The sequence below is a fragment of the Mycobacterium sp. genome, from assembly GCF_032161845.1.
GTDB lineage: Bacteria > Actinomycetota > Actinomycetes > Mycobacteriales > Mycobacteriaceae > Mycobacterium.
The window spans coordinates 1-53,105 of record NZ_JAVRQA010000113.1 but is presented as its reverse complement, the minus strand read 5'-3'; the positions used below and the strand labels follow the sequence as shown (position 1 = coordinate 53,105).

Genomic DNA, 53,105 nt, shown 5'->3' with positions numbered 1-53,105 from the left:
CGCGACAATCCCCGAGCAGGTCGGCCGCCGTCGGCAAACCGGCCTCGTCGTCGGTGCGGATCTCGATGCGGTCCCCGAAACGGGCCAGCTCCTCCAGGAACGGCAACGTGTCGCGGCTGCGGCCCGCGTAGACCATCGACCACTCGACGCCAAGGCGCTCCGCCTGCGCCAGCATCGGCAGGATTGGCGTGATGCCGATACCGCCCGCGATGAAGCGGAACCGCAGGGCTGGCGAGCCGTAACCGGGCACCGTCAACGGGAACGCGTTGCGCGGCCCGCTGGTCGTGATGGATGCGCCGACGATCAACTCGTCGTGTACCTCGATCGAGCCCCCGCCGCCAGAGGGGATGCGGCGCACCGCGATTCGGTACGCGTTGGTGACCTCGGGGTCCCCGCACAGCGAGTACTGCCGTACCCGACCGCTCGGCAGATGCACGTCGATGTGGGCGCCGGGATGCCAGCGCGGCAATGGGCCGCCGTCGGGAGCGGTGAACGTCAACGCGATCACGTCCTGATCGTGGGCGACCACCCGACGCTCGGTGACGACGAGCGGAAAGCTGCGGTCGACGCCGGACTGCGGCGCCGGATTCCGGACGGCGCCCGACAGGTTGAAGAACCCGGAGAGCACGGTGGCGGCAATCCCCACCGTCAGGTCGTGGCGCGACCGCCCCGAGACGCTCGGCGGCGCCTCACGGAACCGCGCGAACATCAAAGGTGCGCCGCGCGGGCCGCGGGGGAGCTGGCCAAGTAGGCGACGGCCTGCGCCGTCGACCCCATCTCCTCCGGTGAGAAGCGCGGGCGGAAGTACATGAAGGTGTTGGACCCGAACAGCTTTCGGTACTTGGGTAGCAGCCCGAGCTTCGAGTCGTGCATGCGCAGGCGCTGCATCCGGAACCAGCTCATGGAGAGGGTGGGGTCGTTCTTGGTCAGGTACCAGGCCCCGCGCTGGAAGAAGGTCGCCATCATGACGACGGCGATACCCATCGCGCGGATGCGGTCGAGGTAGCTGTCGTGAAAGTAGATCGCCACGTCGTGCGCGACCATGCGGTGCTCGACCTCTTCGCTACCGTGCCAACGGAACAGGTCCACCATCGTCGGGCTGGCGTCATGGTCGTCCCAGGAGCAGTTCAGCGAGAAGTCCCCGAGCACCGCGGTGTAGTGCTCAATGGCCGCGATCAGCCACAGCCGGTCACACAGATGGTTCAGCCTGCGCTTGGGGTCGGTGATCGACGGGTCGGGCGCCAGCACCTTCTCGAAGACGTACTCGATCTGGTCGAGGACGGGCTTCACGTCGATCCCGTGCACGACCATGTACTCGTGGAGCACCTTGTCGTGGACGTCGGCGTGGGTGGCCTCCTGGCCGATGAATCCGCGCATGTCCTCGGCCAGCTTCGGATCCTTCACCAGCGGAAGGGCCTCGTTGTACGCGGCGACGAACCAGCGCTCGGCGGCAGGCAACACGAGGTTCAGCAGGCTGATCATGTTGGACGCGACCGGATGCCCGGGAATCCACTGCAGCGGGATGTCTTCGACGTCGAAGTGCACCCGGCGGGCCTGGATCTGCACCGGCCCTGGATCGATCTCGGCATGGAAACGCTGTGGTCGCAACATTGCGGTCCCCTCATCGTCGTGTGGCGAGGAGAAGTCTACGGGATTCCGCGACTTACCTGGGAACGCGGGTACCGGGTTCTTGCCTGGCGTCAGCCGACCGGTACGGGAACCCCGATGGGTCCGCCGTACGTGCCCTGACCATTCCCTGGCGACGGTGCGTTGGGCGCGGCGGCGGTCGCAGGAGTGGAGTCCGTCGCGTTGTCGGCGGCCTTCTGCGTGCAGTCGAGGTCCAGGTACATCCGCCCGGCAGTGGTCATCTTCTGCGTGCTGACGATGCACGCGCTCTGGGGCAGATCACTGCCGAACGATCCACCGAAGAAACCCTTGACGCCCTGGGACTTGAGAATCTGAATCGCCTTGGCATACGGCTCGCCGACCACGTTGACCGAACTGTTGGCCGCTGGGGCCGCGACCGCGACGGCAGGCTGGATCAACGCCATCGAGGCGACGGCGGCGGGAACGGCGAGCGCGGCGGCTCCCAGCCCAAGTAGCTTCTTCACGTGACCTCCGGGTATTGCGGTGCGGTTGCGAACATAGCGCAGTTGAGCCTCTCGAGGAACTTCGGTCACTCGCGTGCAGGCGTTACTTGCACCCGCATCACGTCGGCCAGAGCAGCCGCCCGCGGATCGCTGAAAACGTCCTCGAGCAGCAGTTCCCTGCCGTTGGGGCCGGCCAGCTTGACCCGCCAGTTGGGATACTCGTTCGTCGTCCCAGGTTGATTCTGGGCGCGAACGTCGCCCACCGCATCCGGAAGCGCCAGCGCAAGCAGCCGCGACGGCGTCCGCCCGAGGTAGGCGTACAGGGCGCTGACGATCTCCTGAACGCTCGGATCGTCGCCGAGCAGGCCCATCGCCCGCAGTTCGGTGAACCACGCCTGCTGCTCAGCCCTGTCGTCGGCCAATTCCTCGGCGGCGGGACGCGTCAACAGCCCCAACTCTTGCCGAATGCGGACGTGTTCGCCCGCCAGATAACCCGCCGTCGGGGGTAGATCGTGGGTCGTGACCGATGACAGGCAGTACTCCCGCCACCGACGCGGGGGCAATGGGCCGCCGCCGCCGTCGCGATCCAGCTCGAACCACAGGATCGACGTGCCAAGCAGGCCGCGGTCGGCAAGGTAGTCCCTCACCCACGGTTCGACGGTGCCCAGATCCTCACCGACGACGACCGCGCCCGCGCGCTGTGCCTCCAGCGCGACGATGCCGATCAGCGCCTCGTGGTCGTACCGGACGTACGTGCCCTCGGTCGGTGCGGCGCCCTTCGGAATCCACCACAACCGGAACAGCCCGATGATGTGGTCGATACGCACCCCGCCGGCATGGCGCAGCACGGCGTTGACGAGTGCCCGGAACGGCTCGTAACCCTGCTCGACCAATTGGTCTGGTCGCCACGGCGGCTGCGACCAGTCCTGGCCAAGCTGGTTGTACTCGTCGGGCGGGGCGCCCACGCTGACGCCGAGGGTCAGCACGTCCTGCAGGGCCCACGCGTCGGCACCGTTCGGGTCGACGCCGACGGCCAGGTCGTGCATCACGCCGAGCGCCATACCGGCCTGAACGGCCGTCGCCTGCGCGGCCGTCAGCTGATCGTCGAGCTGCCATTGCAGCCACCTGTGGAAGTCGACGGCGTCGGCGCGCTTCGCGGCAAAGGCGGCGACCGCGTCGCCGGCCGGATGATGCAACTCCTCGGGCCACCGATGCCAGTCGTTGCCGTATTTTTCGGCCAGCGCGCACCAGATCGCGAAGTCGTCGAGGCTGCGACCCTCGCGCGCCAGGAAGGCCGCGTAGGCGAGGTCACGGCCGGCGGATCGCTTGACGCGGTAGATCGCCTTGAGCGCAGCCCGTTTGATCTTCCACACCGAGTCGCGGTCGATGAGCCGCGACTTCTTGGCGCGGCCCTGGGCCACCGAACGCGCCCTGCGCAGCTCGCCGCGGTCACCGACGTAGGCGAACTCCGGAATCGCCTCGACGCGCAGGTACATCGGATTGACGAAACGGCGCGAGGTGGGCAGGTACGGCGACGGCTCCATCGGTGCGACGGGCGCCGCGGCGTGCAGTGGGTTGACGAGGATGAAGCCCGCGCCGTACTTCGAGGACGACCACACCGCGAGGTCGGTCAGGTCCGTCAAATCGCCAATGCCCCAAGACTTCTCGGACCGGACACTGTAGAGCTGAGTGGCCAGTCCCCAGGTTCGTCCACCGCCGAGTGAGGCGGGCAGCTTCGCGGCATCGGGGGCGACGATGAGCGCGGCGTCGGCGTCGACCCCGCCCGCATTGACGTGCAGGCGGTGATAACCGGCCGGCAGATCCGCTGGCAGTTCGAACGTGGCCTCACCGATCGACCGGCCGTCGAGAACGTATGGCAGACGGTTGTTCTCCAGCTGGCGCAGGCCGGTGCGCACCGTGCCGTCCTCGAGGCGGATCCAGCAGCCGACGGGGTCACCGTCGGTGACGTGCACCCAGAACGACGCCGACCGACCCGCCTGCATCACGACCGTCGGCGGCAGGGTGCGTCGCCAGTGATCCCGATCGTGTGCCGACAACGCGGCCTGGCGCTGGTCCTCGGTGCCCGCCGTCACGCCGAGCGCGGCCAGAACCGAGGCCAGCGTCGACTCCGAGACCACCCGGTAGCCACCGGTCCAGTCGTTGTACGTCTCCGCCACGCCGTATCGGCGGGCGAGCTCGACCAACGAGCCGGCCAATTCAGTCATGGCGCCAATCTTGCCGGGAAACCTCCGGGTTCGCGTACCAGTATCGTCGGCTCAGTGGTGACAGCCGGTCTTGCACGACGCGACAGCCGGGCCCGCATCGCCGTTGCCGCGATGTTCCTCACCAACGGAGCCATCTTCGCGAATCTGGTGCCACGTTTTCCCGAACTGAAGACTGACCTTGCGCTGTCGAACACGGCCTACGGCATCGTCGTGGCGGCCTTTCCCGTCGGGGCGCTGGTCGCCGGGCTGGCCGCGGGGGCGATCATCCGCAGGCTCACCTCGGCCCGCACGGCCCTGCTCTGCACCATCGGCATCGGGCTGTTGGTGTTCGGAGCCGGGATGTCGACGACGCCCGTCCTGCTGGCGGTACTGCTGTTCGGCGGCGGGTTGTGCGACGCGGTCACCGACGTCGCGCAGAACGCGCACGGGCTTCGGGTGCAACGCGTCTACGGCCGGTCGATCATCAACTCACTGCACGCGGTGTGGTCGCTGGGCGCGGTGCTCGGCGCAGGCATGGCGGCGGCGGCGATCGCTCTGCACGTTCCGATCGGGATCCATCTCGGGGTGAGCGCCGCGATCTTCATCGCCGTAGCAGTCGGGGCCTACCCGTTCCTGTTGAAGGGACCCGATCAGCCCGAGCATTCGGAAGCGGATGCCGGCGCGGTGGGCAGGCCGGGCCGGCGGGTGTGCGGCGCGTTGCTGCTGCTGGTGCTCATCGCGATCGGGGGGGCCGTAATCGAAGACGCCGGAAGTTCCTGGGCGGCCCTGTACCTGGGCGGTGGCCTCGGTGCGGTCGGCGCCGTCACGGCACTCGGCTACGCCGCACTTCTCGCCTTCCAGTTCATCGGACGGGTGCTCGGCGATCGCATGGTCGATCGCTTCGGCGAACGCGCGGTGGCCCGCGGCGGTGGCCTCCTCGTTGCGGCCGGCATGGGGCTGGCGCTGGCCTTTCCGAGCGTGCCAGGCACTATCGCGGGCTTCGCGGCGGCCGGGCTGGGCGCCGCGACCGTCATCCCGGCTGCCATGCACGGCGCCGATCGGCTGCCTGGACTGCGGGCGGGCAGCGGGCTGGCGGCGTTGGCGTGGCTGATGCGGCTCGGCTTCGTGGGCGCGCCGCCGCTCGTCGGCATGATCGCCGACGCGACGAGCCTCCGTTTCGGTCTTTTGATCGTGCCGGTCGCGGGGTTGGCAATCGCCGCCGCCGCAGGGGTGCTCAGTGGACGACGCCCGCCAGTTCGATCGTGAGGACGCCGCCGATGATCAGCGCGATGCCGATCAGCATCTTGAGCGTCAACGGGTCCCCAAAGACGTAGCGGGCGATCACCGCGACGAGTGCGACACCGCATGCCGTCCACACGCCATAGGCGATGCCGACGGGCATGCCGAGTGCCAGCGTCAGCCACAACAGATAGAACGACGCCAGATAGCCTGCGACGACCGGGGTGATCCACGTCTTCTTGCGGAACCCGTCCGACGCACGCAAACCCAACGTCGCGAAGACCTCGACACCGATCGCGATCGATAGCACGAACCACATCACGGTGCGGAATCCTCTGGCCGGGAACCGAATTCGATGAACAAGACACCGGCGATGATCAGCGCGATGCCAAGGGCGATCGGCCAGGTGAACGGGTCGCGGAAGATCACCGCCGCCAACACCGCCCTCAAGGCCGTGCCCGTCGCGCCCCAGATGCCGTAGGTGACACCGACCGGCAGGCCCTCGCGCAGGACCAGGGTCAGCAGCGTGAAGGCGATCCCGTAGCCAAGGACGACGGCCACCAGCCAGGCGCCGTGATCCTGCGATGCCCGCAGCGACAATGTCGCCGCGACCTCACTGACGATGGCCGCGGCCAGCAGCACCCACGTTCGCACCGCATCACCGTAGTCTCCGGCGAGTGGCCACTTTGGTGCGGCGCGATATCGTCGTCCTCATGACCGAAGCCCCCGTCGTCGACACCGCCCACGGACGCGTCCGGGGTACCGACGACGGAACGGTCAAGTCGTGGAGGGGAGTTCGGTACGCGGCTCCGCCCGTCGGCGAGCTGCGGTGGCGGGCGCCCCAGTCACCCGACCGCTGGACCGACGTCGCCGATGCCACCAGGGTCGGGCCGGTCTGCCCGCAGCCCACCGACCCACGGATCCCGATCGACCTCGGCGCCCCCCAGGGCGACGACTCCCTGACGCTGAACGTGTGGGCGTCCTCGGACACCGAGGCCGGTGACGGCAAGCCCGTGATGGTGTGGGTGCACGGCGGTGCGTACGTGCTCGGGTCGTCGGCCCAATCGCTGTACCGCGGCCGGGCGTTGGCGGGCGGCGGCGACGCCGTCATCGTCACGGTGAACTACCGCCTCGGCGCGTTCGGGTTCCTCGACCTGTCGTCGTTCAGCACGGAACGCACCCGCTTCGAGAGCAACCTCGGGTTGCGAGACGTGCTGTTCGCGCTCGCGTGGGTGCGTGACAACATCACCGCATTCGGGGGAGATCCCGCCCGGGTCACGTTGTTCGGTGAATCCGCTGGCGCGGGCATCGTGACCACGCTGCTAGCCAGTCCGGCCGCCGGCGGGCTGTTCTCGGCGGCGATCGCGCAGAGCTCGCCTGCGACGTCGGTCTACGACGCCAGCCGATCCCGCGGCATCGCCCAGCAGTTCCTGGACACCCTCGGCGTCGGGGCCGACGACGTCGACCGTCTGCCCGCCGCACCCATGAGCGAGCTGCTGATCGCCTCGAAGCGGCTGTTCGACGAGGTACCGCTCCGCACGCCGGGCACGCTGGCCTACGCGCCGATCGTCGACGGAGACGTAGTGCCCGACTATCCCGTCGCCGTCGCGCGGGCGGGCGGCACCCACCCGGTGCCGCTGATCATCGGCACCAACAAGCACGAGGCGGCGCTGTTCCGCTTCATGAAGTCGCCGTTGATGCCCATCACGCCCGCGGCCATCAAGGCAATGTTCGACGGGATCGCCTCCGAGCAGCCGGGCCTGCAGCTTCCCAGCGAGGCTCAGCTGGGCTCGGCCTACAAGGGCCGCGGAAAGACGCCCGGCATGGGCGTCGCCCGCGACATCGGCTTCCGGATGCCGACGATCTGGTTCGCCGAGGGCCACGGCGCGGTCGCACCGGTGTACACCTACAGGTTCGACTGGGCGACGCCGATGTTGCGGCTGTTGAGGCTCGGTGCCGCGCACGCCACGGAGCTGCCATATGTGTGGGGCAATCTCGTTGCCGGAAGCAAGGATCCGACGTTCAAACTGGGCGGCCTCAAGACGGGCACCGCACTATCGGAGCGCATCCGCACCCGATGGCTGAACTTCGCGGCGACCGGCGAACCGACCGGCCCGGAGGGGGAGCCGCACTGGCGGCGCTACCGCGACGAGGACCGGGCCACCCTGCTGCTCGACAAGAGCGACGCAGTGGTCGAGGATCCCGATCGGCCGCTGCGCGAGGCGTGGGGGACCGACGTTCTGAGCTTCCGCTAGGTCGCCTCGCGGGCGAGTGCGCTCGCCAAGGTGCAGCCACGCAGAAGAACTCTGACCTGAGTAGTTGCACTCTCGCGGGACACCGTGGCTGACAACGGCGAGGTAGCTAAGATCCAGTCGCAAGGGAGGTGAACGTGAACTGGTTGGACGGTGTCCGCGGCTTCCTGGACGTGCTGCCACCGCAGATGCGCGATCCCGTGCTGTTCGCGATCCCCTTCTTCCTCCTGCTCCTCATCCTGGAGTGGACGGCGGCCCGCAAGCTCGACCGTCTCACCGACGAGCGCTTGCGCGAGGAGCCGACCGGCACCGACGAGCGCGCCCCGTCCGGGGCCTACCTGCGGCGTGACGCGTGGGCCAGCATCGCGATGGGGCTGGTGTCGATCGCAACGACGGGCGCGTGGAAGCTGCTCGCGCTGCTCGGCTACGCCGGGCTGTACGCCTACGTCGCCCCTTGGCACCTGGCGTCGACCGCCTGGTACACGTGGGTCATCGCGCTCGTCGGTGTCGACCTGCTGTTCTACACGTATCACCGGATCGCGCACCGCGTCCGACTGGTGTGGGCCACCCACCAGGCACACCACTCCAGCCAGTACTTCAACTTCGCGACCGCGCTGCGGCAGAAGTGGAACAACAGCGGTGAGATCCTCATCTGGATTCCGTTGCCGCTGCTCGGAATTCCTCCGTGGATGGTGTTCGCCAGCTTCTCCGTGAACCTCGTCTATCAGTTCTGGGTGCACACCGAACGCATCGACAGGATGTGGCGCCCCATCGAGTACGTCTTCAACACCCCGTCGCACCACCGGGTTCATCACGGCATGGATCCGGAGTACCTCGACAAGAACTATGCAGGCATCCTCGTCGTCTGGGACCGCCTCTTCGGCACTTACCAGGAGGAGCTGTTCCGACCGCACTACGGCTTGACCAAACAGGTGTCGACCTACAACATCTGGAAGCTGCAGACCCACGAATACGTGGCCATCGCACGCGACGTCAAGCACGCCGACCGCCTGCGCGACGGGTTCGGCTACGTCTTCGGCCCGCCGGGCTGGGCTCCGAGGCGCCCAGCGGTGGTCGACGTCGCGGCGGCGCGGCCGTAGCGGCTCTCGGTAGTGTCTCCGCTGTGGAAACCGTCTTCGACGCCGACGTCGATCCCGCACTGGTCGAGAGATCCCTAGCCGTCAGCGCCTTCGGATCGATGTGGCTCGACATCGACCGGCCCAACCATCCGAAATTGGACCAGGACGTGGCCTGCGACCTGCTCGTCGTCGGCGGGGGGTACGCCGGCCTGTGGACGGCACTGCATGCCGCGCAGCGAGATCCGGATCGACGCGTCGTGCTCATCGACGCCCACCGCATCGGATGGGCCGCCTCCGGCCGCAACGGTGGATTCGTCGAGGCCAGCCTGACCCACGGGCAGGAGAACGGAAAGACGCGGTGGCCCAACGAGATCGAGCAACTCGACAAGATGGGCCTGGAGAACCTGGACGGCATGCAGGCTGAGATCGAACGCCTCGGTCTCGACGTCGAATGGCAACGGACCGGAATGCTGGGCGTTGCGACCGAACCACATCAGGTGGAGTGGCTTAGAGACTCGGCGGCCGAAGGCGAGGGCCGGTTCCTCGACCAGGTCGCGGTGCGCGCCGAAGTGAACTCGCCGACGTTCCTCGCCGGCCTGGAACACCGCAGCACGTGCGCCATCGTTCACCCCGCCAAGCTGGCCCTCGAGCTGGCGCGCGCGTGCACGGAGGCAGGCGTGCGGATCTACGAGCACACCAACGCCAAGGCGTTGAACTCCGGCAACGTGTCGATTCAGGTGCACACCGGCGACGCCGTCATCACGGCCAGGCAGGTCGTGCTGGCGACCAACGTCTTCCCGCACCTGCTGCGGCGCAACCGGTTCTACACGGTGCCCGTCTATGACTACGTGTTGGCCACCGAACCGCTGACGAACGCTCAGGTGCAGAGCATCGGATGGCAGAACCGCCAAGGAATTGGCGACTCCGCCAACCAGTTTCACTACTACCGCATGACCGAGGACAACCGGATCGTGTTCGGTGGCTACGACGCCGTCTACCACTTCGGCCGCAAGGTCGACGCGAACTATGAAGACCGGCCGGATACCTACCGCAAGCTCGCCGCGCACTTCTTCATCACGTTCCCGCAACTGGAGGACGTCCGCTTCAGCCACCGATGGGCAGGTGCGATCGACACGAACACCCGGTTCTGCGCGCACTGGGGCTTGGCCCGCGAGGGCCGCGTTGCCTACGTCAACGGTTTCACGGGACTCGGCGTTGGCGCGGCGAGATTTGCCGCCGACGTCTGCCTAGACCTGCTCGGGGGTGTGCCGACTGCGCGCACCGAGTTGGACATGGTGCGTGAGAAACCACTGCCGTTTCCTCCCGAGCCCTTTGCCAGCATCGGCATCCAGGCGACCCGGTGGTCACTGGACCGCGCGGATCATTCGGCGGGTCATCGCAACGTTCTGCTGCGCACCCTCGACGCTCTCGGCCTTGGCTTCGACTCCTAGCCAAGCACGCAACCGATTGTTCGCCAACCGTTTTGCTTGCGTGGACCCGAACTGCCCATGAGGTGCACGGCGGCCAGTAGGCTCGGTCTAGCCGACGCGGAAGGGGTAAGAAAATCGTGGGAGACAGACTTCAAGACGGAGAGAAGTTGGAGGTCGGTCAGTCGCTTACGTCACTAAACGAGGCGTACAAGCTGACCCTGCAGGACGACGGAAACCTCGTGCTGTACTCCGGCACCGAATCCATCTGGTCGACGGGCACCAACGGACAGAACGTGGTCCGCGCCGAGGTTCAGTCCGACGGCAACTTCGTCCTCTACACGCCCGACGATGCGGTGTGGGCCAGTCAAACGAAGGGCGCCAAGGACGTTCGACTGATCCTTCAGAATGATCGAAACCTGGTGCTGTACGGATTCGATGGACCGGCGTGGTCGTCGAACACCCAAACCGACGAGGTACCCGCACCGCCACCGCCACCCGCCGAGGCGCCGGTAGAGGCAGAGGTGGTGCCAGCGGCCGTCACCGAGGAGGCGTCGCCGGCCGAGGCGCCCGCACCACCACCGCCACCGCCACCGCCACCGCCGCCACCGCCAGCACCCCGGACGTACACCGTCGTGTCGGGTGACACGCTGTGGGCCATCGCGGAACGGTTCTACGGCGACGGCAACAAGTACCACCAAATCGCTGAAGCGAGCGGGATCTCGAACCCCGATCTGATCCATCCCGGTCAAGTCGTCACGATTCCGTAGGGCAAGTACCCGAGGCGGCCCGCACCTTCTTGGTGCGGGCCGCCTTTGCCGTGGGTACGCTGAGGCTTCATCTACCTCTAGCGATCGGAGCCGACGTTGCGCCGAAAGTGTTTGCGCGCGGTCGTACTGGCAACCGCTTCGATCGCGATGCTCAACGTTGCGCTGTCGTCCGCCCCTGCCAATGCCGCCCCCGGCGCACTTGTCCATCCGGGCATGGAGATTCGGCAGGACAACAACAAGTGCACGCTGGGGTTCGTCGACGTGCAGACGCGGACGGCGTACACCGCCGGACACTGCCGCGGGAGCGGAATGGTCGGAGACAAGGATGGAAACGTCGTCGGCCACCAAACGGTCTTTCGCGACGACACGCCGAACGGTGCCACGGTCGCCACCGACCACATGATCTCCGACTGGGAGGCCATCGCGCTTGCGCCCGACGTCCAGATCAACGACGTCCTGCCCGGCGGCAGGGCGCTGTCATTCGATCCGTCGGTCGTGCCGCAACAGGGTCAGCGGGTGTGCCACTTCGGGGTGGTGACCGGTGAGAGCTGTGGCACTGTAGAGGCCGTCAACAACGGGTGGTTCACGATGGCCAACGGCGTCATCAGTGAGAAGGGTGATTCGGGTGGCCCCGTCTATGTACTCACCGATGACGGGCGCGCCGTCATCGTCGGAATGTTCAACAGCACCTGGGGTCAGTATCCCGCCGCCGTGTCATGGCCGACCACCGATCAGCAGATCCACCAAGAGGTCCTCACTGCCGCCTCCGGCAACGCACCCGCCGTACTTCCACCGGGGGACCTCCCACCTGCGTAGCCGCTGATGCGCTACAGGTTGTATTCGTGGTTCTCGTGGTTCTCATCGGGGGAGCCGTGGACGGCACGCAGGGTCATGATCGCGATGCTGGCGTCGGTCGGCATCCTGGCCATGATCAGCACCATCGTCGTCGGGGTGGCGATGGCGTTCATGATGAAGGACTCCGCGCCCGTCGCCCAGCGGACCGCCGCGATGCCGACGACGAGAACCCCACCAGTGATTGGCATTCCGCTGGCGGTGCGTCCCGTGGTCGCGGTCCCGTTGGTGGCCAACGCGGAGGACTGCCCGCCGGTTCCACCGCCGACACCACCGGAAGCGCCGATCCGAGTGTGCGACGTCGACAAGGCTGCCGTATACGAACTCGGCCCAGTTGCGTTGGCGCTGAACCTGACTGGGGCCACCGAGACGAAGCTGCCGACCAGCGAATTCCATACCGTGCAAATGTCGATGGATCAGGCGTCCAGTACGGCCTTCGCGCAGTACACCGCGGCGAACATCGGTAAGCAGCTCGCCTTCGTCCGCAACGGCGTCGTGCTCGCCGCACCCGCCATCAGCCAGCCCATCGACGGACAGTCGATTCAGATCTCCGGCGAGCTCAGTGCGTCCACCGCAGCCACGATTTCGAAGATGTTGCGCGACGGCGCATGACGGGCGGAAGTCACATCAACTCGAAGACCGGGATGGACGGTGCGACCGCGCGGATCTGCTCGTCGGTCGAGTCGGGTGCCAGGCCGCCGACATGCCCCTTGACCTCCCAGTACCAGCGGTCCAGATAGAGCTTCAGCAGCCGCGGCTTGGCCTCGTCGGCGACCTCGCTGATCCGAACCTGGCGGCCGCGCCACCGCGGACCGATCTCGACCTCGCCGGCGGCCCTGGCGTTGCGGACCCATTGGGTGTTGCCGCGCGGCGAGACCACGAAGTCACGACCGTCGACGGTCATCAGGTTGATGACCACCCCGCGGAGCGTGCCGGTCTTGCGGCCGCGGACGCGCAGCGCGTGCGTCCCCGCGACGCTAACGCCGGCTTCGGCGAGCCACCGGAACACTTCGTTCGCGGCACGGGCGACGCGGTTGGGTTCGTCGTAACGAGTGGTCATGTCGGTCTCCTCTGGGATTGAGCGATACGAGAGCATTGCTCTCCCTGGAGAATGTCACGACTCGGTGGCAAAATCAAGAGCGTTGCTCTCGTTTCGTGCGACACTTGGCCCATGGGGAAGCGTCAGGACACCCGCAACCGGATCGAACGAGAGATCGTCGAGATCGGCCGCCGACACCTGGTGACCGACGGCGCGGCCGGACTCTCGTTGCGCGCCATCACCCGTGACCTCGGCATGGTCTCCTCGGCCGTATATCGCTACGTGGCCAGCCGCGACGATCTATTGACCCTGCTGATCGTCGACGCATACTCCGACCTGGCGGACGCGGTGGACCGCGCGGGCGAGGCCGCCACCGGCTCGTGGCGCGACCGGCTCCTCGCGATGGCGCGGGCGGCCCGGCGCTGGGCCGTCGACCAGCCGGCGAGCTGGGCGTTGATCTATGGCACCCCGGTTCCCGGCTACCGTGCACCCGCCGACACGACCGTCGGGCCGGGAACGCGCGTCGTGGGTGCACTGCTCGCAGTGATGGCCGAGGGCGTCGCCGCGGGCGACGTGCCCGACTCGGGAGACCGCCCCTCCCGAGCAACGTCTGCGGACTTCGACGGCGTGCGCAACGAGTTCGGCTTCACCGGCGGCGATGCGACCGTGATGAAGTGCTTCCTACTGTGGGCCGCGCTCGTCGGGGCGATCAGTCTCGAGGTATTCGGTCAGTACGGCGCCGACACGCTCTCGGACCCCGCCGACGTCTTCGACGGCCAGATTCGCCTGGTCATCGCCGCGACGACACTAAACTAGAACACGTTCTAGCCAGAGGTCGCCGCCGAGGATATCCTCAAGCGATGCATGACCAGACACCTGTCCAGATCGCGTGGGTGACCCGCGACCTCGACGCGACGGAGAAGGCGATCACCCGGTTGATGGGCGCCAAGAAGTGGGTGCGGATGCCTGAGGTTCACTTCGCCCCCGATACCTGCACGCACCGTGGCCAGCCCGCCGACTTCGTCGCCAACATCTCGCTGTCTTACGCCGGAGACACTCAGCTGGAGCTGATCGAACCGGTCCGCGGCGAGAGCGTCTACACCGAGTTCCTCGACGCGTCGGGTCCTGGATTGCATCACGTCTGCATCGAGGCGGCCGACGTCGACGGCTTCGATGCCATGGTGCGCGACGCCGAGCTGGGCGGCACGCCGGTGCTCTCCCAGGGCGTCATGCCCGGCGGCATGCGGTTCGCCTACGTGTCCGCCCCTGACGCCGGCGTCCCCTACCTCGAGATCGCGCACGTCCCCTCCGAGATCCAGGCCTTCTTCGACTACGTAAAACAGGAGCAACAGTGAGCACGCACATTCCCGAGACCGTCGCCGCGGCAGACGTCGCGGAGTGGTCCGACGACGTCGACGTCGTGGTCGTCGGTTTCGGCATCGCCGGTGGCTGCGCCGCGGTCAGCGCGGCCGCCGCAGGGGCGCGCGTCGTCCTCCTGGAACGCGCGGCAGCGGCAGGCGGCACGACGTCGATGGCGGGCGGGCACTTCTACCTCGGCGGCGGCACCGCGGTGCAGCAGGCGACGGGTCACGACGACAGTGCCGACGAGATGTACAAGTACCTGGTCGCCGTCTCACGCGAACCGGAGCTCGACAAGATCCGGGCCTACGCCGACGGCAGCGTCGAGCACTTCAACTGGTTGGAGGACTTGGGTTTTCAGTTCGAGCGCAGTTACTACCCGCACAAGGCCGTCATCCAGCCCAACACCGAGGGCCTGATGTTCACCGGCAACGAGAAGGTATGGCCGTTCAAGAACCAGGCCATCCCCGCCCCGCGGGGCCACAAGGTGCCCGTGCCCGGTGACACGCAGGGCGCCAGCATGGTGGTCGACCTGCTCGTCAAGCGCGCCGCCGAACTCGGCGTCGACGTGCGTTATGAGACCGGTGCTGCCGGTCTGGTGGTCGAGGACGGCGCCGTCGTCGGCGTTGCGTGGAAGCGGTTCGAGGACACCGGAAACATCCGTGCGAAGGCCGTCGTCATCGCCGCGGGCGGCTTCGTGATGAACCCCGAAATGGTCGCGACGTACACCCCGAAGCTCGCCGAGAAGCCGTTCGTGCTCGGCAACACCTACGACGATGGACTCGGCATCCGGCTCGGCGAGTCAGCGGGCGGCGCCACCAAGCACATGGACCAGATCTTCATCACCGCACCGCCGTATCCGCCGGCGATCCTGCTGACCGGGATCATCGTCAACAAGAACGGTGAGCGCTTCGTCACCGAGGACTCCTACCACTCGCGCACGTCGGGCTACGTGATGGACCAGCCCGACAGTGCGGCGTTCCTGATCGTCGACGAAGCACATTTGGAACGCCCAGAGATGCCACTGATTCCCCTGATCGACGGGTGGGAGACCGTCGAGGAGATGGAAGCCGCTCTCGGAATCCCCGAGGGCAACCTGGTCGCCACCCTGAACCACTACAACGAGCACGCCGCCAATGGCGAGGACCCCGACTTCCACAAGCAGCCGGAATTCCTTGCCGCCCAAGACAAGGGGCCGTGGGGCGCCTTCGATCTGTCGCTTGGCAAGGCGATGTACGCCGGCTTCACCGTCGGTGGGCTCGCCACCTCGCTCGACGGGGAGGTCCTTCGCGAGGACGGTAGCGCGGTGCCCGGTCTGTACGCCGCGGGCGCCTGCGCATCCAACATCGCCCAGGACGGCAAGGGGTATGCCAGCGGCACCCAACTCGGCGAGGGATCGTTCTTCGGGCGACGCGCAGGCACGCACGCCGCGGCACTGCCCTAGCCGACCGGAGCCAGCCGCCACTGCCCGGAGCCGAGCAGTTCCAGCCGATCGTCGTGGTGCTGCTCGACGGTGCCGCGGTGGCTCACGCTGACCACGACGCAGTCCGGCAGCCGCTCGCGAAGCGTCCGGTAGAGCGCGAATTCCTGACCCTCGTCGAGCGCCGAGGTGGACTCGTCGAGGAAGACGGCGCTCGGCGCATTCAGCAGCACCCGTGCGAACGCGATGCGCTGCTGCTCGCCGGGGGACAGCACCTTCGACCAGTCGGTCGTCTCGTCCAACCGCGATCCGAGGTGGCCCAGCGCGACATCGTCGAGAGCCGACCGAATCTCGTTGTCGGCGAGGGAATCTGCCGCCGCGGGATAGCACACGACGGTCCGCAGGTGACCCAACGGCGCGTAGGGCAGCTGCGGCAGGAACATCACCGCATCGACCGCGGGGTAGCGGACGGTGCCCGAGGCGTACGGCCACATCTCGGCGAGGCTACGCAGCAGGGTGGTCTTGCCCGTTCCCGAGCGGCCCGTGATGACCAACGACCCGCCTGCGGCCAGCCGCACCGCGAGCCCGTCGATCAGCGAGTCGCCTGCGGGGGAGCGCACGTCTACGTCCGCGATCTCGACGGCACCGTCGGCGCTGTCCTCGACCATCAGATGACTTAGCGCCCTTGCCATTTCGTTGGCAGCGAGCAGGCCGTCGAGTCGAATGATCGTCGCGCGATAACTGGCGAACGAGTCGTAGACGGCACGGAAGAAGGACAGCGAGCTCTGCACCGACCGGAACGCGCTCGAGGACTGACTGACGTCGCCGAAGTTGATCTCACCCGCGAAGAGACGAGGCGCCTGCACGATGAGCGGTAGCGGGTCGACGATCTGCGACATGGCCTTGTTCCAGCCGAGGAAGGCCACCCCCCGCCACACCAGCCTCCGGTAGTTGACGATGATCCTGGCGAACCTCTCCGACAACACTTTTCGCTCGACGCGCTCGCCGCGGGAGAAGCCCACCGACTCGGCCGCATCACGCACCCGCACCAGGGCATACCGGAAGGCGGCGTTGGTCATCTCGTTCCGGAAGCTCAGCCGGATGATCGGGCGACCGATCCAGAACGACACCACCGTCGCGACGGCAACGAACACCAGCACGATCCAGAACAGGGCCTTCGGCACCGTCACCCCGACGAACGTCAAGGGACCGGACAGGTTCCACAGAATCGGAGTGAACGCCACCACCGACACGATCGAGTACACCGCCCCGAACAGCAGCGTGGTCGACGTTCCGACCGTCGGCGTGTTCGTCTCCGGCCCAGTCCCCGTGGTGAACACGTCGATGTCCTGCTGAATGCGCTGATCCGGATTGTCTATCGGCTCGTCGACGAACCGCCCGCGGTAGTACGCCCGCCCGTCGAACCAGTCGCTCGTCAACCGGTCGGTGAGCCACACCCGCCACCGAATGATGAAGAACTGCATCAGATACAGGTCCAGCAGGGTCTGCGCGAGGTAGGCGAGGACGAGAAGGGCGAAGACCACGATCGAGAACCAGAAGCCGCGGATACCCGAGTCCCGCACCGCGTCATTGCCCGAACTGGCACCCTCGAAGGCGACCTGCAGCGCGGTGTATTGATCGTTGCCGTAGTAGCTGAACAGCACGTCCATCCGAACCGAGAACATCACCGACAGCAGCAGCACCCCGACCAGCAACCACACCGCAATGCTCTGTCGCCCAGTGAAATACGGTCCGGTGATGCGCCAGTACTGCCTGCCCCAGCTGGTGAACCGCGCCAGGATCACCAGCACGATCAGCATCACCACGGCGCTGATCGACCACGCCTTGGCGACCCAGATCAGGGACGCGACGACCTCGTTTCCCCAGTCGAGCGACGGGGTGAACATCTCCATGCCGGGAAGCTACCCGCACTCCGGCGGGCAGGAGCGAAGCGACCCGGGAACTGTTCCAGCTACACCGGGACGGGCTCCGGCTCCTCACCGAGATCGCTGAGCTGCCACGCCCCGTCGCCGAGCAGGCGCAGTTCCCTGTCGTGGTGCTGTTCGACGGTCTTGCGGTGGCTCACGCTGACCAGGATGGTGTCGGGCAGTTCGGTGCGGACGAGCCGGTACAGCGTCATCTCCAGACCCTCGTCCAACGCGGACGTCGACTCGTCGAGGAAGACGGCCTTCGGCTTGGTCAGCAGGATGCGAGCGAACGCAATCCGCTGTTGCTCACCGGGGGAGAGCACCTTGGCCCAGTCCTGAACCTCGTCGAGTCTCGCGTTGAGGTGTGGCAGCGAAACCCGCGTCAGCACGTCTTGCAGCTCTGACTCCTCGAGTTCGCCTTCCTCACAGGGATAGGAGACGACGGCCCGCAGATCACCGAGCGGCACGTACGGCATCTGCGAGAGGAACATCGTCTCGTTCGGACCGCAGGGCCGAGTCAGCGTTCCGGAGGTGAACGGCCACAGTTCCGCGAGACTGCGCAGCAGGGTGGTCTTGCCGGTACCCGACTTGCCGGTGATCACCAGGGTGTCGCCGATGCCGAGTCGCAGGTCCAGCGAGTTGATCAGCTGCGTGCCGTCGGGCGTGCGGACCTCGATCTTCTCGAGTTCCACCGTGCCGTCCACGCAGTCCGCCGTCGTGACGGCAGGCAACTGCCTGCCCTCCTCGTTGGCCACCACCAGACCCTCGAGACGGATGATCGCCGCTCGGTATCCGGCGAACTGGTCGTACGCGTTGCGGAAGAAGGACAACCCGTCCTGGATGCTGCCGAACGCCGACGCGGACTGGGTCATGTCACCCAACTGGATCTCGCCGGCGAAGAACCGCGGAAACTGCAGCACGTACGGCAGCGGCACGATGACCTGGCTGAGGGAGAGGTTCCAGCCGTAGAAGCCGATCATCCGGTTGATGTACCGCTTGTAGTTGGCCACGACGGACGCGAAGCGCTGCCGCAAACCCGTCCGTTCGGCGATCTCGCCGCGGTAGAAGGCGACCGCCTCCGACGCGTCACGCAGGCGGACCAGGGCATAGCGGAACGCCGCGTTGAACTTCTCGTTGTCGAACGCGAACCAGATGATCGGCTTGCCGATCCAGAACGCGATCACCGACGCGAACACCACGTAGCCGAGGCCAATCCAGAACATGGCCTTAGGGAGAGTGAAACCGAACAGCGTCAGCGGCCCCGAGAGGCTCCAGAGGATGGCGGTGAACGAGATCATCGAGGCCACCGCGTCGATCGCGCCGAACAGCAGCGTCGAGCCGGTGGTGTTGTTGGGGGTATTTGGCGTCGGTCCGACACCGGTGGTGAAGATGTCGATGTCGGTCTGGATTCGCTGATCGGGGTTGTCGATCGTGTCGTCGATGAAGCGGGCGCGATAGTAGGCCCTGCCGTCGAGCCAGTCCCCGGTGAGCCGATCGGTCAGCCAGGCCCGCCACCTCAAAATGAACCGCTGCATCAGGAACAGATCCAGCATCACCCGCGCGACGTAGATGGTCGCCAAGATGCAGAACACGATGATCGAAAACCAGAAGCCGTGCTTGCCGGATTCTCTGACTGCCTGATCGCCACTCGCCAAGCCCGCGGCCACCACTTGGAAGCTGGTCGACAAGTCGTTGCCGTAGTAGCTCAGCAGCACCGAAAGGCGGACGCCGATGATGACCGACAGCAGCAGTCCCGCCAACCAGAGCCAGACCACGATGCTCGAGCGGCCGGTGAAGTAGGCGCCCGTGACGCGCCAGAACTGGCGGCCCCACGTCGTGAAGCGGCCGATCAGCACCAAGATGATCATCGTGGCTGCCGCGGCGATCGCCCATGCCTGCGCAATCCACCACAGGGACGTCAGCCACTCCTCGCCCCAATCCAGGGTCGGGGTCCACAGGTCCATTCCGTCCATCCGGGCAAGGTACCCCGACTAGCTGCTGTCAGCCCTGCAAGGGGTCACGTCGCGGCGGACACCGCATCGAGTCGCCACCCGCCCGCACCCAGCAGCTCGAGTTGCCGGTCGTGATGCTGCTCGACGGTCTCCCGGTGGCTGACGCTGACGAGGATCGAGTCGGGCAGTTCGGCTCGAAGCAACCGGTAGAGCATCATTTCCAAGCCCTCGTCCATTGCGGACGTCGACTCGTCGAGGAACACCACCCGTGGCTTGTTGAGGAGGATCCTGGCGAAGGCGATGCGCTGCTGCTCACCGACGGACAGCACCTTGGCCCAGTCCTTGATTTCGTTGATCCGAATGATGAGGTGTGGCAGCGCCACCTTGAGCAGTGCCTGCTGAATCTGCGCCGCGTCGATCTCTCCTTCTGATCGCGGGTAGGACGTGACGGCCCGCAGATCGCCGAGCGGGAGATAGGGCAGCTGTGCGACGAACATCACCTCGCGCTCCTCGACCGGGAACCGCACCCGGCCCGAGGCGTGCGGCCACAGTCCCGCAAGACTTTCCAGCAGCGTGGTCTTGCCGCTGCCCGACGGTCCGGTGATCACGACGCTCTCGCCGGGATCGAGTTGCGCGTCGAGCGCTTGGACCAAGAGCTGACCGTCGGGTGTCCGGACGTCCACGCCCTCGAGTCGCACCGCACCGTCCGACGACTCCTCGATCAGCAGCTGCGGAACCACCCTGGTGCGCTCGTTCGCCTTGAGCAGACCATCGAGACGGATCAGCGCCGCCCGGTAACTCGCGAACGCGTCGTAGGCGTTGCGGAAGAACGACAGCGCATCGTGGATGGCGTGGAACGCCGTCGCCGACTGCATGACGTCACCGAACGAGATCTCGCCCGCGAAGAGTCGTTGGGCCTGAACGATGTACGGCAGTGGGTTGATCGCCTGGCTCACCGACAGGTTGAACCCCAGGAAGACCACCATGCGGTTCAGCCAATGCCGGTAGTTGGTGATGACGGCATCGAGCCGCGTGGTGAGCTGTCGACGTTCGGCATCCTCGCCGCGATAGAGGCCGACGGCGCTCGCGGCCTCCTTCAACCGGATCATCGCGTAGCGAAAGCTGGCGTTGCGGAATTCATTGAGAAAGCTCAGCCGGATCAGCGGGCGGCCGATCCAGAACGCGACGATCGTCGCCACCAGCACGTAGCCGATGACGATCCAGAACAGCGCCTTCGGCAGCGTCACGTCGAAGACCGTCAGTGGACCCGACAAGTGCCACATGATCACCCCGAACGACGCCACGCTCAGGACGGCTTCGACGGCACCGAACAGCAGGGTGTTACCCGACCCGTGCGACGGCGTATTCGGCTCGCCCGTCACGGTGGTGACGATGTCGATGTCCTGCTGGATGCGCTGATCCGGATTGTCGATCGGTGCGCTCATCAGTTGCCCGCGGTAGTAGGCGTAGCCATCGAGCCAGTCGTCGACCAGGCGGTGCGTCAACCACACCCGCCACCGAATCGTGAACCGCTGCATCAGGTACAGGTCGAGCAGGGACCGGACGGTTGCGACCGTCGCCAGGACGGCAAAGATCCGCATCGACTCCCAGAACCCGTCGATGCCGGTGCCCTTCAGCGAGCCATCCGGTTCGGTGTTGCCCTCGAAGGCCACCTGCAACGACGAGAACAGGTCGTTGGCGTAGTAACTGAGCAGCACGCTGATCCGCACCGCCACGACCGCGGACACCAGCAGGGCCGCCAGCACCAACCACGCGCCGACGCGTGACTCGCGGGCGGTGAAGTACGGGCCGTTGATCCGCCAGAACTGACGGCCCCATTCGGTCAGGCGACCGAGCAGGACGAGAACGACGACGAGGCAGACGGCGGTGACGCCGAAGATCTTGAGCACCCACAGGCTCGACGCGAGGAGTTCATTGCTCCAATCGACTGAGGGCTTGAACTCTGGAGATTCCATCAGGCTCCTCCGCGGGCGTCGGGCGACACCGCTGTGCGGGAAGTTACTACCCTCCGCGAACGTGCGCTTTCTGCCCTCCGGGCACGGCGTGTCGCGTGCCAACACGCGCGCTCGCGGGGCGATCGCGGGCGCCGCGTACCGTGAACGCGTGCCAAAGATCGCGCCGAAGAACAAAGACCGCACTTCCGGTCGGCTGAGCAACCGGTTCTGGAAGCTGCTCGGCGCCAGTACCGACAAGGACCAGGCTCAGTCGATGGACCTGGTGCGCGCCTCGGCCGAGTTCGACGACAAGGCGGCAGGCCTCGACGACGAGAAGCTGCAGAAGGCCGCGATGCTGCTCAACCTCGACCAGCTCGCCGAGTCGGCCGACATCCCGCAGTTCCTCGCCATCGCCCGTGAAGCGTCCGATCGCGCAACGACGCTGCGGCCGTTCGACGTTCAGCTGCTCGGCGCCCTGCGGATGCTGGCGGGTGACGTCGTCGAGATGGCGACCGGCGAGGGCAAGACGCTGGCAGGCGCGATCGCCGCGGCCGGCTACGCCATCGCCGGGCGCAGCGTGCACGTCATCTCCGTCAACGACTACCTGGCCCGACGCGACGCCGAGTGGATGGGCCCGCTGCTCGAGGCGATGGGCCTCTCCGTCGGCTGGATCACCGCCGAGTCCACCGCCGACGAGCGCCGCGCCGCCTACGCGTGCGACGTGACGTATGCGTCGGTCAACGAGATCGGCTTCGACGTCCTGCGCGACCAGTTGGTGACCGACGTCGAGGACCTGGTGTCACCCGACCCCGACGTCGCCCTCATCGACGAGGCCGATTCGGTACTCGTCGACGAGGCATTGGTCCCGCTGGTCCTGGCCGGCACCACACACCGCGAGACGCCGCGGCTGGAGATCATCCGGATGGTCGGCGAATTGGTCTCCGGCAAGGATTACGACACCGACGCCGACCGCCGCAACGTTCACCTCACCGACGTCGGCGCCCGCAAGCTCGAGAAGGAACTCGGCGGCATCGACATCTACTCCGAGGAGAACGTCAGCACCACGCTGACCGAGATCAACGTGGCCCTGCACGCCCACGTACTGCTGCAGCGCGACGTCCACTACATCGTCCGCGACGACCGCGTTCAGCTGATCAACGCCTCGCGCGGACGCATCGCGCAGCTTCAGCGCTGGCCCGACGGACTGCAGGCAGCCGTCGAGGCCAAGGAGGGCATCGAAACCACCGAGACCGGCGAGGTGCTCGACACCATCACGGTCCAAGCACTGATCAACCGCTACCCAACGGTGTGCGGGATGACCGGCACCGCCCTGGCCGCCGGCGAGCAGCTGCGGCAGTTCTACAAGCTCGGGGTGTCGCCGATCCCGCCGAACACCCCAAACATCCGCGAGGACCAAACCGACCGCGTCTACATCACCGCCGCCGCGAAGATCGACGCCGTCATCGACCACATCAAGGCGATCCACGCGACCGGCCAGCCGGTGCTCGTCGGCACCCGCGACGTCGCCGAATCCGAGGAACTGCACGAACGGCTCGTCAAGGCCGGGGTCCCGGCCGTGGTGCTGAATGCCAAGAACGACGAGGAGGAGGCGCGCGTCATCGCCGAGGCGGGGACGCTGAACTCGGTGACCGTGTCGACCCAGATCGCGGGCCGCGGCACCGACATCCGCCTCGGCGGCTCCGACGAGACCAACCACGATGACGTCGCCGAGCTCGGGGGGCTGCACGTCATCGGCACCGGCCGCCACCACACCGAACGGCTGGACAACCAGCTGCGCGGCCGCGCCGGACGCCAGGGCGACCCCGGCTCGTCGGTGTTCTTCTCCAGCTGGGAGGACGACGTCGTCGTCTCGCACCTCGACCCGGAGAAGCTGCCGATGGGGACCGACGAAGACGGCCGCATCACAGCCGACAAGGCCGCCCAACTCCTCGAACACGCCCAGCGCATCGCCGAGGGCAGGCTGCTGGACGTACACGCCAACACCTGGCGCTACAACCAGCTCGTCGCGCAGCAACGCGCGATCCTGGTCGAGAGGCGAAACACGTTGTTGCGCACGGCAACCGCCCGCCAAGAACTGGCCGAACGGTCCCCGGAACGCTACGAGGAACTCGCCGCGAAGATCGACGAAGAGCAGCTCGAGACGATCAGCCGCCAAATCATGCTCTACCACCTGGACCGCGGCTGGGCCGACCACCAGGCCTACCTGTCGGACATCCGCGAGAGCATCCACCTGCGCGCGCTGGGAAGGCAGAACCCGCTCGACGAATTCCACCGACTCGCCGTCGACGCCTTCGCCTCGCTGGCCGCCGACGCCATCGAGGCCGCGCAGCAGACCTTCGAGACCGCCAACGTCATCGAAGACGAGCAGGGACTCGATCTATCCAAACTCGCACGGCCGACCTCGACGTGGACCTACATGATTCACGACAATCCACTGTCGGAAGACTCCATGTCCGCGCTGAGTCTGCCAGGGGTGTTCCGCTAGGTTCGTCTGCATGGACACGACGGGGGATCGGGTTCTCACCATTCCCAACGCGCTCAGCGTGTTGCGGTTGATCCTGGTCCCGGTCTTCATCTACCTGCTCGTCGTGGACGCCAACGCCTGGGCCGTCGCGGTACTCATGTTCAGCGGCTTCTCCGACTGGGCCGACGGCAAGATCGCCCGGCTCGTCGCCAACCAGTCGTCGAAACTGGGCGCGCTGCTCGATCCCGCGGTCGACCGGATCTACATGATCGTCGTCCCGGTGGCGATGGCGGTCGACGGCATCGTGCCGTGGTGGTTCGTGGCGGTGCTGATCGCACGCGACGTCGTGCTCGCGCTGACCCTGCCGATCCTGCGCAGCCGCGGGCTGACCGCGCTGACCGTCACCTACATCGGCAAGGCCGCCACGTTCTCGTTGATGTCGGGTTTCCCGCTCGTCCTGCTCGGCCAATGGGAAGCGCTGTGGAGCCGCGTGATCCTGGCCATCGGCTGGGCCTTCCTCGGCTGGGGGATGGCGATGTATCTGTGGTCGGGCGTGCTGTACCTCGTCCAGGTCACCATGGTGGTTCGGCAGCTGCCGCGCCACGCGCCCGGTAGCCGGGGGAATGCCTGACGACGAGCGCGCGCTCGGCGGCTACAGCCCGGACGCCGGACGCAACGCTCACCTGGCGGGCGCACCGACGTTGATCCCGGTGCCGTCGCTGCTGCGGTCGCTGCTGTCCGAACATCTCGATCCCGGATACGCCGCGGCCGCCGAGCGGCGCACGGCAGGCAAGCCCCGCAGGGCGGCGTCGAACTGGACCTGGCAGATTCTCGCGGGGCTGCTGGTCACGACGGTCTTCGCCGCCGCAGCAGCCCAGGCGCAATCCGTCGCCCCCGCGACACAGGCAACCAGGGGGGTGCTCGCCGCGGGGGTGCAGAACGCCCAACGGGCGACCAACGATGGCACCGCCCGCCGCGACACCCTGGCCGGGCAGGTCGAATCGGAACGGCGCAGCCGCCTGGAGGGTGACGAGCGTGGCCGCAGGTTGCTCGCCAATCTCGACGTCGCGGAGTTCGCCGCGGCGGCCACCGCCGTCCACGGCCCTGGGTTGACCGTCACCGTCACCGAACCCAGCGCCGCGCGCGACCTCAGCGACGTGTCGAAGCAGCGCGTGGCGGGAAGCCCGCAGGTCATCCTCGACCGCGATCTGCAACTCGTCGTCAACTCGCTGTGGGTCAGCGGCGCAGAGGCCATTGCCGTCGGAGGCGTGCGGATCGGGCCCAACGTCACCGTGCGGCAGGCGGGCGGCGGCCTGCTCGTCGACAACCAGCCGATCAGCAATCCATACGTCGTGCTCGCGATCGGCCCGCCGCACGGGATGCACGACGTCTTCGACCAGAGTCCGGCCCTTGCCAGGCTGCGGATCCTCGAAGCGTCGTACGGGGTCGTCGTCAACGTCAGCGAAACCGACGATCTCAGATTGCCCGCCGGATCCGTGCGAGACGTCAACTTCGCCAAGCAGATTGGGCCATGATGCAGACTCGAGTGATCGGAGACAGATGGTCGGGATAGCTGCTCTCGTCGTTGGCATCATCCTCGGTCTGGTGTTTCATCCCAGCGTGCCTGAGGTGATTCAGCCGTACCTGCCGATCGCGGTCGTCGCCGCGCTGGATGCGGTCTTCGGGGGGCTGCGCGCCTACCTCGAGCGCATCTTCGACGCCAAGGTGTTCGTGGTGTCCTTCGTCTTCAACGTGCTCGTCGCCACGTTGATCGTCTTCGTCGGCGATCAGCTCGGCGTTGGCACCCAGCTGTCGACCGCGATCATCGTCGTCCTCGGCATCAGGATCTTCGGCAACGCCGCCGCGCTGCGGCGCAGATTGTTCGGCGCCTGAGCATGAGCGACTCCCACCCGCCACCCGACGCAGAACCCACCTCCGAGCACGGCAGACACGAGCTGGCCGACGACGCGCCACATCCTCCGACGCGCCGCGGTCGCACCCAGCTCGCCTTCGGGGCGCTCGCGGTCGTGCTGTGCATTCTGCTCGGGGTGGCAATCGTCACGCAGGCGCGGCAAACCGAATCCGGCGACTCGCTGGATACGGCCCGACCGGCCGACCTGCTGGTGCTGCTGGACTCCCTGCAACAACGCGAAGCCGCACTCAACACCGAGGTCGTCGATCTTCAGCGAACGCTCGACGCCTTGCAGTCCTCGGGGAGCAACGACCAAGCCGCCATCGAGAACGCGCAGGCCCGGCTGGCTGCCCTGTCGATCCTGATCGGGACCGTGGCCGCGACGGGGCCGGGAGTGACGATCACCATTGACGACGTTGCCCCAGGAGTGTCGCCCGAGACCATGCTCGACGTCGTCAACGAGCTGCGCGCCGCGGGAGCCGAGGCCATGCAGCTCGGTAGCGCCGGAGGGCAGGAGCGAAGCGACCCGGGAAATAGCACCGGAGCGCAGCCGGTGCGGGTGGGCGTCGACACGTGGGTCGTGGGTTCACCCGGCGCGCTCGTCATCGACGGCACCACGTTGTCCCCGCCCTATTCCGTTCTCGCCATTGGCGATCCAGCAACACTGGCCTCCGCGATGAACATCCCGGGTGGAGCCGTCGACAGCGTCGAGCGAGTCGGCGGCACAATGTCGGTGCAGCAGGCCGACGTGGTGAACGTAACCGCCTTGCGGCAACCGAAACCCCGCCAATACGCTCAGCCAGTCAAATGAGCATGACATCGGCAGTCAGCCGGAGAACCAAGGAGCCCTGTGAGCGAGATTCCGTCCGACCTCTACTACACCGAGGACCACGAATGGGTCCGTCGGACCGGTGACGACACCGTCCGCGTCGGCATCACCGACTTCGCCCAGGCCGCCCTCGGCGACGTCGTGTTCGTCGAGCTGCCCGACGTTGACGCCGACGTCACGGCAGGCAGCGAGTTCGGCACCGTCGAGTCGACCAAGTCGAACTCGGATCTCTTCGCGCCGATCACGGCGAAAGTCGTTGGCGTCAACGGCGAACTGGCCGACTCCCCGGAGTTGGTCAACTCCGACCCGTACGGCGCGGGATGGCTCATCGACCTGCAGATCGACGCCGCCTCGCTGTCCGAGGCACTGGACGGCCTGCTCGACGCCGACACCTACGGCGCAACCCTCGACGAATGAGAATTCCGGCGGTGGTGGACACGTCGGCCACCGCCGCGCGGTACGGTCGTCACGAGACGCATGACGGCCGGCGTCCCTCTTGAATGTCTCGAGCGGGAGCCGGTACGCCTGCCCACCATCGCCACAGCAGCCAGTAAGGAGCACCGGGTGACGGATAACGACACTAGTTCGGGAGCTGATCAGTCCGAAGACGTGACGGTCGAGACCACATCGGTCTTCCGATCGGATTTCCTCAACGAATTGGACGCACCGCCAGCCACCGGCAGTGACAACGCCGTGTCGGGAGTCGAGGGGCTTCCCGCTGGCTCGGCACTCCTCGTGGTCAAGCGCGGACCGAATGCCGGGTCGCGGTTCCTACTCGACCAAGCCAGGACATCGGCAGGTCGGCACCCCGACAGCGACATCTTCCTCGATGACGTCACCGTGAGCCGTCGACATGCGGAGTTCCGTCTCGAGACCGGGGAATTCCAGGTCGTCGACGTCGGCAGCCTCAACGGCACCTACGTCAACCGCGAACCGGTGGATTCGGCGGTGCTGGCCAACGGCGACGAGGTCCAGATCGGCAAGTTCCGACTGGTCTTCCTCACGGGACCCAAGGGCGACGACGGCGGTTCGGGTAGCTAATGACCGCCCCCGACACCCCAGCGCTCGCCGGGATGTCGATCGGAGCGGTCCTGGACTCGCTGCGACCCGACTTTCCGGACGTGACCATCTCCAAGATCCGCTTCCTGGAAGCTGAAGGACTGGTCACGCCCCAGCGCTCGGGCTCGGGCTACCGTCGGTTCACCGCCTACGACTGTGCGCGGTTGCGGTTCATCCTGACCGCGCAGCGCGATCACTACCTCCCGTTGAAGGTCATCAAGGCCCAACTGGACTCACAACCCGACGGAGCGCTTCCGGAGACCGGATCCGCTTACGGCGTACCGCGATTGGTTCAGGTGTCGAATGACGGCGACGGCAACGTCGGCGTTCGCGACACCGCCGCGGTGGCGCCTGCCCAGGTCAGGTTGAGCCGCGAGGATCTGCTGGCCCGCTCGGGGGTCGACGAAGAACTGCTCGGGGCCCTCATCAAGGCAGGCGTGATCAAGTCTGGTCCCGCAGGCTTCTTCGACGAGCACTCGGTCGTGACCGCACAGTGCGCCAAGGCGTTGGCCGACTACGGCGTCGAACCCCGCCATCTGCGGGCGTTCCGGTCGGCGGCGGATCGGCAGTCCGATTTGATCGCTCAGATCGCGGGCCCCGTGGTGAAGGCCGGCGCCCGCGACCGCGCCGACGACCTGGCACGCGAGGTCGCCGCGCTGGCCATAACGTTGCACACGTCGCTGATCAAGTCCGCCGTGCGCGACGTTCTGGATCGCTGAGGATTAGACTCTCCCACGACGGCTTGCGGCGCGAAGGGCAGACACAGATGGGCGAGGTTCGTGTGATCGGCATTCGCGTGGAGCAGCCTCAGAACCAGCCGGTTCTGTTGCTGCGAGAGTCCAACGGTGACCGGTATCTTCCGATCTGGATCGGACAGACCGAAGCGCAGGCGATTGCGCTCGAGCAGCAGGGTGTCGAGCCCGCGCGCCCGCTCACCCATGATCTGATCCGGGATCTGATTACCGCCCTTGGGCATTCACTCAAGGAAGTCCGGATCGTGGATCTGCAGGAAGGCACGTTCTATGCCGACCTCATCTTCGACCGCGACATCAAGGTGTCGGCCCGCCCTTCGGATTCCGTGGCGATCGCCATGCGGGTCGGGGTTCCGATCTACGTCGAAGAGGCCGTGCTGGCCGAGGCGGGCCTGCTGATTCCCGACGAGTCCGACGAAGAGACCACCGGCGCGGTGCGCGAGGACGAAGTCGAGAAGTTCAAGGAGTTCTTGGATTCGGTTTCCCCCGACGACTTCAAGGCCACCTGACGCCCGATAGTCACGGATGCGTCTCACGCTCTCGACACGCGGAGCAGGTTTCGCCGATCCAAGTCGCAGACAGCCATACTTTGATCACTGCGAGAGGCAGTGGGTGCCGAGCAGAAAGCGTATGCTCGACATACTCGAGAGCTCGGAGCAAACGTGTTGAGCCGCCGCTGATGGCTGCCAGGCACGGATCCAGTTCGATCGGCGAGAGGATGGGCAGTGGGCGACACGCCACGTCAGGAGCAGTTGGACCTCACCTCCAGCAGCACACCGGAGCCGGTGGTCTCGGCAGCCCCTAGCGAACCCGTGCAGGCGGGCTTGTTTCCCGACAACTCGGTGCCGGACGAATTGGTCGGCTACCGCGGGCCCAGCGCCTGCCAGATCGCGGGCATCACGTACCGCCAGCTGGACTACTGGGCCAGGACGTCGCTGGTGGTCCCGTCGATCCGCGGCGCGGCGGGCTCAGGCAGCCAGCGGCTGTACTCGTTCAAGGACATCTTGGTCCTCAAGATCGTCAAAAGACTTCTGGACACTGGCATCTCGCTGCACAACATCCGCGTCGCCGTCGATCACCTGCGCCAGCGCGGTGTCAAGGACCTCGCCAACATCACGCTGTTCTCCGACGGCACCACCGTCTACGAGTGCACGTCGGCCGAAGAGGTCGTCGACCTGCTCCAGGGGGGTCAAGGCGTCTTCGGCATCGCAGTATCGGGCGCCATGCGCGAGCTGACCGGTGCCATCGCGGACTTCCCCGGCGAGCGGGCCGACGGCGGGGAGTCCATCCCCAGCCCGGAGGACGAACTCGCCTCGCGGCGCAAGAGTCGCGACCGCAAGATCGGCTAACTCAACCTCCGGTAGACTCAGCAACGCATCGCCCCCGCGCGGGAGAGTTCCATGGCCGCCAGCCACGGACGCCGAAGGAGCAACACCTCTCCGTCAACCTCTCAGGCCCCAGGACCGCGCGGAGCCACGATGCCTCTGGAAAGTGGCGAGTTCGATCGTCTTGGTCGAATGAAGCCCGCCCATGGGGAAAGGCCCGACCGGCCGAATCTCTCAGGCGCCCGCAACGGGTCGACGACAGAGGGGGAGGACCGCTAGCGGTTCCACGCTCTGACGTGTGAGGGGTTCTCTCTTGTCCGGTGCTCATGTCCACCCCAACAACGAACACCACTTGCCCCGGTTCGCCGATCGACACATCGGCCCCGACGCCGATGCCGTGGCGACCATGCTCAAGGTCATCGGTGTGGACACCCTCGGCGAGCTCGCCGAAAAGGCGCTTCCCGCGGGCATTCTCGACGCGTTGACGGCTGACGGGTTGGCTCCCGGCCTCGACCAGCTCCCGCCACCCGCCTCCGAGGAGCAGTCCCTCGCCGAATTGCGTGCGATGGCCGACGCCAACACCGTCGCCGTCTCGATGATCGGCCAGGGCTACTTCGACACGCTGACCCCGCCGGTGCTCAAGCGCAACATCCTCGAGAACCCGGCCTGGTACACGGCCTATACGCCCTACCAGCCGGAGATCAGCCAGGGCAGGCTCGAGGCACTCCTGAACTTCCAGACGATGGTCGAAGAACTCACCGGCCTCGAGGTGGCCAACGCCTCGATGCTCGACGAGGGCACCGCCGCTGCCGAGGCCATGACGCTCATGCATCGCGCAGTCAAGGGGTCGGCGAACACCCTCGTCGTCGACACCGACGTCTACCCCCAGACGGCCGCGGTGCTAGCCACTCGCGCCGCCCCGCTGGGCATTGAGATCGTCACGGCCGACCTGCGCAACGGGCTGCCCGATGGCGAGTTCTTCGGCGTCATCGTCCAACTGCCAGGGGCCTCAGGGGTCGTGGTCGACTGGACAGATCTGATCACCAAGGCGCACGACCGCGGCGCCCTGGTCGCCGTCGGCGCCGACCTGCTGGCGATGACCCTGATCACCCCACCGGGAGAGATTGGCGCGGACGTCGCCTTCGGAACCACCCAACGTTTCGGCGTGCCAATGGGATTCGGCGGCCCACACGCCGGTTACCTCGCGGTGCACGCCAAGCATGCCCGCCAGCTGCCGGGTCGCCTCGTCGGCGTGTCCGTGGACTCCGACGGCTCGTTGGCCTACCGGCTCGCTCTGCAGACCCGCGAACAGCACATCCGCCGCGACAAGGCCACCAGCAACATCTGCACCGCGCAGGTGCTGTTGGCGGTGATGGCGGCCATGTACGCCAGTTACCACGGGGCCGACGGACTGACCGCGATCGCTCACAAGGTGCACGGCAACGCGCTCGCCGTCGCCACCGCCCTTACCGAGGCCGGCGTCGAGGTGGTCCACGACGCGTTCTTCGACACGGTGCTGGCCCGCGTGCCCGGCCGGGCGAAGGAGATCCGCGCGGCGGCCAAGGCCCGCGGCATCAACGTGTGGCTGGTCGACGGCGACCACGTCTCGGTGTCCTGCGACGAGGCCACCACCGCGACCCACGTCGAGGACGTTCTCTCTGCCTTCGGTGCCACCCGGGGTGGCCACCACTGGGCGGGTCCGGAGATCGCCACGCGCACGTCGAAGTTCCTCACCCACCCGGCCTTCACGCGGTACCGCACCGAGACCGAGATGATGCGCTACCTCCGATCCCTCGCCGACAAGGACATCGCGCTGGATCGCAGCATGATCCCGCTGGGGTCGTGCACCATGAAACTCAACGCGGCCGCCGAGATGGAGCCGATCACCTGGCCCGAGTTCTCCCGGCAACATCCGTTCGGACCCGCCTCGGACACCCCGGGACTGCGCAAGCTGATCGCCGATCTCGAAGGCTGGCTGACTCAGCTGACCGGCTATGACTCGGTCTCACTGCAACCCAATGCCGGTTCGCAGGGCGAGTACGCGGGGCTGCTCTCGATCCAGGCCTATCACCTGAGCCGTGGTGACTCGCAACGCAACATCTGTCTGATCCCGTCGAGCGCGCACGGCACCAACGCGGCGTCGGCAGCACTGGCCGGCATGCGCGTCGTCGTGGTGAAGTGCCGCGACAATGGCGACGTCGATCTCGACGACCTGCGGGCCAAGGTCACCGAGCACGCGGAGAACATTGCCGCTTTGATGATCACCTACCCGTCGACTCACGGCGTGTACGAGCACGACGTCGAAGAGATCTGCGCCGCCGTGCACGACGCAGGCGGTCAGGTGTACGTCGACGGTGCGAACCTCAACGCCCTCGTCGGTCTGGCCAGGCCGGGCCGCTTCGGTGGCGACGTCAGCCACCTCAACCTGCACAAGACGTTCTGCATCCCGCACGGTGGCGGCGGCCCCGGCGTCGGACCGGTCGCAGTGCGCAGCCACCTCGCCCCGTACCTGCCGGGACACCCGCTGGCCGACGAACTCACCGACACCTACACCGTGTCGGCCGCTCCGTACGGGTCCGCGTCGATCCTTCCGATCACGTGGGCCTACATCCGCATGATGGGGGCTCCCGGCCTGCGGGCGGCGACGCTCACCGCGATCGCGTCGGCCAACTACGTCGCTCGCCGCCTCGACGAGTACTACCCGGTGCTCTATACCGGGGAGAACGGCATGGTGGCCCACGAGTGCATTCTCGACCTGCGCCCCATCACCAAGTCGACCGGCGTTACCGTGGACGATGTGGCAAAGCGGTTGGCGGACTACGGTTTCCACGCGCCGACGATGAGCTTCCCCGTCGCAGGCACACTGATGGTCGAGCCCACCGAGAGCGAGAGCCTCGCCGAGGTGGACGCCTTCTGCGAGGCCATGATCGCGATCCGCGCCGAAATCGACCAGGTCGGCTCGGGGGCGTGGCCCGTGGACGACAACCCACTGCGGGGCGCGCCGCATACGGCCGAGTGCCTACTCGTCGAGGACTGGAACCATCCGTACACCAGGGAGCAGGCGGCCTACCCCCTTGGCAAGGGCTTCCGGCCCAAGGTGTGGCCGCCGGTGCGTCGCATCGACAGTGCCTACGGTGACCGCAATCTGGTCTGCTCCTGCCCGCCGGTGGAGGCCTTCGCCTGACGTAGGCCGCTCCCGGCGGGTCAGCCCAGCGCGGTCGTCAACGCCGCGGTGAGATCCGGCCCCGCCGAACTGTTCAGGTTCTGGTACTGGCCACCGGTCGCCTGCGCCACCGCTTCCCAGGTGCCGCGGTCGGGGTCACTGCCGAAGTCGACGACGTTGATTGCCACGGGCCGCGCCTGATTGAAGTTCTGCCGGATGAAGTCCTGCAGACCGGCGCCGTCGAGCGACTGGTCGGTGTGCGGTCCCGCGGTGATGACCAAGACCGAATTGGGCTGACCCTCACGAAACTTCGAGACAGCATCCGGATACAGCAACCGCAGTGTCGTGAAGGACACCGCACCACCGTTGCTTGGCGCCTGACCGTTCAGGTTGGCGGTCAGCGCCACCGAGCGTGGTTGACCGCCGACCTGCTCGTCGAGTGGCCCCATCGCCACCTCGGAACGTCCCGCAACGCCGTCGAACGTCCACAACCCGACGGCCGAACTCGGTGGCAGGGCCTGCAATCGCGCGTTCAGTGCAGCAGTCACGTTGGCGAGCCGGGACTTGCCTCCCTCGTCCGCGGTCATCGACTGATCGAGCAGGACGGTGACGGCGGGATCCTGGGCCGGTGCGCTCACGAGGTTGGCCAAGGTGGACCGCATGCCTTCGTCACCGATCGACAGCGGTGCCGTCAGCGATCCGAAGTCGGTGACGTCGCTCTGCGGCATGCTGGTGCCCTCGGCACGGAAACCAGCTGCGGCGAGGCTCGCGAGAGCGTCCGGCTTGCGCAGAAAGCGGGCGAACTCGCTTGCGGCGCTTACCTGTTCCTGACTCAGCCAGTTACCCGCGAGCAGCACGGTCGGATAGTCGGCAAGTGCGGTTGGACCCGGCGGCAGCCAAGAGGCCAGCTGGCCCTTGGCATCCGGCTGAGAGCCCCGCTCAAAGATCTGCTGCTCGGTCGCGACCACCGCGTGCACGTCCGCACTGACGGGATTGGCTGCCTTGACCAACGCGTCCATCGCGGTTGACGACTTGTCGTCGGCAAGCTTGGGTTGCCCGGCCATCAAGGTGGCGATGGCGTTGGCGCCTGACGTCGGCGGCTGCCCCTGCGGTGCTGACGCGGAGGCGACCGCCTCGGCGGCCAGATACGTGGCGTCGCTGTCACCCGTCAGCGGGAGCGCCAACCGCAGCGATCCCCAACCGGGCAAATTCAAGCCGTCCAACGAGCTGGAATTGCTCTGTAGCCCGGGCAGGGTGCCCCAATTCTGTTGGGCCAGCGCATTCTTCAGCTGTGGGCGAACCGCGAGCAGTACCGGCGAGGTCACCAGCGACCGGCTGTCGCTAACGGTCTTCTCGCCGGTCGACGCCTCGAGGCGGGCCTCGGAGATCGAGCTGCCGGGAATCCACAGCGCGGGCCGCTCGCCCAGGTCGCCGGGCCACTGCCCGACGAACCCATTGACCACCTGATCCGAATCGGCGGCCTTCACCCCGACCTTGACGCATTTGTCCCCGACGGGGTCCGCGGACTGGTTGTACTTGTCGGCCAGCGGAGTGATCTGATCCACGATCGACGGATCGACGACCACCGCCACGGCAACCTCACCGGAGACACATCGGGCGGCGCCGGCCTGCGAGCGATGCGACAACGCATCGCCGAAGAAGCGCCAGGCGATGACCGCTCCGACCAGCACCACGACGGTGACGAGGGCCGCGATCACGCCGACGCTGACGCCACGCCTCTTCGGCTGGATCGCGCGATGGCTACCCGTCCACTCACTGTTGTCCCAATCGCGACGGTTGGGTGGCGGTGTCGCGGCGAATGCGTGGGTGGCGGGTTCGGGCTCCTCGAGATACGAGTACTCGTCGCCCGCGCTTGGCTCGCGGTAGTCGACTTCCTCGCCTGGTGTGCCGACGTGCGGAACGAATTCCGGTTCGTCGTAGCCGTCGTCGTCGTAACCGTCGTCGTAACCGTCGTCGTAACCGGTCTCGTAGTCGTCGGTCTCGTAGGCGTCGTCGACGGTGCCATGCTGATCGTCGTAATACCGGCCGCCGCCGAAGTATTGCGGCGGGTCCCCGTTCGGATGCGGGGGACCGGGCTGGCCGCCGCCCGCCTCCGGTGCGTCCTCCGGGTCGGGAACGCTATGCCTGCCCATTCCTAACCCCTGTACTCGTTGAGTCGAATCTTCACCCGGCCCCGCCGAAGTCTAGTCACTGGTTGGCGTGACGAGCTTTGAACTCCCGGCGGCGCCGATGCAGGATCGGCTCGGTGTAGCCATTGGGTTGTTCGGCACCGGACAGGATCAACTCCTGCGCGGCCTCGAACGCGATGCTGGCCTCCGGATCCGGAGCCATCGGCAGATAGTCGGCGTCCTTCGAGTTCTGCTCGTCGACCACGGCGGCCATCCGTCGCAGGCTGGCCTTGACGTCCTCCTCGGTGATCACGCCGTGGCGCAGCCAGTTGGCCAGCAGTTGGCTCGAGATGCGAAGGGTGGCGCGGTCCTCCATCAGCGCGACGTCATGGATGTCGGGCACCTTGGAGCAGCCGACGCCCGCGTCGACCCATCGCACCACGTAACCGAGGATCGACTGACAGTTGTTGTCGACCTCCTCGCGGATCTCCTCAGGAGCCCACGCCAGTTCCTTGGACAACGGGATGGTCAGCAGTTCGTCCAGCGTCGTCCGCTTCTGGCCCGCCAGCTCCTTCTGCACCTCGAACACGTCGACCTGGTGGTAGTGCATCGCGTGCAGCGTGGCACCGGTCGGCGAGGGCACCCACGCGGTGGTGGCGCCTGCCTTCGGTTGGCCGATCTTCTGCTCGACCATGTCGGCCATCAGCTCGGTCATGGCCCACATGCCCTTGCCGATCTGAGCCTTGCCGGACAGGCCGGCCGCAAGGCCGGTGTCGACGTTGGCGTCCTCGTAGGCCTTGATCCAGGGCTGGCTCTTCATCGCGCCCTTGCGGATCATCGGCCCGGCCTCCATCGAGGTGTGGATCTCGTCGCCGGTGCGGTCCAGGAAGCCGGTGTTGATGAACACCACGCGGTCGGCGGCGGCCTTGATACAGGCCTTCAGGTTCAGCGTGGTCCGCCGTTCCTCGTCCATGATGCCGACCTTCATGGTGGCCTGGGGCAGTCCGAGCACGTCCTCGACGCGGCTGAACAGCTCGCAGGTGAACGCCACTTCGTCGGGGCCGTGCATCTTCGGCTTGACGATGTAGATCGAACCGGTGCGGCTGTTGAGCAACGGGCCGTTGGCTCCATCGTTGTCGTCGGAGCCCTTCAATCCGTGCATTGCGATCAGGCCGGTGAACAGCGCGTCCTGAATACCCTCTGGCACCTCGTTGCCATCGGCGTCGACGATCGCGTCGTTGGTCATCAGGTGCCCCACGTTGCGGACGAACAGGAGGCTGCGACCGGGAAGGGTCAGCTCAGTCTCGCCGTCTGGGCCCGGATTTGGGCGAGTGAAGACCCGGTCCTCGCTGAGCACGCGCGTGAACGACTTGCCGCCCTTGCTGACTTCCTCGGTGAGGTCACCGCGGTTGAGGCCCAGCCAGTTTCGGTAGCCGAGCACCTTGTCGTCGGCGTCGACGGCCGCGACGGAGTCCTCGAAGTCCATGATCGTGGTGATCGCAGACTCCAGCACGACGTCCTTGACGCCCGCCTTGTCGGTCGAGCCGACGGGGGACTCGGGGTCGATGAGGATCTCGATGTGCAGGCCGTGGTGCACCAGCAGCACCGACCACTGGGGCGAACCGAGTTCGCCGGTGTAGCCGGCGAACTCTTCGGGGTTGGCAAGTCCGACCGACGAGCGCTCGCGCGAGGAGTCAGCAGCTTCCGACAGGCCGTCACCGAGGGTCACCAGCAGTTGACCGTCGTCGATCGCGAACCCGGTGGCGTCGGCGTAGGAGCCGGACGCCAGCGGCACCGCCTGGTCGAGGAAGGCACGGGCGTAGGCGATGACCTTGTCCCCGCGCACCCTGTTGTAGCCGCCGCTTCCCTTCTCGGCGCCATCGGTCTCGGGGATCACGTCAGTGCCGTACAGCGCGTCGTACAGCGAACCCCACCGCGCATTGGAGGCGTTCAGGGCGAAGCGGGCATTCAGGATCGGTACCACCAGCTGCGGACCCGCGGTACTGGTGATCTCGGTGTCGACGCCGGACGTGGTGATGGAGAAGTCCGCAGGCTCGGGCTGGAGGTAGCCGATCTCGGTGAGGAACGTCTGGTATTCCGCTGCGTCGAACGGTCCGATGACGCGCTGGCGGTGCCACTTGTCGATCTGCGCCTGCAGCTCGTCGCGGCGCGCAAGCAGATCCTGGTTCTTCGGGCCCAGGTCGGTGACGACCTTGTCGACGCCAGCCCAGAAGCTGTCTGCGTCCAGACCGGTGCCCGGCAACGCCTCATTGGTGATGAAGTCGTGCAGCACACGTGCCACTCGCAGGTTTCCGACGGTCACGCGATCGGTCGTGGGCTCTGTCATGAGGTTCCTTTCAAAGCGTCGAACCAGCTTACCCGTGGGTAACAGTGGCCCGATTGGGCTGTCGGTGGCGCTGCGCCTCACTCGCGGCGATCGGCCACCGTCGCGAGCAACTCGTCACACCGGCTCAGCAGTGCCGCCCGCAGTGGAGCGGCGCGATCGGCGATGTCGCGTTGACATCGCACGTACTCGGTACGGCCCGCGGCGTCCTCGATGGGGATCGGCGCGATCCCGTAGGCGGCCAGGTCGTACGGGCTGGCCCGCATGTCCAGGGCCCGCGCCTGCGCAGCCAGGTCCAGGCAGTCCATCAGCAACTCCGAGGCCACCAGCGGGCCGAGCTTGTAACACCACTTGTACAGGTCCATGTTGGCGTGAACACAGCCCGGCTGCTCGGTGTCGACCTGTCGCTGGCGGCTCAACGCCTCGGCGTTGAGTGGCACGGCGGCCCCGGTGAAGAAGCGGTATGCGTCGAAGTGGCTGCACCGCAATGCCGTTGACTCGACCACTGCGTCGGTGCCTGCCGCGCCGAGGCGCAGCGGAACCTGGTCGTGCCGCACGTCCGAGGTGCGATAGACCATCGCCCATTCGTGGAGGCCGAAGCAGTTGAGCCGGACCGGCCGATTCCCCGTGGCGCGCAACAACTCTGCGATGAAGGTGACGGTGTCGATTCGGGTCCGCAGGTGCGCCTCGGTCACGGTGACGGTAGAACCGCTCTTTGCGTAGCCGGCCCGGTCGAGGAAGCGAACTGCCGAGACACCGTCCAGTGCCACGCCGAAACCGGGATGCCAGCGGCGCAACTGTCGCGGACGCAGGCTGTAGTAGCTGAACAAGAAGTCCCACACCGGATGCGCCTCGCCGCGTTCGGCGCGCGCACGGTGCGGCCCTAGGAAGACCTCCGCCCGCTCGACGTGCCTTGATTCGCGCTCGGTCCAGTCGAATTCGCCGAGTACCACGTGTTCGAGGAGTGCCTCAGACACGGTGCGTACCGTCGCGCACCGTCCCCACCAGATCCTCGACGAGGTCTTCGAGTGTCACGACGGCCGTAACCCGGTCGTCGGTGGTGACGAGCGCAAGGTGGCTGTTGTCGCGTCGCATGCGGGACAACGCGTCGGGCAGCGGCAAGGTCTCTGACATTTGCGGCAGCGCTCGCACCAACGACGGGTCGACGACCGCATCGGGATCGTCCACCAGCGACAGCACGTCCTTGATGTGCACGTACCCGGTGTATCGGCCAGCCCGGTCGACGACTGGAAAGCGGCTATAGCCGGTCTCGGCGAGCGCCTGTTGGATGGCTGCGACGGTCGGCCCCGAGCCGTCGTCGGCGGCAGGAACCGTGTGAATGTCGTGGACGGGCACGGAAACGTCGGCGACCACCCGGTTGCGAATCTCCAGCGCCCGCGACAGGCGGTTGTGTTCCTCGGGATCAAGCAGCCCCTCCGACAGCGAGTCGGCGATCATCTCCGACAGTTCGATCATGGACACGGTGTTCTCGAGCTCGTTCTTGGCTTCTACGCCAAACGCGCGCAGTGTCAATTTCGCGCACCAGTCGTAGAACGCGATGAACGGTCGCGCGATCCGGATCCAGACCAGGTACGGCGGGACCAAGAGCATCGCGGCCGATTCGGGACCAGCGATGGCGATGTTCTTCGGCACCATTTCACCGAGCAGCACGTGCAGCACCACGACGATCGTGAGGGCCACGACGAACGACACGGTGTGCAGGACGGCGTCGGGCACACCCAATAGGTCGAAGGGTGTCTCCAGTAGATGGGCCACGGCGGGTTCGCCGACGCGGCCGAGCAGGATCGAACACACCGTGATGCCAAGCTGCGCGCCCGCCAGCATCAGCGACAGGTTCTGCCCGGCCTGGATGACGGCCACTGCGCTCTTCTTGCCCTGCTCGGCGAGCGCCTCCAACCGGTCGCGACGCGCGGAGATCAGCGCGAACTCCGCCGCGACGAAGAAGGCGTTGGCGGCGAGCAGCAGCACGGTGAGCAGTACACCCAATAGGTCACCCATGAGCGGACTCCTCGTCGGGGCCGAGCTTGACCAGCTTGATCAGGTCGATGCGACGGCCGTCCATGCGCTCGACGGTCGCGAGCCAATGCACCGGGCGGTCCAACGCAGTGTCGGGGTCGAACTCGCTCAACGTCACGGACTCTCCCTCGACGGGGATGTGCCCGAGCACCTGCAACACCAGGCCGCCGATGGTTTCGTACTCGCCCTCGGGGGCCCGGAACGGGGTCTCCGTGTCGACCTCGTCGATGCGCAGCAGACCCGACACCTGCCAGCCGTTGCGCATCTCGACCACGTCGGGAGTGGCGTCGTCGTGCTCGTCGCGCACGTCGCCGACGATCTCCTCGATCAGGTCCTCGACGGTTACCATGCCTGCGGTTCCGCCGTATTCGTCGACCACGAGCGCAGTCTGCAGGCCGTTCGCCCGAATCTGCGTCATCACGGCGTCGCCGTCGAGGGTGGACGGCACGGTGGACACGGGCTGCACCAGCGTGGCCAGCCTGGTGTGCGACCGGTCCGCTCGCGGCACCTCGAAGACCTGTTTGACGTGCACGATGCCCAACGTCTCGTCGAGATCACCCGCGACGATCGGAAAACGGGAGAAGCCGGTCTCCATTGCCTTGGCGATGAGGTCGGTGACGGTGTCGTCGGACTTCAGGGCCTCGATCTTCGAGCGGGGGGTCATCAGCTCTTCGGCGGTGCGGGTGCCGAATCGCAGTGACCGATCGACGAGGGTGGCAGTCGCGAGATCGAGCGAACCTGCGCGGGCGGACGTGCGCACCAGCGACACGAGTTCCTGCGGCGACCGCGCGGAGCGCAGTTCCTCGGCCGGCTCGATGCCCACTCGACGGAGGATCCAGTTGGCGGTGCCGTTGGTCGTCTTGATGAGGGGGGTGGTAATCATCGAGAACAGCAACTGCGGTCCGGAGACGACGCGCGCGGTCGCCAACGGTTTTGCGATGGCAAGGTACTGGGCCACCAGCTCGCCGAACACCATCGACACCGAGGTGGCGATCAGCAGAGCGAAGGCAAGCGCGATGCCGTCGGCAAAGTTCTTGGTGAGCGACAGTGCCGAGAAGGCGGGATGGAAGAGTTGCGCGAGCAGCGGCTCGGCGAGGTACCCGGTGAACAGCGTCGTTATCGAGATGCCCACCTGGGCGCCCGACAGCTGGAACGACAGCGTTCGATGTGCGCGCTGCACCAATTTGTCGCGGCGGGATCCGGTGCGGGCGTTGGCGTCGACCGTGCTGCGTTCCAACGCGGTCAGAGAGAACTCCGCCGCCACGAAGAGTGCCGTGCCTGCGGTGAGGACGACGAAACCGAGCAGGGCGAGCAGGGTGAAGGTGAGGCTCATCGGAGCCAGCCACGGTGGGCGCCGGGCACCGGGCCCGGCTCCCTACTGGAGGGTTCGGCGTCGGATGGCTCCGAGGAGGCCCGTTCAGGTTCTGGGGCCTCGGCGGGTGCCTGCGGCACGATTTCCCCTTCGATCGGCGACGAGACAGCCCAATCGTAGCCGAGTCGACCCACCACTCAGGCCGGTCACCAGCCAGACGGCAGCGGGTGCCCTTCGGCGAAGCCCGCGGCGGACTGCACCCCGAGAACGACCTTGTCGTGCAATTCCGGCAACGTCGCCGCCCCAACGTAGGTGCAGGTACTGCGCACGCCGGAGGTGATGTGGTCGAGAAGGTCCTCGACACCACCGCGGGTCGGATCGAGGCCCATCCTCGACGTCGAGATGCCCTCTTCGAACAGTGCCTTGCGCGCGCGGTCGAACTGGCTGTCGCCTGCGGTCCTGGCTGCCACCGCCCGCTTGGACGCCATGCCGTAACTCTCCTTGTACAGCCGATCTTCCCGGTCGTACAGCAGATCGCCCGGCGACTCGTACGTCCCAGCGAACCAGGAGCCGATCATCACGTTGGAAGCGCCTGCGGCGAGCGCGAGCGCCACGTCCCGCGGATGCCGTACACCCCCGTCCGCCCAGACGTGACCGCCCAATTGCCTTGCTGCTGCCGCGCATTCGACCACCGCGGAGAACTGCGGGCGTCCAACTCCGGTCATCATCCGGGTGGTGCACATGGCGCCGGGGCCGACGCCCACCTTGACGATCGACGCGCCGGCGCTGATCAGGTCGCGCGTCCCCTCGGCCGACACCACGTTGCCCGCGGCCAGTGGCAGACCAAGGTCCAGTGACGACACGGTCTTGATGGCATCGAGCATCTTTACTTGGTGACCGTGCGCGGTGTCGATGACCAGCAAGTCGGCCCCCGCTTCGGCCAGCTCCTTCGCCTTGGCGGCGACGTCACCGTTGATGCCAATCGCAGCCGCAATCCGTAGCCGACCCGCGTCGTCCACGGCAGGTGTGTAGATGCCGGCGCGGATGGCGCCGGTCCGCGTCAGCACCCCGGCCAGGCGTCCGTCGGGTCCGGTCATCACGGCCACCCCGACCGGGCTGTGCTCGAGGCGATCGAACACGGCCCGCGGATCGGTGCCCACCCCCGCGGTGACGAAGTCGGAGGTCGCGACGTCGCGAACCCGCGCGAAGCGGTCGACGCCCTGGCACGACGCGTCGGTGACCAATCCGACCGGCCTGCCGTCCACATCGATCACCACCGCCACACCGTGCGCGCGCTTGTGAATGAGGGCGGTGGCGTCGGACACCGAATCGTCCGGCGACAGGGTGACGGGAGTGTCGACCACCAGATCGCGACTCTTCACGAACTCGACCATCTCGCGTACCGCGGAGGCCGGAAGGTCTTGGGGCAGAACGACGATTCCACCCCGTCGCGCCACCGTCTCGGCCATTCGCCGGCCGGCGACCGCCGTCATGTTGGCGACGACCACGGGGATCGTGGTGCCTGACCCGTCGACGGTGGAGAGGTCGACGTCGAACCGGGACGTGAGGTCGGAACGCCCCGGAACGACGAAGACGTCGTTGTAGGTCAGGTCGTAGGGCGGGTTGTGCCCGTCAAGGAATCTCACGCAGGCGACTCGGTCCGATCGCCGCTCCACTGCGTGTGGAACTTCTTGCTGGGATCTTCGTCGATGCGCCCATAGGTATGCGCGCCGAAGAAGTCCCGCAAACCCTGGGTGAGTGCGGCGGGGAGGCGCTCGGTGCGCAGCGCGTCATAGTAGGACAGCGCCGAGGAGAAGCCGGGGATCGGGATGCCCAGCTCGGTGGCGGTCACCACGACCCGCCGCCAGCTGTCGATGGCAGCCTCGATGGCCTCGCGGAAGTACGGCGCCACGATGAGGGTGGCCAATTCGGGCTCGTCGTCGAAGGCTTCCTTGATCCGGTTGAGGAACTTGGCCCTGATGATGCAGCCACCGCGCCAGATGGTGGCCATGTCACCGGGCGTGATGCCCCAGTCGTACTCCTTGCTGCCCGCCTGAATCTGGTTGAAGCCCTGGGCATACGCAACGATCTTCGAGGCGTACAACGCCTTGCTGACGTCGTCGGTGAACTTCTCGGCGTCTGTCGGCTTGGAGCCGAGGGCACCGGACGCCAGACCCGTGGTGGCCTTGCGCTGGGTGACCGAGCCCGACAGCGCGCGGGCGAACACGGCTTCGGCGATGCCGGTCACCGGCACTCCGAGGTCGAGGGCGGACTTGACCGTCCAGCGGCCGGTGCCCTTCTGCTCGGCCTCGTCGAGGATGACGTCGACCAGCGGCTTGCCCGTCTTGGCGTCGACCTGCTTGAGCACCTCGGCGGTGATCTCGATCAGGTAGCTGTCCAGGTCGCCCTTGTTCCACTCGCCGAAGACCTCGGCGATCTCGGCGGCCGTCTTGCCAAGGCCGTCGCGCAGGAGTTGGTACGCCTCGCCGATCAGCTGCATGTCGGAGTACTCGATGCCGTTGTGCACCATCTTGACGAAGTGGCCGGAGCCGTCGGGCCCGATGTGCGTGCAGCAGGGCACACCGTCGACGTGGGCGGAGATCTCCTCGAGCAGCGGCCCGAGTGACTTGTAGGACTCGACGGGGCCGCCCGGCATGATCGACGGACCGTTGAGCGCACCCTCCTCGCCACCGGAGATGCCGGCACCGACGAAATGCAGACCGCGCTCCCTGATCGCCTTCTCGCGGCGGATGGTGTCGGTGTAGAGGGAGTTGCCGCCATCGATGATGATGTCGCCTTCCTCCATCGCGTCGGCGAGCTCGTTGATCACGGCGTCGGTGGGATCGCCCGCCTTCACCATGATCAGCACCCGCCGCGGCTTCTCAAGTGCGGCAAGGAATTCCGGAATGGTTTCACTTCGCACGAACTTGCCCTCGGACCCGTGCGCTTCGAGCAACGCATCGGTCTTGGCTACCGACCGATTGTGCAGCGCGACGGTGTAACCGTGGTGGGCGAAGTTGCGGGCGATGTTGGACCCCATCACGGCCAGGCCGGTGACACCGATCTGAGCCGTTGCGTTGGTTTCGGGCGAGCTCACAGGCAGCCTTTCGTTGTTTGCTTGTCGCACAGGTCTTCTGAAAGCTGAATCTACGCGGTTATCAGCCGCTGCAGCTCGGTGAGCCAGGGCACCGCGAGCGCGATGGTGGGCACGACGAGCACGGCCGCTGCGGTGACGTATGCCGCGACCGCGAGAGGAACGCTGTTGGGCTTGCCGCCGAGGCGACGCACCCGCGTGATGGTGTGGGGACCGCCCGCGGCGAGCGCGCCGGACGGTGCGCGACCGGCTGCGCACGCGACCAGTGCCCGGGCCAGGGGAGTGGGGCCTGCCGTCCGCACCGCGGCGTCGTCCGCCAGCAGTTCGATGAGCAGGCGCACCGCGTCGAGCGCGTTCGCGCTACGGACGAAGCGGGGGAAGGCGGCGTGCACAGCCGTGAACATCTCGAGCACCAGGTCGTGCCTGGCTCGCAGGTGCGCGTGCTCATGGCTGAGGATCGCCCTCAGCTCGGTGTCCGACAGCGTGCTCAGCGTTCCTTCACTGACCACCACGCGGCTACGCACGCCCGGCAGGCAGTAGGCCAACGGCTGCGCCACGTCGAGGATGCGGAGTCCGCTCGACCGCCGCACGGAAGGGTCGTGCGACCTGCCGAGGAGGTCGACGAGCATGCGGTGGTGGGCCCTTCGCCTGCGAGTGGCGATTGCCACCTGGACGATGGCCACCACCAAGCGGGCGCCGATCAGCAGGGTGAGCGCGAAGACGACGACGTAGAGCAGCCACAGCGGCCAGCCGAGCGCCTTGATCTCACTGGTCACCGTCGCGGTGGGTCGACCGTCCGGACCTGGCACGAAGAGCCTGCTGGCGATGGCGATGCCGGCACTGAACGCGGAGAGCACGGCGGCCAGCGCGACCGACTGCCACAGCACGATGGCAGCCCGCGGAGCGCGCAACGGCCACGACGCCCTGGCCACCAATGCGGGCACCGGTCCAATGAGGAGCAGCGCGACTATGGAGAAGGCCAGCGCGGACACACTGCAAGTGTCCCTCAGGCAGTGCCCGGATTGCTAGCGGACGAGGCAGAACCGTCCTTCGCCTCCAACTCGGCAAGGGCTCGACGCAGCGCCGCGGCCTCGCCGGCGCCCACCCGTTCGACGAAGTGAACGAGCGCAGCCTCTCTGCTGCCGGAGTCCGATACCTGGTCAAGTGCGTCGACCATGAGGCCGGCGACTAGTTCGTCGCGGCCGTGGGTCGGTGCGTAGCGGTGCGCTCTGTCATCGCGGTGCTGTACGACGAGGTTCTTCTTCGCCAAGCGCTGCAGCACCGTCATGATGGTGGTGTAGGCCAGGTCTCGTCGCGCCGCCAGTGCTTCGTGCACCTGTCGGACTGTTTGGGGTTCGCGCGAGGACCACAGGTGGTCCATCACTTCGCGTTCGAGTTCCCCGAGCCGCGTCTGTTTGGCCATGTTTCGTTCACACTCCTGAGCAATGGATTCAGGGTACTACGGGCTTACTACCGTGTGTCGTATCCGTTGTCGGGGTGCAACGTCGCCGCACCGCCGAACGTTCCGCAGGATGGCCGTTACATGCGTCCTGACCAGCCAAAGTGGCACTTCTCACGCCGTTGTGAGTCCAGTCACAAGAAGTTTCCCTGCCCGTTAGCCTCACTATAGTAAGGCTAACCTAACTGCAGGAGGTGCCCATGACTGTCGTGATCGACGACCCATTGATCGCACGGATGTCGACCAGCCAGCCTTTGCCGATTCACGAGTCCAGCCAGCGGCTCCGCGAGCTGTACCCCGAGTGCCCGCGCGTCTACGGCGTGGCCGTCATGAGCGATTTGTCCCGCCGCCGCTGGTGGCCACTGACCGACGTGCTCACCACCGACCGACTGCGTGGGATGTTCGACGCCGCCGCAACCGAGACGGAGAACCGCGTGGCCGTGGCGCAACAGCTGGCGGCGACGTTCGCACACGTAGTCATCGGGCGCGTCGTGCCGCTGTTGGTCCTCGAGGGGAGGGCCTGGGACACCGGGCTCGAGAACCTGTGGGTGCACGTGGACTCCGAGGGCGCCATCGACTGGGTCGGCGTCGTCGACCCCACCCTGCGCGCCCTGCCCGACGACGTCGAGTTCGGGGAGAAGTCGCGCTGCAGGGATCGCATCGTCGCGCTGCCGAACGAAGCCGCCCTGACGACGTGGGTGGCGCATCGCAGTCATCGCTCGCTGGAGCCACTGTTCGCCAAGCTGGTCGAGGTCAGTCGTGGCGCGATTTCGTCGGCCGCGATGTGGCACGTCGTCGGCACCGCCGTGGTCAGCGCCGCTACCCGGGTTCCGCTGCTTGCCGTTTGCAGCGAGCTGACCAGCATGCGCCGCGGCCAGGCCGTGCTCGACGCGTTGGTCGGTTTCGGGGCCCCAGTACGCGGGTCAGCCGGACTTGCGGCGGCAAGGCCTTGCAAAATTAGGGCAGCCTTGCCTATTCTTGTGCAGGAGCAAGACGATCTAGCTCCGTCGAACCACCGGACCGCCAGGGAATACTGAGGGCTGCAGACATCCCCGGTCCACTCGAGGGCGGGCCCCGTACACATCGTGTACGGGGCCCGCCCGTTTTTGCGGGGGTTGATTCTTCGGACGTGTTCCCGTGCGTGTAGACACTTCGATGTGACGACTTGGATGCCCAACAGCGTGAACGGCGGATTCGACGACGAGATCGGCCTCACCTACCTGGACGTGACGCCTGACGGCGCGAAGGCGCAACTGACCATCACCGACAAGCTGCTGCAGCCACACGGCATCGTGCACGGCGGCGTTTACTGCGCGATCGTCGAGAGCGTGGCCAGTCACTCGGCGGCCGTGTGGCTGGACTCCAAGGGAAACGGAAGCAACGTGGTCGGGGTGAACAACAACACCGACTTCCTGCGGGCCATCACCGCGGGCATGGTCACCGCGGTCTCCACGCCGATCCATCGCGGTAGACGCCAACAGATCTGGCTCATCGAGATCACGGACACGAACGACAAGATGGTTGCCCGCGGACAGGTGCGGCTGCAGAACCTGCCGAACGAGGCCTGAGCGCAGGCGCATTCACACGTGCGCTGCTGACTTACGCTCGCCGTGGCAGGATCGCGATCTATGCGCTTGTCACCGCACGAGCAGGACCGCCTGCTCCTCTCGTACGCGGCCGAACTCGCCCGACGCCGACAGGCGCGCGGGCTACGGCTGAACCACCCCGAGGCGGTCGCGTTGATCACCGACCATCTCCTCGAGGGCGCCCGCGACGGTCGTACGGTCGCCGAGCTGATGAACAGCGGGCGCGAAGTGCTCGGGCGAGACGACGTCATGGAGGGCGTACCCGAGATGCTCTACGACGTCCAGGTAGAGGCCACGTTCCCCGACGGCACCAAGCTCGTCACCGTCCACCACCCGATTCAGTGATGTGCCGATGATTCCTGGAGAGATCGTGTTCGGCGACGGCGACATCCTCATCAACGAGGGTGCCGAAAGGCTCGAACTCAACATCGTCAATGCCGGTGATCGGCCCGTCCAGGTCGGCAGCCACGTGCATCTGCCGCAGGCGAACGCCGCGCTGGAGTTCGATCGCGTGGCGGCCCACGGCCACCGTCTCGACATCCCCGCCGGCACTGCGGTGCGCTTCGAACCTGGTATCACTCAACATGTTTCGCTCGTTCCGCTGACCGGCACCCGCGAGGTCCACGGGCTGTCGCTGAACCCACCCGGAAAGTTGGACCACTTCTGATGAGCGCTTGCGCGAAGAACGGCAATTCATGAGCGAGCTTTCCCGGTCGCGCTACGCGGCGCTCTTCGGCCCCACCACGGGCGACCGGATCCGGCTCGCCGACACCGATCTGTTCATCGAGATCACCGAGGACCGCAGCGGCGGTCCTGGGCGGGCCGGCGACGAAGCCGTGTTCGGCGGCGGCAAGGTACTGCGCGAGTCCATGGGCCAGTCCCGGGCGACCCGTGCCGACGGCGCGCCCGACACCATCATCACGGGTGTGGTGATCATCGACCACTGGGGAATCATCAAGGCCGACGTCGGTATTCGCGACGGCCGGATCACCGCGATCGGCAAGGCAGGCAACCCCGACATCATGTCGGGCGTGCACCCTGACCTGGTGGTGGGTCCGTCCACCGAGATCATCGCAGGCAACGGCCGCATCCTCACCGCGGGCGCGATCGACTGTCACGTCCACCTGATCTGTCCGCAGATCATGGAGGAGGCCCTCGGCGGCGGCATCACCACGATCGTCGCGGGTGGCACCGGACCCGCAGAAGGCAGCAAGGCCACCACGGTGACGCCGGGCGCGTGGCACCTCGCGCGGATGCTCGAGGCACTCGACCACTGGCCGCTGAACGTGGTGCTGCTCGGCAAGGGCAACACCGTCAGCGCAGAAGCCATGTGGGAGCAATTGCGGGCGGGTGCAGCAGGATTCAAACTGCACGAGGACTGGGGCACGACGCCCGCCGCCATCGACGCCTGTCTGACGGTCGCCGACATCGCGGGGGTGCAGGTCAACTTGCACTCGGACACGCTCAACGAGGCGGGCTTCGTCGAGGACACCCTGGCCGCCATCAACGGCCGCGCCATCCACGCGTACCACACCGAGGGCGCAGGCGGCGGGCACGCACCGGACATCATCACCGTGGTGTCCCGTCCCAACGTGCTGCCCAGTTCCACCAACCCGACGCGCCCGCACACCATCAACACCCTCGACGAGCACCTCGACATGCTGATGGTGTGCCACCACCTCAACCCAAGCGTCCCAGAGGATCTCGCGTTCGCCGAGAGTCGGATCAGGCCGTCGACCATCGCCGCCGAGGACCTGCTGCACGACATCGGCGCCATCTCGATGATCGGCAGCGACGCACAGGCGATGGGACGCATCGGCGAAGTGGTGCTTCGCACCTGGCAGACGGCGCACGTGATGAAGAAGCGGCGCGGCGCGCTGGAGGGCGACGGGGCGGCTGACAACAACCGGGTTCGTCGCTACGTCGCGAAGTACACGATCTGCCCGGCGATCGCCCACGGCATCGACCACGAGATCGGTTCCGTCGAGGTCGGCAAGCTCGCCGATCTGGTGCTGTGGGAGCCGGCCTTCTTCGGCGTGCGCCCGCATGCCGTGATCAAGGGAGGAATGATTGCGTGGGCGGCGATGGGGGATGCGAACGCGTCGATCCCGACACCGCAGCCCGTCCTGCCGCGGCCGATGTTCGGTGCTGCGCCCGCCGCAGCGGCAGCGACGTCGGTGCACTTCGTCGCGCCGCAAGCCATCGAGGACGGTCTCGCCGACCGACTCGCGGTGAACCGCCGGCTCGTCGCCGTCGGCGACGTTCGCAAGGTGGGCAAGGCCGACATGCCGCTCAACGACGCGCTTCCGAGCATCCAGGTCGACCCCGACACGTTCACCGTGACCATCGACGGGGACGTCTGGGCCGAGCAGCCCGCGACCGAGTTGCCCATGGCACAGAGATATTTCCTCTTCTAGTGTCGAACTTGGCTTCGCTTTCCACGCTGCTGGGCTTATCCGACTCCCGGCTACCGACCGGCGGCCACGTCCATTCCGGTGGCGTCGAGGAGGCCGTCACCAGTGGCCTGGTGGCAGACCTGCCGACGCTGAGGGCATTTCTGCGCCGCCGCATCCGCACCAGCGGCCTCGTCACCGCATCGGTGGCCGCCGCCGTCCACGCGGGCACCCTCAGCCTCACCGAGGCCAATCACGAAACCGATGCGCGCACACCGGCTCCCGCTGCCCGCAGTGCATCGCGAGCACAGGGGAGAGGCCTGGTCCGGCTGGCCCGCAAGGTATGGCCGGACCGCGACTGGGACACCGTCGGCGTCAAGCCACACCTTGGTGTCGCGGCCGGTGCCGTCGGCGAGGCCAGCGGACTGATGCCGGAGCAGACGGCCATCTCGGTCGTGTACACGACGATGACGGGGTCGGCCACCGCCGCCCAACGCCTCTTGGCACTCGACCCCGGCGACGTCGCCGCTCTGACGTTCGAACTGTCCGCCTTGTGCGACCAGACCGCGGCCGAGGCCGCCAAGGAGCTGGCCGACCTGTCCGATCCACTGCTCGACGTGCTCGCTCAACGTCACGCCGAACGCGACCGACCCCTGTTCGTTTCCTGAAAGGTCAACCATGCCACCGCATCTCCTCGACGGCGAGCCGCACAGCCACACCGAACGACCCCGCCGCGTCCGCCACGCCGGCGAACCCCTGCGCATCGGCATCGGGGGACCCGTCGGCTCGGGCAAGACCGCACTGGTCGCCGCGCTGTGCAGGCAGCTGCGCGACGAGCTTTCACTGGCGGTGCTGACCAATGACATCTACACCACTGAAGACGCCGACTTCCTGCGCCGCAACGCCGTGCTACCCGACGAGCGCATCGCCGCCGTGCAGACCGGCGGCTGCCCGCATACCGCAATCCGCGACGACATCACCGCCAACCTGGATGCGATCGACGACCTGATCGCCGGCAACGCGAAGCTGGACCTGATTCTCGTCGAGTCCGGTGGCGACAACCTCACGGCGACGTTCTCCTCGGGCCTGGTCGACGCCCAGATCTTCGTCATCGACGTGGCGGGTGGCGACAAGGTGCCCCGCAAGGGTGGCCCTGGCGTGACGTTCTCGGACCTGTTGGTGATCAACAAGACCGACCTGGCCCCGATGGTCGGCGCCGACCTCGACGTGATGCGCCGCGATGCCGCAATGGTCCGCGGCGACCGCCCGTACGTGCTGATCTCACTAACCGATGATCCTGGGGCGTCGCTGGTACTGGACTGGGTGCACCAACAGCTGCGCGTGCCGGTGTAAGGGCAAGCGCCACAATGCTCTCCGACGTTCTGATCGTTGCGTCGCCCGACCGCGCCCCGCGCATCGAGTGTGCGGGCGGGGTGGCGGGCCGCCGCACCGACACCGACACCGTGCATCTGGTCTCGGCGGCGGCGACACCGCTTGGCGGGGACACCATCCGGGTGCGGGTAGTGGTCGAACCCGGCGCCGTACTCCGATTGCGCAGCGCCGCCGCGACGATGGCGATGCCGGGAACCGTCACCATGGAATCCAGGGCCAGCTGGGATCTCGAGGTGGAGGGCCAGCTCGACCTCGACCCACAGCCGACGATCGTTGCGGGCGCGGCGCGGCATCTGACGTCCACCCGGCTGACCGTTGGCGGCCGGGGCAGCGTGCGACTACGCGAGCGCGTGCAGATCGGTAGATCTGGCGAGCAGCAGGGCTTCTGGTCGGGATCGGTGCACGCCGACGTCAATGGCACACCGCTACTGCGGCATCGCGTCGAACTGGGCACCGGCTCGCTGACCGACGACGAACTCGGGACCCCGCTGGCCTGCGTCAGCGAATTGCGTTACCCGCAAACCGAATTCGACGCCGCAGGAACCATCTTGGAGCTGGCTTCCGGCGGCTGTCTGGCGACGTGGCAAGGCGACCGGTTGTAACCCCGGGTCGCTTCGCTCCAGCCCGCCGTAAGCGGGGGGACCCCCAGCGCCGTACGCTAACTCGCCGCCTTCTCCGTTTCGCGCACCGACGCCGCGATGTCCTCGAGTTGCTCGAGGCGCGTTCTCGCGTAGGCCTGCTGCTCGGTGATGGTCAGCTGACCGCGCTCGCGGCTGAGGAACGTCACCGCCCACGACAGCAGCGTGGCGACCTTGGTCTTGAACCCGACCAGGTAGATCAGGTGCAGGCCGAGCCAGGCCAACCACGCGATGAAACCGCCGAACTCGAGCTTGCCGATCTGGGCGACGGCGTTGTACTTCGACACCGTGGCCATCGAGCCCTTGTCGAAGTAACTGAACGGTTCACGAGGCTTGGGGACGGTGCCGTGCTCGCGCGCCTTGGACTCGTTCTGGATGATCTTCGAGACGTACTTGGCGCCCTGTATGGCACCCTGCGCCATGCCTGGCACACCGTCGACGAACGCCATGTCGCCGACCACGAAGACGTTGGGGTGACCTGGGATCGACAGGTCGGGCAGCACCTTGACCCGCCCAGCCCGGTCGATTTCGGTTTCGGACTGCTCGGCCAGGTCCCGGCCCAACGGGCTCGCCGACACACCGGCCGACCACACCTTGCATGCAGATTCGATGCGCCGGATGGTGCCGTCGGCGTCCTTGACCGTGATGCCGTTGCGGTCGACGTCAGTGACCATGGCGTTGAGTTGGACCTCGACGCCCATCTTCTCCAACCGCTCCTGCGCCTTGAGGCCTAACTTCTTGCCCATCGGCGGCAGTACGGCGGGCGCCGCGTCGAGCAGAATGACGTGCGCCTCGGTGGGGTCGATGTGGCGGAAGCTGCCCTTGAGCGTCTGGTCGGCCAACTCCTGGATCTGCCCGGCCATCTCGACACCCGTTGGACCTGCGCCGACGACGACGAAGGTCAGCAGCTTCGCGCGGCGCACCGGGTCACTGGAGCGCTCGGCCTGCTCGAACGCACCGAGGATGCGGCCGCGGAGTTCGAGCGCGTCGTCGATCGACTTCATGCCCGGCGCGAACTCGGCGAAGTGATCGTTGCCGAAGTAGGACTGTCCCGCGCCCGCGGCGATGATCAGGCTGTCGTACGGCGTCTTGTAGTCGTGCCCGAGCAGCTCCGAGGTGACGGTCTTGTTGGCCAGGTCGATGTGGGTGACGTCGCCGAGCAGCACCTGCGCGTTCTCCTGCTTGCGCAGGATGAGCCGGGTTGGCGGCGCGATCTCGCCCTCGGAGATGATGCCGGTGGCCACCTGGTACAGCAGCGGCTGGAACAGGTGATGCGTCGTGCGGGCGATCAGCTTGATGTCCACGTCGGTTCTCTTGAGCTTCTGAGCAGCGTTGAGACCGCCGAACCCAGAACCGATGATGACGACCTTATGCCGATCCGATGCCGTAGCTCCGGGGTGGCTCATTGCTGCTCCTCGCGTGCGAAAACCTACTCAGTACAACCGCTAGGTTAGTCGGCACGCTTCCAGGCAGCGCGGTGAGATCAACCACCACACCCAGTGTTCACTTGCCGAGCAGCGGTTTCAGCAGCTCCGCAACCGCCGTGGCGGGGCCCGGGTGGTACCCGTTCAGGTTGGTGACGGGACTGAGGATGACGCCGTCGACGCCGACGTCGAACACCTTGGTCTTG

Annotated in this window: 50 protein-coding genes and 2 riboswitches; of the genes, 29 read left to right on the top strand and 21 right to left on the bottom strand. The window is 66.8% G+C overall.

Annotated elements, in window-relative coordinates; translation table 11 throughout:
- The 4 genes from QOD90_RS06995 to malQ all read right to left on the bottom strand — a co-directional run.
- Window positions 1–709, bottom strand: a 709-nt coding sequence (locus QOD90_RS06995) for a ferredoxin reductase (protein ID WP_526348008.1), incomplete at its 3' end; no start/stop codon positions are given.
- Window positions 709–1,611: a metal-dependent hydrolase gene (locus QOD90_RS06990; RefSeq protein ID WP_526348007.1), complete on the bottom strand. Its 903-nt coding sequence runs from the start codon at window positions 1,609–1,611 to the stop codon at window positions 709–711. The genes QOD90_RS06995 and QOD90_RS06990, both read right to left, overlap by 1 nt.
- A gap of 89 nt (window positions 1,612–1,700) precedes the next feature.
- On the bottom strand, window positions 1,701–2,111 hold the full coding sequence (locus tag QOD90_RS06985; protein WP_526348006.1) for a hypothetical protein: 411 nt from the start codon (window positions 2,109–2,111) through the stop codon (window positions 1,701–1,703).
- A 65-nt stretch (window positions 2,112–2,176) separates the two neighbouring features.
- The gene (gene malQ / locus QOD90_RS06980; protein ID WP_526348004.1) at window positions 2,177–4,315 is read right to left on the bottom strand and encodes a 4-alpha-glucanotransferase; all 2,139 of its coding nucleotides are present in this window, start codon (window positions 4,313–4,315) and stop codon (window positions 2,177–2,179) included.
- A gap of 111 nt (window positions 4,316–4,426) precedes the next feature.
- On the opposite strand from malQ, the gene QOD90_RS06975 reads away from it, so the two are divergent.
- Window positions 4,427–5,560, top strand: coding sequence for an MFS transporter (locus QOD90_RS06975; RefSeq protein ID WP_526348020.1), 1,134 nt, complete (start codon window positions 4,427–4,429; stop codon window positions 5,558–5,560).
- Here the strand turns inward: QOD90_RS06975 and QOD90_RS06970 are convergent.
- Window positions 5,529–5,852: a DMT family transporter gene (locus QOD90_RS06970; RefSeq protein ID WP_526348002.1), complete on the bottom strand. Its 324-nt coding sequence runs from the start codon at window positions 5,850–5,852 to the stop codon at window positions 5,529–5,531. The genes QOD90_RS06975 and QOD90_RS06970 overlap by 32 nt on opposite strands.
- Complete coding sequence (locus tag QOD90_RS06965; protein ID WP_526348000.1) at window positions 5,852–6,187, bottom strand: DMT family transporter; 336 nt, start codon at window positions 6,185–6,187, stop codon at window positions 5,852–5,854. Before QOD90_RS06965 ends, QOD90_RS06970 begins: the two co-directional genes overlap by 1 nt.
- 59 nt (window positions 6,188–6,246) lie before the next feature.
- Here QOD90_RS06965 and QOD90_RS06960 point away from each other — a divergent pair, with 59 nt between their 5' ends.
- The 5 genes from QOD90_RS06960 (at window position 6,247) to QOD90_RS06940 (ending at window position 11,877) form a co-directional block, all read left to right on the top strand.
- Window positions 6,247–7,788, top strand: coding sequence for a carboxylesterase/lipase family protein (locus QOD90_RS06960; protein WP_526347998.1), 1,542 nt, complete (start codon window positions 6,247–6,249; stop codon window positions 7,786–7,788).
- 143 nt (window positions 7,789–7,931) lie between these two features.
- On the top strand, window positions 7,932–8,885 hold the full coding sequence (locus tag QOD90_RS06955; RefSeq protein ID WP_526348018.1) for a sterol desaturase family protein: 954 nt from the start codon (window positions 7,932–7,934) through the stop codon (window positions 8,883–8,885).
- Window positions 8,886–8,908: 23 nt separating this feature from the next.
- Window positions 8,909–10,315, top strand: a complete 1,407-nt coding sequence (locus QOD90_RS06950; protein WP_526347996.1) for an NAD(P)/FAD-dependent oxidoreductase — start codon at window positions 8,909–8,911, stop codon at window positions 10,313–10,315.
- A 116-nt stretch (window positions 10,316–10,431) separates the two neighbouring features.
- Window positions 10,432–11,061: a LysM peptidoglycan-binding domain-containing protein gene (locus tag QOD90_RS06945; RefSeq protein WP_526347994.1), complete on the top strand. Its 630-nt coding sequence runs from the start codon at window positions 10,432–10,434 to the stop codon at window positions 11,059–11,061.
- A gap of 96 nt (window positions 11,062–11,157) precedes the next feature.
- Entirely contained in the window at window positions 11,158–11,877 is a 720-nt protein-coding gene (locus QOD90_RS06940) for an Rv1815 family serine proteinase (RefSeq protein ID WP_526347992.1), read from the top strand.
- Between the two features lie 11 nt (window positions 11,878–11,888).
- Here QOD90_RS06940 and QOD90_RS06935 read toward each other — a convergent pair whose 3' ends face one another.
- Complete coding sequence (locus QOD90_RS06935; RefSeq protein ID WP_526347990.1) at window positions 11,889–12,104, bottom strand: hypothetical protein; 216 nt, start codon at window positions 12,102–12,104, stop codon at window positions 11,889–11,891.
- Between QOD90_RS06935 and QOD90_RS06930 the strand changes: the two genes are divergently transcribed.
- Window positions 12,094–12,525, top strand: a complete 432-nt coding sequence (locus QOD90_RS06930; RefSeq protein WP_526347988.1) for a SecDF P1 head subdomain-containing protein — start codon at window positions 12,094–12,096, stop codon at window positions 12,523–12,525. The genes QOD90_RS06935 and QOD90_RS06930 overlap by 11 nt on opposite strands.
- A 10-nt stretch (window positions 12,526–12,535) precedes the next feature.
- On the opposite strand, the gene QOD90_RS06925 is transcribed toward QOD90_RS06930, so the two are convergent.
- A complete protein-coding gene (locus QOD90_RS06925; RefSeq protein ID WP_526347986.1) occupies window positions 12,536–12,973 on the bottom strand; it encodes a nitroreductase/quinone reductase family protein in 438 nt (145 codons plus the stop codon).
- Window positions 12,974–13,084: 111 nt separating this feature from the next.
- On the opposite strand from QOD90_RS06925, the gene QOD90_RS06920 reads away from it, so the two are divergent.
- Genes QOD90_RS06920 through QOD90_RS06910 form a run of 3 tightly spaced genes read left to right on the top strand, consistent with a single transcriptional unit; the run spans window position 13,085 to window position 15,755 of the window.
- Window positions 13,085–13,768 (top strand): TetR/AcrR family transcriptional regulator, encoded by a 684-nt coding sequence (locus QOD90_RS06920; RefSeq protein ID WP_526347984.1) that lies wholly within the window; start codon window positions 13,085–13,087, stop codon window positions 13,766–13,768.
- Between the two features lie 44 nt (window positions 13,769–13,812).
- Window positions 13,813–14,307: a VOC family protein gene (locus QOD90_RS06915; RefSeq protein ID WP_526347982.1), complete on the top strand. Its 495-nt coding sequence runs from the start codon at window positions 13,813–13,815 to the stop codon at window positions 14,305–14,307.
- Window positions 14,304–15,755, top strand: coding sequence for an FAD-binding protein (locus tag QOD90_RS06910; protein WP_526347980.1), 1,452 nt, complete (start codon window positions 14,304–14,306; stop codon window positions 15,753–15,755). Before QOD90_RS06915 ends, QOD90_RS06910 begins: the two co-directional genes overlap by 4 nt.
- On the opposite strand, the gene QOD90_RS06905 is transcribed toward QOD90_RS06910, so the two are convergent.
- From QOD90_RS06905 to QOD90_RS06895, 3 genes are read right to left on the bottom strand one after another with little or no spacing between them, the layout of a single operon-like run.
- A complete protein-coding gene (locus QOD90_RS06905) occupies window positions 15,752–17,644 on the bottom strand; it encodes an ABC transporter ATP-binding protein/permease (protein ID WP_526347978.1) in 1,893 nt (630 codons plus the stop codon). The two genes, QOD90_RS06910 and QOD90_RS06905, sit on opposite strands and share 4 nt — an antisense overlap.
- 59 nt (window positions 17,645–17,703) lie before the next feature.
- Window positions 17,704–19,623 (bottom strand): ABC transporter ATP-binding protein/permease, encoded by a 1,920-nt coding sequence (locus QOD90_RS06900; protein WP_526348016.1) that lies wholly within the window; start codon window positions 19,621–19,623, stop codon window positions 17,704–17,706.
- 53 nt (window positions 19,624–19,676) lie between these two features.
- Window positions 19,677–21,587, bottom strand: a complete 1,911-nt coding sequence (locus QOD90_RS06895; RefSeq protein ID WP_526347976.1) for an ABC transporter ATP-binding protein/permease — start codon at window positions 21,585–21,587, stop codon at window positions 19,677–19,679.
- Window positions 21,588–21,744: 157 nt separating this feature from the next.
- On the opposite strand from QOD90_RS06895, the gene secA2 reads away from it, so the two are divergent.
- The 11 genes from secA2 to gcvP all read left to right on the top strand — a co-directional run bounded on the left by secA2 (window position 21,745) and on the right by gcvP (window position 33,112).
- The gene (secA2, locus tag QOD90_RS06890; RefSeq protein ID WP_526348014.1) at window positions 21,745–24,072 is read left to right on the top strand and encodes an accessory Sec system translocase SecA2; all 2,328 of its coding nucleotides are present in this window, start codon (window positions 21,745–21,747) and stop codon (window positions 24,070–24,072) included.
- A gap of 10 nt (window positions 24,073–24,082) precedes the next feature.
- Complete coding sequence (locus QOD90_RS06885) at window positions 24,083–24,682, top strand: CDP-alcohol phosphatidyltransferase family protein (RefSeq protein WP_526347975.1); 600 nt, start codon at window positions 24,083–24,085, stop codon at window positions 24,680–24,682.
- The gene (locus tag QOD90_RS06880; RefSeq protein WP_526347973.1) at window positions 24,675–25,586 is read left to right on the top strand and encodes a DUF881 domain-containing protein; all 912 of its coding nucleotides are present in this window, start codon (window positions 24,675–24,677) and stop codon (window positions 25,584–25,586) included. Before QOD90_RS06885 ends, QOD90_RS06880 begins: the two co-directional genes overlap by 8 nt.
- 25 nt (window positions 25,587–25,611) lie before the next feature.
- Window positions 25,612–25,944: a small basic family protein gene (locus tag QOD90_RS06875; RefSeq protein ID WP_526347971.1), complete on the top strand. Its 333-nt coding sequence runs from the start codon at window positions 25,612–25,614 to the stop codon at window positions 25,942–25,944.
- 2 nt (window positions 25,945–25,946) lie between these two features.
- Entirely contained in the window at window positions 25,947–26,774 is an 828-nt protein-coding gene (locus QOD90_RS06870; RefSeq protein WP_526347969.1) for a DUF881 domain-containing protein, read from the top strand.
- A 39-nt stretch (window positions 26,775–26,813) separates the two neighbouring features.
- Window positions 26,814–27,209, top strand: a complete 396-nt coding sequence (gcvH, locus tag QOD90_RS06865) for a glycine cleavage system protein GcvH (protein ID WP_526347967.1) — start codon at window positions 26,814–26,816, stop codon at window positions 27,207–27,209.
- Between the two features lie 147 nt (window positions 27,210–27,356).
- Complete coding sequence (gene garA / locus QOD90_RS06860; protein WP_526347965.1) at window positions 27,357–27,833, top strand: glycogen accumulation regulator GarA; 477 nt, start codon at window positions 27,357–27,359, stop codon at window positions 27,831–27,833.
- Window positions 27,833–28,570, top strand: a complete 738-nt coding sequence (gene ftsR, locus QOD90_RS06855) for a transcriptional regulator FtsR (RefSeq protein WP_526347963.1) — start codon at window positions 27,833–27,835, stop codon at window positions 28,568–28,570. Before garA ends, ftsR begins: the two co-directional genes overlap by 1 nt.
- Window positions 28,571–28,617: 47 nt before the next feature.
- Window positions 28,618–29,112 (top strand): bifunctional nuclease family protein, encoded by a 495-nt coding sequence (locus QOD90_RS06850; RefSeq protein WP_163738681.1) that lies wholly within the window; start codon window positions 28,618–28,620, stop codon window positions 29,110–29,112.
- 216 nt (window positions 29,113–29,328) lie between these two features.
- Complete coding sequence (locus QOD90_RS06845; protein ID WP_526347961.1) at window positions 29,329–29,952, top strand: MerR family transcriptional regulator; 624 nt, start codon at window positions 29,329–29,331, stop codon at window positions 29,950–29,952.
- A 29-nt stretch (window positions 29,953–29,981) separates the two neighbouring features.
- A riboswitch (glycine riboswitch) is annotated at window positions 29,982–30,079 on the top strand.
- Window positions 30,080–30,200: riboswitch (glycine riboswitch) on the top strand.
- Between the two features lie 80 nt (window positions 30,201–30,280).
- The gene (gcvP, locus tag QOD90_RS06840; RefSeq protein WP_526348012.1) at window positions 30,281–33,112 is read left to right on the top strand and encodes an aminomethyl-transferring glycine dehydrogenase; all 2,832 of its coding nucleotides are present in this window, start codon (window positions 30,281–30,283) and stop codon (window positions 33,110–33,112) included.
- 20 nt (window positions 33,113–33,132) lie between these two features.
- Here gcvP and QOD90_RS06835 read toward each other — a convergent pair whose 3' ends face one another.
- From QOD90_RS06835 to QOD90_RS06795, 9 genes are all read right to left on the bottom strand, one after another.
- Window positions 33,133–35,244 carry a substrate-binding domain-containing protein gene (locus tag QOD90_RS06835; RefSeq protein WP_526347959.1) on the bottom strand — a complete coding sequence of 704 codons (2,112 nt, stop codon included), beginning with the start codon at window positions 35,242–35,244 and terminating at the stop codon, window positions 33,133–33,135.
- Between the two features lie 55 nt (window positions 35,245–35,299).
- Entirely contained in the window at window positions 35,300–37,567 is a 2,268-nt protein-coding gene (locus tag QOD90_RS06830; protein WP_526347957.1) for a malate synthase G, read from the bottom strand.
- A 77-nt stretch (window positions 37,568–37,644) separates the two neighbouring features.
- Window positions 37,645–38,541, bottom strand: coding sequence for a 3-methyladenine DNA glycosylase (locus tag QOD90_RS06825; RefSeq protein ID WP_526347955.1), 897 nt, complete (start codon window positions 38,539–38,541; stop codon window positions 37,645–37,647).
- The gene (locus tag QOD90_RS06820) at window positions 38,534–39,583 is read right to left on the bottom strand and encodes a CBS domain-containing protein (protein WP_526347953.1); all 1,050 of its coding nucleotides are present in this window, start codon (window positions 39,581–39,583) and stop codon (window positions 38,534–38,536) included. Before QOD90_RS06820 ends, QOD90_RS06825 begins: the two co-directional genes overlap by 8 nt.
- Window positions 39,576–40,934, bottom strand: a complete 1,359-nt coding sequence (locus QOD90_RS06815; RefSeq protein ID WP_526347951.1) for a CNNM domain-containing protein — start codon at window positions 40,932–40,934, stop codon at window positions 39,576–39,578. Before QOD90_RS06815 ends, QOD90_RS06820 begins: the two co-directional genes overlap by 8 nt.
- A 185-nt stretch (window positions 40,935–41,119) precedes the next feature.
- Window positions 41,120–42,559, bottom strand: coding sequence for a GuaB1 family IMP dehydrogenase-related protein (locus QOD90_RS06810; RefSeq protein WP_526347949.1), 1,440 nt, complete (start codon window positions 42,557–42,559; stop codon window positions 41,120–41,122).
- A complete protein-coding gene (gene gnd, locus QOD90_RS06805; RefSeq protein ID WP_526347947.1) occupies window positions 42,556–44,010 on the bottom strand; it encodes an NADP-dependent phosphogluconate dehydrogenase in 1,455 nt (484 codons plus the stop codon). The genes QOD90_RS06810 and gnd overlap by 4 nt, the downstream gene beginning before the upstream one ends.
- 50 nt (window positions 44,011–44,060) lie before the next feature.
- Window positions 44,061–44,999 carry a M56 family metallopeptidase gene (locus tag QOD90_RS06800; protein WP_526347945.1) on the bottom strand — a complete coding sequence of 313 codons (939 nt, stop codon included), beginning with the start codon at window positions 44,997–44,999 and terminating at the stop codon, window positions 44,061–44,063.
- A gap of 14 nt (window positions 45,000–45,013) precedes the next feature.
- Window positions 45,014–45,430: a BlaI/MecI/CopY family transcriptional regulator gene (locus tag QOD90_RS06795; protein ID WP_526347943.1), complete on the bottom strand. Its 417-nt coding sequence runs from the start codon at window positions 45,428–45,430 to the stop codon at window positions 45,014–45,016.
- 236 nt (window positions 45,431–45,666) lie between these two features.
- Between QOD90_RS06795 and QOD90_RS06790 the strand changes: the two genes are divergently transcribed.
- From QOD90_RS06790 to QOD90_RS06755, 8 genes are all read left to right on the top strand, one after another.
- Entirely contained in the window at window positions 45,667–46,503 is an 837-nt protein-coding gene (locus QOD90_RS06790; RefSeq protein ID WP_526347941.1) for an iron reductase, read from the top strand.
- Window positions 46,504–46,635: 132 nt separating this feature from the next.
- Window positions 46,636–47,034 carry a PaaI family thioesterase gene (locus QOD90_RS06785; protein WP_526347939.1) on the top strand — a complete coding sequence of 133 codons (399 nt, stop codon included), beginning with the start codon at window positions 46,636–46,638 and terminating at the stop codon, window positions 47,032–47,034.
- 60 nt (window positions 47,035–47,094) lie between these two features.
- Window positions 47,095–47,397 carry an urease subunit gamma gene (locus QOD90_RS06780; protein ID WP_526347937.1) on the top strand — a complete coding sequence of 101 codons (303 nt, stop codon included), beginning with the start codon at window positions 47,095–47,097 and terminating at the stop codon, window positions 47,395–47,397.
- 7 nt (window positions 47,398–47,404) lie between these two features.
- On the top strand, window positions 47,405–47,719 hold the full coding sequence (locus tag QOD90_RS06775) for an urease subunit beta (protein WP_526347935.1): 315 nt from the start codon (window positions 47,405–47,407) through the stop codon (window positions 47,717–47,719).
- 28 nt (window positions 47,720–47,747) lie between these two features.
- Window positions 47,748–49,469, top strand: a complete 1,722-nt coding sequence (locus QOD90_RS06770) for an urease subunit alpha (RefSeq protein ID WP_526347933.1) — start codon at window positions 47,748–47,750, stop codon at window positions 49,467–49,469.
- An 8-nt stretch (window positions 49,470–49,477) separates the two neighbouring features.
- Entirely contained in the window at window positions 49,478–50,113 is a 636-nt protein-coding gene (locus QOD90_RS06765) for an urease accessory protein UreF (protein WP_526348010.1), read from the top strand.
- Window positions 50,114–50,123: 10 nt separating this feature from the next.
- Window positions 50,124–50,798 carry an urease accessory protein UreG gene (gene ureG, locus QOD90_RS06760; protein ID WP_526347931.1) on the top strand — a complete coding sequence of 225 codons (675 nt, stop codon included), beginning with the start codon at window positions 50,124–50,126 and terminating at the stop codon, window positions 50,796–50,798.
- Window positions 50,799–50,812: 14 nt separating this feature from the next.
- The gene (locus QOD90_RS06755; protein WP_526347929.1) at window positions 50,813–51,439 is read left to right on the top strand and encodes an urease accessory protein UreD; all 627 of its coding nucleotides are present in this window, start codon (window positions 50,813–50,815) and stop codon (window positions 51,437–51,439) included.
- A 56-nt stretch (window positions 51,440–51,495) separates the two neighbouring features.
- On the opposite strand, the gene ndh is transcribed toward QOD90_RS06755, so the two are convergent.
- Window positions 51,496–52,881 (bottom strand): type II NADH:quinone oxidoreductase Ndh, encoded by a 1,386-nt coding sequence (gene ndh / locus QOD90_RS06750; RefSeq protein WP_526347927.1) that lies wholly within the window; start codon window positions 52,879–52,881, stop codon window positions 51,496–51,498.
- Between the last annotated feature and the right edge of the window lie 224 nt (window positions 52,882–53,105).

Excerpts from the sequence above, each read along its gene's own strand:
- QOD90_RS06830 (WP_526347957.1), bottom strand. The coding sequence starts at position 37,567 with ATGACAGAGCCCACGACCGATCGCGTGACCGTCGGAAACCTGCGAGTG.
- QOD90_RS06880 (WP_526347973.1), top strand. The coding sequence starts at position 24,675 with ATGCCTGACGACGAGCGCGCGCTCGGCGGCTACAGCCCGGACGCCGGA.
- QOD90_RS06920 (WP_526347984.1), top strand. The coding sequence starts at position 13,085 with ATGGGGAAGCGTCAGGACACCCGCAACCGGATCGAACGAGAGATCGTC.
- QOD90_RS06755 (WP_526347929.1), top strand. The coding sequence starts at position 50,813 with ATGCTCTCCGACGTTCTGATCGTTGCGTCGCCCGACCGCGCCCCGCGC.
- QOD90_RS06915 (WP_526347982.1), top strand. The coding sequence starts at position 13,813 with ATGCATGACCAGACACCTGTCCAGATCGCGTGGGTGACCCGCGACCTC.
- QOD90_RS06780 (WP_526347937.1), top strand. The coding sequence starts at position 47,095 with ATGCGCTTGTCACCGCACGAGCAGGACCGCCTGCTCCTCTCGTACGCG.
- ureG (WP_526347931.1), top strand. The coding sequence starts at position 50,124 with ATGCCACCGCATCTCCTCGACGGCGAGCCGCACAGCCACACCGAACGA.
- QOD90_RS06885 (WP_526347975.1), top strand. The coding sequence starts at position 24,083 with ATGGACACGACGGGGGATCGGGTTCTCACCATTCCCAACGCGCTCAGC.
- QOD90_RS06850 (WP_163738681.1), top strand. The coding sequence starts at position 28,618 with ATGGGCGAGGTTCGTGTGATCGGCATTCGCGTGGAGCAGCCTCAGAAC.
- QOD90_RS06970 (WP_526348002.1), bottom strand. The coding sequence starts at position 5,852 with ATGTGGTTCGTGCTATCGATCGCGATCGGTGTCGAGGTCTTCGCGACG.
- QOD90_RS06785 (WP_526347939.1), top strand. The coding sequence starts at position 46,636 with ATGCCCAACAGCGTGAACGGCGGATTCGACGACGAGATCGGCCTCACC.
- ftsR (WP_526347963.1), top strand. The coding sequence starts at position 27,833 with ATGACCGCCCCCGACACCCCAGCGCTCGCCGGGATGTCGATCGGAGCG.
- malQ (WP_526348004.1), bottom strand. The coding sequence starts at position 4,315 with ATGACTGAATTGGCCGGCTCGTTGGTCGAGCTCGCCCGCCGATACGGC.
- QOD90_RS06795 (WP_526347943.1), bottom strand. The coding sequence starts at position 45,430 with ATGGCCAAACAGACGCGGCTCGGGGAACTCGAACGCGAAGTGATGGAC.
- QOD90_RS06835 (WP_526347959.1), bottom strand. The coding sequence starts at position 35,244 with ATGGGCAGGCATAGCGTTCCCGACCCGGAGGACGCACCGGAGGCGGGC.
- QOD90_RS06935 (WP_526347990.1), bottom strand. The coding sequence starts at position 12,104 with ATGCCAATCACTGGTGGGGTTCTCGTCGTCGGCATCGCGGCGGTCCGC.
- QOD90_RS06895 (WP_526347976.1), bottom strand. The coding sequence starts at position 21,587 with ATGGAATCTCCAGAGTTCAAGCCCTCAGTCGATTGGAGCAATGAACTC.
- QOD90_RS06975 (WP_526348020.1), top strand. The coding sequence starts at position 4,427 with ATGTTCCTCACCAACGGAGCCATCTTCGCGAATCTGGTGCCACGTTTT.
- QOD90_RS06875 (WP_526347971.1), top strand. The coding sequence starts at position 25,612 with ATGGTCGGGATAGCTGCTCTCGTCGTTGGCATCATCCTCGGTCTGGTG.
- QOD90_RS06905 (WP_526347978.1), bottom strand. The coding sequence starts at position 17,644 with ATGGAGATGTTCACCCCGTCGCTCGACTGGGGAAACGAGGTCGTCGCG.
- QOD90_RS06900 (WP_526348016.1), bottom strand. The coding sequence starts at position 19,623 with ATGGACCTGTGGACCCCGACCCTGGATTGGGGCGAGGAGTGGCTGACG.
- QOD90_RS06790 (WP_526347941.1), top strand. The coding sequence starts at position 45,667 with ATGACTGTCGTGATCGACGACCCATTGATCGCACGGATGTCGACCAGC.
- QOD90_RS06770 (WP_526347933.1), top strand. The coding sequence starts at position 47,748 with ATGAGCGAGCTTTCCCGGTCGCGCTACGCGGCGCTCTTCGGCCCCACC.
- ndh (WP_526347927.1), bottom strand. The coding sequence starts at position 52,881 with ATGAGCCACCCCGGAGCTACGGCATCGGATCGGCATAAGGTCGTCATC.
- QOD90_RS06815 (WP_526347951.1), bottom strand. The coding sequence starts at position 40,934 with ATGAGCCTCACCTTCACCCTGCTCGCCCTGCTCGGTTTCGTCGTCCTC.
- QOD90_RS06820 (WP_526347953.1), bottom strand. The coding sequence starts at position 39,583 with ATGGGTGACCTATTGGGTGTACTGCTCACCGTGCTGCTGCTCGCCGCC.
- QOD90_RS06775 (WP_526347935.1), top strand. The coding sequence starts at position 47,405 with ATGATTCCTGGAGAGATCGTGTTCGGCGACGGCGACATCCTCATCAAC.
- QOD90_RS06960 (WP_526347998.1), top strand. The coding sequence starts at position 6,247 with ATGACCGAAGCCCCCGTCGTCGACACCGCCCACGGACGCGTCCGGGGT.
- QOD90_RS06870 (WP_526347969.1), top strand. The coding sequence starts at position 25,947 with ATGAGCGACTCCCACCCGCCACCCGACGCAGAACCCACCTCCGAGCAC.
- QOD90_RS06925 (WP_526347986.1), bottom strand. The coding sequence starts at position 12,973 with ATGACCACTCGTTACGACGAACCCAACCGCGTCGCCCGTGCCGCGAAC.
- QOD90_RS06990 (WP_526348007.1), bottom strand. The coding sequence starts at position 1,611 with ATGTTGCGACCACAGCGTTTCCATGCCGAGATCGATCCAGGGCCGGTG.